Source organism: Leucobacter sp. UCD-THU, from assembly GCF_000349545.1.
Classification (GTDB): Bacteria; Actinomycetota; Actinomycetes; order Actinomycetales; family Microbacteriaceae; genus Leucobacter; species Leucobacter muris.
In genome coordinates this window covers 1-48,139 of record NZ_KB714605.1, presented here as the reverse complement: position 1 = coordinate 48,139, position 48,139 = coordinate 1, and the positions used below count along the sequence as shown (strand labels likewise).

Genomic DNA, 48,139 nt, shown 5'->3' with positions numbered 1-48,139 from the left:
GCTGCGCCCACCGAGATCACGGTGTATCCGGGCACCGGTCTCACCGGCAGCGGGTCGGTCGCGAACGTGCCCAACCAGATGCGCGAGGCTGGGGCGCTGCCCGTGCTCGGCGGTGCGGGCATGACCGCGATCGGGGTCGCGGGCGCGATCCTCATCGCCGGCGGCGTGCTCTTCGCGATCTTCGGACGCCGCAAGCAGACCACCCCCGCCGCCTCAGCGTGAGCCGGCCCTCCCGCCCACTTTCCACAGGCTCAGGGGGAAGGCCGGCTCAGGCCGCGCACCGATCGACGTTCACGCACCGGGAACACCCGAAACGGGGTGCGTGAACGTCGATCGGTGCCGCGCGGGCTCGGTGGCTCGGCGGTCCGGGCGGTCCGGGCGGTCCGGGCGGCTCGGTGGCTCGGCAGCCCTCTGCGGTCCGGCGGCCCGGATGGTAGCGTTGCTGTGTTCAGCAGACGTTCAGCTTGAGAAACGGGGCGACGGTGGCAGAAGCGAGCCAGGAGACGACGAACCAGCAGGCCGCGGCATCGGCCCGGCCGAGGGGAGCGCTCGACCGCTTCTTCCAGATCACCGAGCGCGGGTCGACCTTCGGCACCGAGATCCGCGGCGGGCTCGTCACCTTCGTGACGATGGCGTACATCGTCATCCTCAACCCGATCATCCTGACGAGCGGCGTCGACGTCGAGGGCAACACCCTCTCGTTCCCCGCCGTCAGCGCCGTGACCGCGCTCACCGCGGGCGTCATGACGATCCTCTTCGGCGTCGTCTCACGCCTGCCCTTCGGCTTCGCGGCGGGCCTCGGCATCAACGCCTTCCTCGCCTTCTCGGTGGTCGGTCAGGTCACGTGGCCCGAGGCTATGGCCCTCGTGGTCGTCAACGGCGCGCTCATCGTGCTGCTCGCCGCCACCGGCCTGCGTCGCATGATCTTCGACGCGGTGCCGGTCGAGCTGAAGCTCGCGATCACCGTCGGCATCGGCCTCTTCATCGCGTTCATCGGCTTCGTCAACTCGGGCTTCGTCACCGCGACCGGCCAGGGATCCCCGCCCGTCGGTCTCGGCGTCGACGGCTCGGTGTTCACCGTGCCCACCCTGATCTTCGCCGTCACCCTCGTGCTCACGGGGGTGCTGGTGGCGGCCAAGGTGAAGGGCGGCCTGCTGATCGGCCTCGTCAGCGGCACCGTGATCTCGGTGATCGTCGAGGCCATCGCGAAGCTCGGGCCGCGCACCGGCGCCGACGGCGAGATCGCGAACCCCGGCGGATGGGGCCTCACGGTGCCAGAGCTCGGCGGGGCGCCGTTCGGCGTGCCTGACCTGAGCCTCATCGGCGCGGTCAGCTTCGACCTCGGGCGCGTGGGCGCCGTCACGGTCGTGATGCTCGTATTCACCCTGCTCTTCACCAACTTCTTCGATGCCATGGGCACTATGACCGGCCTGTCGCGCGAGGCCGGTCTCGCCGACCGGAACGGCAACTTCCCCCGCCTGAAGTCGGCCCTCGTGGTCGAGGGCGTGGGTGCGATCGCGGGCGGCGTCACCTCGTCGTCGTCGAACACGGTGTTCATCGAGTCGGGCGCCGGTATCGGCGAGGGCGCGCGCACCGGTTTCGCGAACGTCATCACCGGCCTCATGTTCCTGCTGGCGATGTTCTTCACTCCGCTCACCCAGATCGTGCCGACAGAGGTCGCCGCCGCGGCCCTCGTGATCGTGGGCGCGCTGATGATGGCGCAGATCAAGAACATCGACCTCACCGACTTCCGTGTGCTGCTGCCCGTGTTCCTGACGGTCGCCGTCATGCCCATGACCTACTCGATCGCCAACGGCATCGGTGCGGGCTTCGTGGCGTGGGTGCTCGTGCACGCGCTCAGCGGCCGGGCCCGCAGCATCCACTGGCTGCTGTGGGTGGTGGCCGCCGGCTTCGTGATCTTCTTCGCGCGCGGGCCGATCGAGGTGTTCCTCGGCGTCTGACCCCCGCACGAGGAAGCCCCCGGATCCGCCATCGCGGTCCCGGGGGCTTCGTCGGCGCCGGCTCAGTTGCCGAGGATGCGCTGGTAGGCCTGCGAGTAGCGGTTGTCCTCCTCGGCGGTGAGCGAGCGCATATCGAAGATGCGCTTCGACATCTCCTCGTCGGGAAAGACGAGCGGGTTCTCGGCCAGCTCGGGGTTCAGCTGCTCCATCGCCTCGCGCGCGCCCGCGACCGGGGTCACGTACTGCACGTACTCTGCGACCCGCGCGGCCACCTCGGGCTCGTAGTAGTAGTCGATGAGCTCGTGCACCTGGTCAAACGCTTCGGTGGCCTTGGGCATGCAGAACGAGTCGACGAAGACCGACGCGCCCGAGTCGGGCACCACGAACTTCCAGATCTCCTCGCCCGCGTCCTCATTGAGGATCGCGATGTCGCCCGACCAGGCCATACCGGCCCAGACCGTCTCCTGCTCGAGATCCTGCGTGTACGAGTTGCCTTTCACGGTGGCGACCTGGCCGCTCGAGATGTGCTTCGCCGCGACCTCGAGCGCAGCATCGAACTCGTCGTCGCCCCAGTCGCCCTCGATGTCGACGCCCTGCTCGAGCATGATGAGCGCGAGGGTGTCGTCCTGCTCGGTCAGCAGGTTCACCTTGCCCCTGAGCTCGGGCGCCCACAGGTCCGAGACCTCGCGCACGCCTTTCGGGTAGAGCTGCGTGTTGTAGACGAGACCGGTCATGCCGGCCTGGTAGGGGATCGACCAGCTGCGCTCGGGATCGAACGAGGCGTGCTGCACCATGTCGATCATCTGCGCGTCGACGTTCGGCATGAGCGAGCGGTCGAACTCGGTGAGCTGATCCTGCTCGAGCAGTCGCACGAGGGTGGTGTCGGACGGCACGATCACGTCGTAGCCGGTGTCCTGCTCGAGCTTCAGCTGGTCCTTGATCTTCGCGATGAAGGTCTTGTTGTCGTCGATGTCCTCGAAGTACTCGACGCGAATGTCGCTCTGTTCCATGAACGCGTCGAGCGAGGGCCAGCCGCCCGTCTCGTCGTCGTAGTCGAGGTAGTAGGTCCAGTTGGCCCAGCGCAGCGTGCCGCCGGAGCCGTCGCCCGGACCGCTCGGGCCTGCGCAGGCGGCGAGGGAACCCACGCCGAGCAGCGCGGCGCCGAGGGACGTGCCCCGCAGCAGCTGTCGACGGTTCATCTGGGCGGTTCTGACGCGGTTCACCAGATCACGGACCACGGGGTCCGGAGACTGACGGAGCATGTTCCCTCCTTTGGAAACTGCGTCGCGGGCGCGACGCCTCTCAGCCCCCATCTTCACACATCCGGAAACACCCGATCCACGTCGGTGTCACCTTCGTTGACATTGCTCGGCGAGAGCGGCCCTGATTCTCGAGAAGGCCCGGGCGTGTCGGCGCGTGCGCCCCTCAGGGCACGAGCAGCGTGCGGCGCAGCTCGTGCACCAGCTCCGGATCGGCCGCGAAGAACCCGGGCTCGCCGGGAGGCATGGCGTCATCGATGCCGATCACCGACGCGCCCGCCTCGCGGGCGATGAGCAGCGCCGCCGCGTAGTCCCACGGCTGCAGGCCGTGCTCGTAGAAGGCGTCGAGGCGGCCCGCGGCGAAGCTGCAGATCTCGTACGCGGCAGATCCCGTGCGCCGGATGTCGCGCACCCGCGGCAGCAGGCGCGCGAGAATGGCGGCCTGCCCCGCCCGCCGCTCCGCGGTGTACCCGAAGCCCGTGCCCACGAGCGCCGTCGAGAGCTCCCGCTTGCCCGAGATCGTGACGGGGGAGCCGTTCAGGCGCGATCCGCCGCCCTCCCACGCCTCGAAGAGCTCACCCGTGCGCGGATTGAAGACCGCCCCCGCGATCGCCCGGCGCCCGTCGGCGCTCGCCGCCGCATCGGGCACCGTGGCCGCGATGCTCACCGTGTACGCGGGCAGATCGTAGAGGTAGTTCACCGTGCCGTCGATCGGGTCGATCACCCACGTCACGCCGCTCGTGCCCTCGATGCCCGCGCCCTCCTCGCCGAGCACGCCGTCGTCGGGGCGCTCCGCCCGCAGCGCGTCGACCACCAACTGCTCCGACTCGCGGTCAGCCTCGGTGACGATGTCGACCTCGCTCGACTTGCTCGCGGCCACCGCCACACCGCGCCGCCGCAGCTCGAGGATGCGCTCGCCTGCCGTGACGGCGACCTCCGAGGCGATACTGGCGAGCTGCTGGGCATCATGGGGCTGCGCGATACTCATGCTCCGAGCCTAGCCGCGATGCCGAGGAGCTCCCAGGAGGGGAGAGGAAGTGCCTGCACCGCGAGGCTCGGATCGTACACACGACAGCCGCGTCGTCTCGTGTGGCACGAGACGACGCGGCGCGACCGCCGACTGCGACGGGCGTGTCAGCGCACCGCGGGCGACTCGTACGCGTACGCCTCCTCGCCATGGGCGACGGCGTCGATGCCGCCCTCCTCGACCTCCACGGGGACGCGCAGCCCGGTCAGCATCTTCACCGCGAGCGCGATGATGAGCGACACGACGAACGAGTAGGCCATCACCGCGACCACCGAGATCGTCTGCACCAGCAGCAGCCCGGCGTCGCCGCCCATGAACAGGCCGTCGTCGAAGGCGAAGAAGCCGAGGTACAGCGAGCCGATCACACCCGCCACCAGGTGCAGGCCCACCACGTCGAGCGAGTCGTCGTAGCCGAGACGGTACTTCCACTCGATGGCGAAGGCGCAGGCGAAGCCGGCGACGAGGCCGAGCAGCAGCGCCCAGACCGGCGCCAGGTTCGCCGCCGAAGGGGTGATCGCCACGAGGCCGCCGACCGCGCCGGAGGCTGCGCCGATCACACCCGGCTTCTTGCCGCGCAGCACGTCGACGATGATCCAGCCCACGATGCCGGCCGCCGGTGCGCCCAGGGTGTTGACGAGGATCAGGCCGGCCTCGCCCGTCTCGGTCGCGAGGCCCGAGTTGAACCCGATCCAGCCGAACCACAGCAGCGCGGCGCCGATCGTCACGAGCGGGATGCTGTGCGGCTTGTGGGAACCGGGTCCGAAGCCGAGGCGCTTGCCCGCGACGAGCGCCAGTGCCAGCGCTGCGGCGCCCGCGTTGATGTGGATCACCGTGCCGCCGGCCAGATCGATCACGTCGGGAGTGCCGAGCGTGCCGCCGAGGTTCTGGATCCAACCCCCGCCCCAGACCCAGGCCGCGACCGGGAAGTAGACGAGCGTCGCCCACACGCCCGAGAACAGCACCCACGAGCCGAGCCCCACCCGATCCGCGATCGCGCCCGAGATGAGCGCGGTCGTGATCATCGCGAACACGGCGCCGAAACCCACGCCGATGAAGTCTGCCGGAGCAGTGGCGATCAGTCCGAAATCCTTGAAGGGACTTCCGGCGAAGCCGCTCTCGCCCTCGGCGAAGTAGTTCATGCTGTAGCCGAAGAGGATCCACAGCACCCCGACGACGCCCATCGCGCTCACGCTGAAGAGCATCATGTTGACGACCGAGCGCACGCGCACGAGGCCGCCGTAGAAGAGGGCGAGGCCCGGGGTCATGATGAGCACGAGCGCGGTACTCGCGAGTGTCCACACGTCTTGCGGAGTGAGTTCCATGGCTGCCGCCTTTCTCTGTACCGGCCCCGGCGGGTCGGGAGCCGTGCGTGTGACCAGTGTGCGCCGCCGCTGTTTCATGACCGTCTCCGGGGCGTGACCACCGGATCACGGGTGTGTTTCGGCGTGGTCACATTCCTCCGACCCCTCGGGGCCTCGGCTTTCGATATGGAATCTGCCGAAAATATGGCGATACCCGTCTCCCGCGTCATATGGACGGCAGATCTCATACGAACGGCCGGTTCATATGTCCGCCTCTGGAGCAGCGACGAACAGGTGCGGGTCAGCCGGAACACGACTTCGAAGAGGCCGGGGAGCAAAGGTGCTAAGATGTACAGGTTGCCGTTAGAACGGCCGCGGATAAAGAGAGCCCCAGCATCCCGCTGACGGCGCCGCGCAGCAACAGAGAGGGGATCCCTATGGCACTGGAAGCAGAAGTCAAGAAGGCGATCATCGAAGAGTACGCGACCAAGCCCGGCGACACCGGTTCCCCCGAGGTGCAGGTTGCCATGCTCTCGCAGCGGATCAAGGATCTGACCGAGCACCTCAAGACCCACAAGCACGACCACCATTCGCGCCGTGGGCTGCTGCTGCTCGTCGGCCAGCGCCGTCGTCTGCTGGGCTACCTGCAGAACGTCGACATCGCGCGCTACCGTTCGCTCATCGAGCGTCTGGGCCTTCGCCGCTGAGCGATCGCCTGCACAGGCTTACTGCGAAGCGCCCCGCCCCTCCTCGGAGGAACGGGGCGCTTCTGCGTTTACGGGTCGGGCCGGAAGGGCCCGGATCCGGGCCTCAGTAGCCGTAGGGCAGCGCCGAGGCGATCCAGCCGCCCACCATGGAGCCCGTCATCGAGACCAGCGACAGCGCGCCCGAGACGAGCGCGCCCACCGCGGTCCAGCGCATGCGCGGCGCGCTGCGCTGCAGCACCCCGCCGATCGCGAGCCCGATCGCGGCCAGTACGAGCACGCCCTGGGTGAGGGGCAGCCCGACCGAGATGAACGTGTACGACCCCGACAGGGCGGCCTCGCGGTAGAGCAGCGGCAAGACGAAGCTCAGCAGCGCGAAGAGCGCGAGGATCGCGAGAGCGACGACGCCGAGCACGTTGAGCCGCCCGGTCGCGGCCGGGCGCGCGGGCTGCGGAGCCCACTGCTGCTGCGCGTAGGGCTGCTGCGCGAAGCCCGGCTGCTGCGCGTAGGGCTGGTGCGCGTCGGGCTGCTGCTGCGCGTCGGGCTGCTGCTGCGCGTATGCCTGTGACCCCTGGGGCGGAACGCCCTGCGTCGGCGGTGCGTACTGCTGCTGTGGCTGTGGCTGCTGCGGCTGGCCGTGCGAGTGGGCCTGCTGCTGCTGCTGGGGCGTCGGGTCGGAGGAGCTCATGCTCGAAGCCTAGGCCATGTCTCGCGGTTCGTCGCCTGCCTCGCGTCGGCGGCCGGCACGCGAAAGCCCCCTCGCGCGCCGGCTCTGCCGGTGCGCGAGGGGGCCCGGAGCCGCGACGGATCGCGGACTATGGCTCGCTCGAGATCAGATCTTCGAGGAGGCGTCCTTCAGCACGCTGCGGAGGATGCCACCGATCTCGGCGAACTCCGCCGGGCCGATGGTCAGCGGGGGAGCGAGCTGGATGACGGGGTCTCCACGGTCGTCGGCGCGGCAGTAGAGGCCGGCCTCCCACAGTGCGGGCGACAGGTAGTCGCGCAGGAGTCGATCCGACTCCTCCTCGTTGAAGGTCTCCTTGGTGGCCTTGTCCTTCACCAGCTCGATGCCGAAGAAGTAGCCCTCGCCGCGCACGTCGCCGACGATGTCGATGTCGAGCAGCTTCTCGAGCTCGGCGCGGAACAGCGGGCTGTTCTCGCGCACGCGACCGTTGAGGTCCTCTTCTTCGAAGATGTCGAAGTTGGCGAGCGCCGCGGCCGCCGCCGCCGGGTGACCGGCGAAGGTGAAGCCGTGGTAGAAGGTGTTCTCGGTGGAGTTGAAGGGCTCGGAGACTTTGTCCGAGACGATCATGGCGCCCAGGGGCACGTAGCCCGAGGTGATGCCCTTGGCCGAGGTGATGATGTCGGGCTCGTAGCCGAGCGCCTTCGACGCGAAGAAGTCGCCGATGCGGCCGTAGGCGCAGATGACCTCATCCGAGACGAGCAGCACGTCGTACTGGTCGCAGATCTCGCGCACGCGCTTGAAGTAGCCGGGGGGAGGCGGGAAGCAGCCGCCCGAGTTCTGCACCGGCTCGAGGAACACGGCGGCAACGGTCTCGGGACCCTCGAAGAGGATGGCCTCCTCGATGCGGTTCGCCGCCCACTGACCGAACGCCTCGAGGTCGTTCGACGGGGCGCCCATCTCCTCGGCGCGGTAGAAGTTGGTGTTCGGCACGCGGTGACCACCGGGGGTCAGCGGCTCGTAGAACTTCTTCATGTCGGGGATGCCGGTGATGGCCAGCGCGCCCTGCGGGGTGCCGTGGTAGGCGACCGAGCGCGAGATGACCTTGTGCTTCATCGGCTGGCCCTGGATCTTCCAGAAGTGCTTGGCGAGCTTGAACGCCGACTCCACGGCCTCGCCGCCACCGGTGGTGAAGAAGACCTTGTTCATCTCGCCGGGCGCGTAGGAGGCGAGGCGCTCCGACAGCTCGACGGCGGCGGGGTGCGCGTACGACCACAGCGGCATGAAGTCGAGCTGCTTCATCTGCTTGGCGGCGGCCTCGACGATGCGGTCGCGGCCGTGGCCGGCGTTCACGACGAACAGGCCGGCGAGACCGTCGATGTACTGCTTGCCCGCGGCGTCGTAGATGTGGTGGCCCTCGGCGCGGGTGATGACGGGAATGCCGTCGTTGAGCACCTTGCGGTTGGTGAAGTGCGGCCACATGTGATTGCGGGCCGAAGCCTGGAGCGCGGCGGCGTCCACGGCTGCAGTGGGATCGTAGGACATGGTTATCGTGTTCCCCAGTCGTATTTCTGTTTGGTGAGTTGGAGGTAGACGAAGCTCTCGGTCGATGCCACTCCGTCGATCTTTCGGATCTTCTCGTTGAGCAGCTCGATGAGACCGTCGTCGTCCTCGCAGACAACCTCGGCGAGGATGTCGAAGGAGCCCGCGCTGAGTACCACGTAAGCGATCTCCGGCATCTCGGCGAGACGATCGGCGACGACCCTGGTGTCACCGGAAACGCGGATGCCGAGCATTGCTTGTCGGCTGAAGCCGAGTCGCATCGGGTCGGTCACTGCAACGATCTGCATGACGCCGGCATCCGTGAGCTTCTGCACGCGCTGTCGCACGGCGGCCTCGCTGAGGCCGACCGCCTTGCCGATCTCCGCGTACGAGCGGCGACCATCGCGCTGAAGCTGTTCGATGATCGCCTTCGACGTCGCGTCGAGCGCTGGCGAAGTGCGTTTGCTGCTCACGCCACTGATTCTTGCAGTGAAAAGCTGAAATAGCAAAGGAATCCGAAGAAATGTGCGATGAATTCTGCTTATCTCCACCTCTTGGGGTGGAAAGAGCACCCCGGTGTCCGGCGCGGTGCGAGTGACAGCACTGTATCAACGAGGGGCCCGCGAGTGGTAGCCGGGTCGCGGGCGGCGCTTCGGAATGCGTGGAACGGCCCGCGGATCCGTGGCGAAAACCACGGTGACGACAATGCGATGTAACCGTTTCGTGACGAAATGGTTGATGGCGGGGTGTGGGCTTTGCATCGATCCCTTCTCTATGCCATTCTCATGTTCACACCCGGCAGCGCTGCCGTTTGGCGATGCCGGTCCGACCCGTGAGAACCAAGGGAGATACTCATGGCCCGTCAGCCCGAAGATCCGATCGTCCGCAATATCGTCCAGATGCTCCGAGGCGCCCAGTTCAACCGCCGTCAGCTGCTCCGCGGCGCGGCCGTCGGAGCGGCGGGTGCGGGTGCGCTCGGGCTCTCGGCCTGCTCCGGCGGCGGGGGAGGCGGTGGCGGGGACGGCATCGTCTGGGGTAACTGGACCTACTACCTCGACTTCGACGAGTCGACCGGCTCGTACCCCTCGCTCGACGCCTTCGTCGACGAGGCCGGCTTCAACGTCGACTACATCGAGGACATCGACGACAACAACACCTTCTACGGCAAGATCAAGGATCAGCTGCAGCTCGGCCAGCACACGGGCTACGACGTCATCACCTTCACCGACTGGATGAACGCCCGGCTCATCCAGGCTGAGCAGGTGCAGGAGTTCGACTACGCCAATCTGCCCAACGTGAAGGCGAACCTCGTCGACGCCCAGTGGGACGCGCTCGACGTCGATCCCGGTCGCAAGTTCTCGATCCCGTGGCAGCTCCCGGCCTCGGGGTGGGTGTGGAACACCGAGGCGGTGCCCGACGGCATCAAGACCCTCGACGACTTCCTCAGGCCCGAGCTCAAGGGCAAGGTCGTGGTGCTGAGCGAGATGCGCGACACCATGGGCATGGTGCTCGCAGGCCTCGGCTACGACCCCTCCGGCGATTGGGGCGACAAGGAGTTCGACGAGGCGCTCGCCTGGCTCGACGACGCCCTGCAGAGCGGTCAGATCGGCAACGTCAAGGGCAACAGCTACACGCAGGACCTCATCACGGGCGACGCCCTCGNCTTCCTCAGGCCCGAGCTCAAGGGCAAGGTCGTGGTGCTGAGCGAGATGCGCGACACCATGGGCATGGTGCTCGCAGGCCTCGGCTACGACCCCTCCGGCGATTGGGGCGACAAGGAGTTCGACGAGGCGCTCGCCTGGCTCGACGACGCCCTGCAGAGCGGTCAGATCGGCAACGTCAAGGGCAACAGCTACACGCAGGACCTCATCACGGGCGACGCCCTCGCCGCGATGGCCTGGACCGGTGACGTCGTCATGCTGAACGCCGAGAACGACAATCAGTGGACCCTCGAGATCCCCGAGTCGGGCGGCATGATCGCAGCGGATTCCTTCACCGTGCCGAACGGCACCTCGGCCGAGGCGAAGGAGAAGGTCGAGCAGATGATCGACTACTACTACGATCCGGTGGTCATGGCCGAGGTCGCCGACTACGTGACCTTCATCCCTCCCGTGAAGGGCACCCAGGAGGCCATGCAGGAGATCAACCCCGAGAACGCCGAGAACCCGCTCATCTTCCCGAGCGACTCCGACTGGGAGCACCTGCACTCGTTCCGCAGCCTCACCGCCGAAGAAGACAACCGCTACTCGACGGCCTTCCAGAACGCGCTGGGGCTGTAGACATGGCGGACAACTCACTCGCGACCTCGGGAGCCGACCTCGAGCTCGTCGGCATCCAGAAGCGCTATCCCGGCTTCACGGCGGTCGACAACCTCGACCTGAAGATTCCGGCCGGATCGTTCTTCGCCCTGCTCGGTCCCTCGGGCTGCGGCAAGACGACGACGCTGCGCATGGTCGCCGGCCTCGAGGATCCGAGTCAGGGCAAGATCCTGATCGGCGGCAAGGACATGACGTCGTTGAAGCCGCACAAGCGGCAGGTCAACACGGTCTTCCAGTCGTACGCGCTCTTCCCGCACATGACGATCCTCGAGAACGTCGCCTTCGGGCTCCGCCGCCGCAAGGTCGGCGACCCGGTGGCGAAGGCGCACGAGGCGCTCAAGCTGGTCGAGCTCGACCACGTCGCCGACCGCAAGCCCGCCCAGCTCTCGGGCGGTCAGCAGCAGCGCGTCGCGCTCGCCCGCGCCGTCGTGAACCGGCCCGCACTGCTGCTGCTCGACGAACCGCTCGGTGCGCTCGATCTCAAACTGCGCCGTCAGATGCAGCAGGAGCTCAAGCAGATCCAGCAGGAGGTCGGCCTGACGTTCCTGCACGTCACCCACGACCAGGAGGAGGCCATGACCATGGCCGACACCGTCGCGGTGATGAACAAGGGCCGCATCGAGCAGATGGGCGCCCCCGAAGAGCTGTACGAGCTGCCGCGCACCGTGTTCGTCGCGAACTTCCTCGGCAAGTCGAACCTGTTCGCGGTCGACGTCGTCGACGGCAACGAGACCGCGATCCACACCGACCTGCTCGGCACGCGCGTCACACTGCCCCGCGCGCGCACCGAGCGCGACAGCGGCTCGATCACGATCGGCGTGCGGCCCGAGAAGCTGCGACTGCACCGCGAGGCCCCCACCGATCTCGCCGGCCGCAACACGCTCGGCCCGGGCCGCATCACCGACGTCTCGTTCATCGGCGTGAGCACGGAGTACACGGTCGAGGTGCCGGGCGCGGGCACGGTCGAGGTGTTCTCGCAGAACGTCGAGGCGGGCCCCGTCGCGGGCCTCGGCGACGAGGTCTGGCTCAGCTGGCACATCGAGCACACCTTCGGGCTCGCCGATGACAGTCTCGAGACCGGCGCCCTCACCACCGACTTCTCGACGCAGGCGATCGCCACGCAGGCGAGCCTCACCGAGTAGGGGGCGCACATGGCATTCACCGCGTTCTCCGGCAGTGCGAAAGCCGTAGAGCAGAATCCGAGCCGGAAGGGCATCGTGGCGCTGGTGCTGCTCGCACCGGGCATCGCCTACATGCTGCTCTTCTTCGTCGCCCCGTTCGTGCAGCTCGCGCTCACGTCGATCCAGGCGCCCGCCGAGAGCGGCGGCATCGGGCAGTACGTCGCCGCGGCCCAGTTCTCGAACTACTGGACCGCGATGCGGGAGTACTGGCCCCAGCTGCTGCGCTCCTTCGCGTACGCCCTCACCGCCACGATCGTCGGTCTGCTGATCAGCTACCCGCTGGCCTACCTGATCGGCGTGAAGGTGCGGTCGAAGCCCATGCTGCAGGGGGTGCTGCTGATCCTCGTGGTCGCGCCCTTCTTCATCAGCTTCCTGCTGCGCACCCTCGCGTGGAAGTCGATCCTGCCGAGCGATCTCATCGGCACGCACTTCTCGGTGATCTTCGGTCTCATCTACAACTTCATCCCGTTCATGGTGCTGCCGATGTTCGCGTCGCTGCAGGCGCTCGACCTGCGCCTGCTCGAGGCGGGATCCGATCTCTACGCCTCGCCGGTGACGACGTTCCGCAAGATCACCCTGCCGCTGTCGATGCCGGGTGTCGTCTCGGGCACGCTGCTCAGCTTCATCCCGATGTCGGGCGACTACGTCAACGCCTCGCGTGAGTTCCTCGGCGGCACCGGCACCACCATGATCGGCAACGTGATCGAGTCGAACTTCCTGCAGACGCAGAACTACCCGATGGCGGCCGCGCTCTCGATCATGCTCATGCTCATCATCCTCGTGCTCGTCGCCACCTATGTGCGCAAGAGCGGGGCGGAGGACCTGCTGTGAAGAATTTCAGTCTCGGCAAGGCGTTCGTGCCGGTGGTCGCTGCGATCACGCTGATCTACCTGCTGCTGCCGATCGCCCACGTGATCCTGTTCTCGTTCAACGATGCGGGCCGCAACAACATCCTGTGGCGCGGCTTCACCCTCGACAACTGGCAGAACCCCTGCGGCGCCCCGCAGGTGTGCCAGGCGTTCGGCAACAGCATCCTCGTGGGCGTCGTGGCCACGGTCATCGCGACCACGCTCGGCACCATGATCGCGATCGCACTCGTGCGCTTCAAGTTCAAGGGCCGCTCGACCGTGAGCCTGCTGCTGTTCACCCCGATGGCGACGCCCGAGGTCGTGCTGGGCGCGGGCCTCGCGGCCCAGTTCCTGCTCGTGGGCGTCGAGAAGGGCATCGGCACGATCATCCTCGCGCACACGATGTTCTGCATCTCGTACGTGGTGGTGGCGGTGAAGGCCCGTGTGGCGAGCCTCAACCCCGCGATCGAGGAGGCGGGGCGCGATCTCTACGCCTCGCCGGCGCAGGTGTTCTGGCGGATCACGCTGCCCATGCTCATGCCCGGCATCATCGGCGCGGCCCTGCTGTCGTTCGCGCTGTCGTTCGACGACTTCATCATCACGAACTTCAACTCGGGCACGGCGACCACCTTCCCGAAGTTCATCTACGTCTCGGCCCTCAAGGGGGTACCGGCGCAGGCGAACGTGCTCGCGTCGATCGTGTTCGTCGGTGCGCTGCTGCTGGTGATCATCGTGCAGATGGTGAACATCAACAAGCAGAAGCGGCTGGCGCGGCGGTAACCTCCGCGTCTCCCACAGCGGGCCCGGCCTCCGCCGCAGAATCTGCGGCGGAGGCCGGGCCCTTTTGCGCCGGGGAGCGCATCGGGTGCAGGATGATTGGCTGGCGGGGCGCGACCCCGCCGCAGACCGTGTCGCAGTGGGTCGACGACGCCCGCGCGACCCCCGAACCCTCGGAGAGCACATGACGAAGACGTTGATGCCGGCGGCCCAGCGCGGCGGTTCCCTCAAGCGAAGCCTCGGCCTCTGGGCCATCGTCGGCCTCGGCCTCGGCTACATGACCCCCACGGTGATCTTCGACACCTTCGGCATGGTCGCCGAGGAGTCGAACAACGTGGTGCCGCTCGGCTACCTGGTCGCCCTCGTCGTGATGACGTTCACGGCCATCAGCTACGGCAAGATCTCGGGAGCCATCCCGAGCGCCGGCTCCGCCTACACCTACGTGCGCGAGTCGATGCACCCGAACGCCGGCTTCATGGTCGGCTGGGTCGCGCTCATCGACTACATGCTGCTGCCGCTCGTGAACTGCCTCATCATCCGCAGCTACCTCGAGGCGCTGTTCCCGGGCGTTCCGGGCGTCGTGTGGGTGGTCATCTACGTGGTCGGCGTGACGGGGCTCATCTACCTCACGATGCGCGGCACTTCGAACCTCAACATGCTGCTGCTGGTGTTCTCGATCGCGGTGATGGTGGTGTTCGTCTTCCTGGTGATCTTCCAGCTCAACCGTGGCGAGGGCATGGGCACCATCGCCTCGATGAACCCGTTCTTCCACTCCGATGTGCAGGCGACCGCCGTGCTGTCGGCCGCGACCGTGGTGTGCTTCTCGTTCATCGGCTTCGACGCGGTGACCATGTACGCCGAGGAGGCGAAGAACCCGAAGATCATGCCGCGAGCCATTCTGCTCACGGTGCTCATCGGCGGCGGCATCTTCCTCGTCACCGCGTACTTCACCCAGCTGCGATTCCCCGACTGGGAGGTCTTCCTGATCGAGGGCGACAACCCTCGCCAGTTCCTCGACGACTCGACGCTGCCGCTCATCGGCAGCGGCGTGGGCGGCGGCCTGCTGATGGCCGTGCTCACCGCCGCGGGCTTCTGCGCGACGCTCGCCTCGGGCCTCGCCTCGCACGCCTCGGTGTCGCGCATGCTGCTCGTGATGGGCCGCAACAACGTGCTGCCGAAGCGCTTCTTCGGCTACATCAACCCGAAGACGCACACCCCGACGTTCAACATCGTGCTGACGGGCGCGATCTCGCTGCTCGCCGCGGCGTTCACCCTCGAGCAGATCGCCGACTTCATCAACTTCGGCGCCCTGATCGCGTTCACGTTCGTCAACCTCTCGGTGATCGCCTGGTTCGCGATCCGCAAGGGCCTGCGCAAGACGCCGAAGGACATCTTCAACTACATCGTGATGCCGGCGATCGGCACGATCATGACCGGCATCCTGTGGGCCTTCCTCTCGGGGTACTCGCTCGCGGGCGGGCTCACCTGGACCGCGCTCGGCTTCATCTACCTGCTGTTCCTCACGAAGGGCTTCCGCCGGCCGGTCGCCTCGTTCGATGAGAACCAGCCGGTCACCGGGTACAACAAGGTGCTCGAGAACGAGGGCGCCGAGTAGCGAGCGCGGCGCGGCCGAAGCCGGCCCGACGCCCTCCCTCAGGCGACCGCTTCTCGCGGGGAGGGGCCGGGCCGGCTCTCGGGCGACGGAGCGCTGCGGCTCGCGGCGCGCTCACGGCGGGTTCGCCGCGCGACCGGGTCGAACAGGGGCAGGGTGATCCCGCACAGCGGTCCGATGAGCAACGCGAAGGCGAGTGTGCCGAGGCCCGCATCGCCGCCGAGGATCCACCCGACGAGCAGCACCGTCACCTCGACCCCGGTGCGGCCGACCCAGATCGGCGTGCCGAAGCGCAGATGGATCCCGGTCATCAGCCCGTCCCTCGGCCCGGGGCCGAGATGCGCGCCGATGTAGACGCCGCTCGCGACGGCGAGCAGCACGAGGCCGATGGCGAAGAAGCCGATTCGGGCCCAGAGCGACTCCGGGGCGGGCAGCAGCCAGAGGCCGAGTTCGATGCCGGGGCCGACGAGCAGGATGTTGAGCACCGTGCCGATCCCGGGCCGCTGCCGCAGCGGGATCCAGAGCAGCAGCACCGCGAGGCCGATGAGGTTGGTGAGCAGGCCGATGCCCAGGCCGGTGCGCACCGACACGCCCTGCGCGAAGACGGTCCAGGGATCGACGCCTACGGCGGCACGGATCATGAACGCGTCGGCGACGCCGTAGAGCAGGAGGCCGGGGACGAGGCGGAGGAGTCTCGGGAACATACGGATCAGTCCACCTCAGATTGGACTGGTGTTCAAGATGCCAATTCGCCTACAGTGGCCTCATGATCACGCAGCGCCTGACAGCTCGCCGTCTCCAAGAGCTGCTCGGCGCGTGGCGCGGTGACGGCCACAGCTACCGTGAGCTGAGCGAGAGCATCGGGATCCTCGTGCGCGACGGGCGCCTGCCCCCGGCGTCGGTGCTGCCCGCCGAGCGCCCGCTCGCCGAGCAGCTCGGGGTGAGCCGCACCACCGTCGCCTCCGCCTACGAAGACCTGCGCGAGCGCGGGATCGTCGAATCGCGGCGCGGATCGGGCACCGTGGTGCGCACCCGCCGCGGCGACCGCGCGCCCTGGGAGCCCGGCGCCACCGGGGAGATCGCCCTCACCCGCGCCTCGCCGGGCCCCTGGACGCGGCTGCCCGAGCTCGGCCGGCAGGCGCTCGACGAGCACCCCGACGCCTTCCTGCTCGACGGCTTCGACACCATCGGGCACCCGGCGCTGCGCGCCGCGATCGCCGAGCGCTACACGCTGCGCGGCCTGCCCACAGACCCCGACCAGATCATGGTGACGCTCGGCGCCCAGCACGCGATCTTCCTCATCGCGCGCACCCTCCTGCGACGCGGCGACCGCGCCCTCGTCGAGTCGCCCAGCTACCCGCACGCCCGCGAGGCGCTCGCCGCTGCGGGCGGTCTCGTCGCCGAGATCCCGGTGGGCCCCCACGGCTACGACGCCGGGAGCATCGTCGAGATCGCTCGCCGCACCGCGGCCCGCCTCGCCTACCTGATCCCGGACCACCACAACCCGACCGGCCTCAGCATGCCGCCCGAACTGCGCGAGCGCCTCATCGAGGAACTCGCGGGCCACGGCACCCACCTCGTCGTCGACGAGACGACCGCGGAGCTCGTGCTCGGAGCCCCGAGACCCGTGCTGCCGTTCGCGGCCTCGGCCGCGCACCCCCATCACCGCGACGCGATCCTCACGGTCGGCTCGCTGGGCAAGACCGTGTGGGGCGGACTGCGCGTGGGGTGGATCCGCGCCGCCCCCGACCTCATCGGACGCCTCGAGGCCGCCCGCGTGGTCGGCGATCTCGGCACCGGCACCTGGTCGCAGGTGCTGGGCGCTCTGGCCCTCGAGCGCTACGACGAGGTGCTCGCCGACCGCTCCCGCGAGATCACCGCCGGGCACCGGGCCCTCATCGGCGCACTGCGCCGGCACCTGCCGGAGTGGCGCGTCTCACCGGCCACCGGCGGCGTCAGCGTCTGGGCCGACCTGGGGGAGGCGCGGAGCACGCGGCTGAGCCGCGAGGCCGCCCGCCTCGGGCTGCGCATCCCGCCCGGCCCCCAGTTCGGCAGCCCCGGCGTGTTCGAGCGCTTCCTCCGGCTGCCGTTCGCGGCCCCCGGCGTCGACTTCGAACGCGCCGTCGAGGTGCTGCGGCGAGCCCGGGACGGCGACGGAGCCGCGATTCCGGCCCCCGTGCGCGCCGAACTGGTCTGAGAGGCGCCGCACGACCGCTCCTCGGCGGGCCCGCGGGTGAGTAAGCTAGGGGATCATGCTCGACCTAGACTTCAGCGCCCGCATCCGCGCGCTCCGCGCCACCTACGCCGACATCGCGGCGGTCACCGACCTGCCGCGCCTCGAGCAGGAGATCGTCGAGCTGGAGCAGCAGGCCGCCGCCCCCGACCTGTGGGACGATCCCGCGGCCGCGCAGAAGGTCACCAGCGGGCTGTCGCACCGGCAGGCGCAGGTGCGCAAGCTGCGCGGCGTCGAGAACCGGCTCGACGACCTCGAGGTGCTGATCGAACTCGCGCAGGAGGCCGACGACGCCGACTCGGCGCAGGAGGCCGCCGACGAGCTCGGCGCCCTCGAGAAGCTCGTGCAAGACCTCGAAGTGCAGACGATGCTGTCGGGGGAGTACGACGACCGCGCAGCGGTCGTCACGATCCGCTCGGGCGCCGGCGGCGACGACGCCACCGACTTCGCCGAGATCCTGCTGCGCATGTACCTGCGCTGGGCCGAGCAGCACGGCTACTCGACGAAGGTGCTCGACACCTCGTACGCCGAGGGCGCCGGGATCAAGTCGGCCACCTTCGAGGTCGAGGCGCCCTACGCCTTCGGCACGCTCTCGGTCGAGGCCGGCACCCACCGTCTGGCCCGCATCAGCCCGTTCGGCTCTGCCGACAAGCGCCAGACGAGCTTCGCGGGAGTCGAGGTGATCCCGCTGCTCGAAGAGGCGACCGAGGTCGACATTCCCGAGAACGACATCCGCGTCGACGTCTTCCGCTCTTCGGGCCCCGGCGGCCAGTCGGTGAACACCACCGACTCGGCCGTGCGCATCACGCACATCCCGACGGGCATTGTGATCTCGATGCAGAACGAGAAGTCCCAGATCCAGAACCGCGCGGCCGCCATGCGCCTGCTGCAGACCCGGCTCCTGCTGCTGCAGAAGGAGCAGGAGGCCGCGAAGAAGAAGGAACTCGCGGGATCGGTCACGGCGAGCTGGGGCGACCAGATCCGCTCCTACTTCCTGTACGGTCAACAACTCGTGAAGGATCTGCGCACCGGTCACGAGTCGTCGCAGCCCGACGCCGTGTTCGACGGTGACCTCGACGGGTTCATCGCCGCGGGCATCCGCTGGCGGTCGCTCTCGAAGAACGACTAGGCGTCTCGTTCTCCGAGCCTGTCGGAGGGAACGGATCCGCGGCTTCGACGGGTTCAGCCGGGGCCGCCGCCGCCCCTCGGGGCGCGACGAGTGTGAGGCAACGCGCCAGCGCCGCGCGCCTGTGCCCCGTTCCAGGACATGTGGCGTAGGGTCGTCTCGTCATGATCCTCTTCGAGAACGTCACCAAGAAGTACCGGGGCACCGCGAAGCCCGCGCTCGACGGTATCGACCTGCGGGTCGATCGCGGCGAGTTCGTCTTCATCGTGGGCGCGTCCGGTTCGGGCAAGTCGAGCTGCCTGCGCCTCATCCTGCGCGAGGACCAACCGAGCGCGGGCAAGATCCACGTGCTCGGACAGGATCTCAGCAAGATCTCGTCGCGCAAGGTGCCCTATTTCCGCCGCAATCTCGGCACAGTGTTCCAAGATTTCCGCCTGCTCACCAACAAGACCGTCTACGATAACGTCGCCTTCTCGCTGCAGGTCATCGGCAAATCGCGCGGCTTCATCCAGGAGGCCGTGCCCGACACGCTCGAGATGGTGGGCCTCGCGAACAAGGCCAAGCGCTTCCCGCACGAGCTGTCGGGCGGCGAGCAGCAGCGCGTCGCGATCGCGCGCGCGATCGTGAACAAGCCGTCGATCCTGCTCGCGGACGAGCCCACCGGCAACCTGGATCCCGCGACCAGCCTCGGCATCATGCAGCTGCTGCGCGCGATCAACGCCTCCGGCACCACCGTGGTGATGGCGACGCACGAGGCCACCTTCGTCGACATCATGCAGCAGCGCGTGGTCGAGCTCTCGCAGGGCGTCGTCGTGCGCGACGAGGTGGGCGGCGGCTACGGCGAGACCGCGTCGATCCCCGTCGCCGACCTCTCGGAGGAGGGCGTGCAGGTGCTGCGCACCACCGAGGCCGTCGTGCGCGCGGCGCTCGCCCCCGAGGAGGGCGGCGACCCCGCCGCTCCTGCGCAGGCCGCCCCCGACGTCTCCGCGGGCGATCTCCCGGGCTCGAGCCCCGTCGCGCCCGCGGCTCGCGCGTCATCCGCAGCTCCGCAGGCTCCGGCGGCCCCCGCGCAAGCTCCGGCGGCGCCTGCCCAGGCGCCGCAGCCCCCCGCGCAGGCGCCGACCGGCGACGCACCGCAGCCGATCCCGCCCCGACAGGTGACGCCCCCGGCGCCTCAGCCGCAGCGCGAGGCCTCCGTATTCGAGGAGCCCCGCCCGTTCGGCGACTCCGACTCCGACATCGACGACGACACCGTGCGCGCCGGCGGGCCGCAGGCGCGCCGCATCCCCAGCTTCCTCGACCCGGGGCGGCCGATGGACCCCGTGCAGATGTCCGAGACCGGCAGCCTCGCCGAGCATCTCGGGCTCAGCCGGAAAGACGACGACGAGACGGATGTGGGGCCGGTGCGATGAGAGCGGGACTCGTGCTCGGCGAGGTCTGGAACGGCCTGCGCCGCAACATGTCGGTGGTCATCTCGGTGATCCTCGTGACGTTCGTGTCGCTCACCTTCGTGGGCGCCGCGATCATCATGCAGCTGCAGATCCAGCAGATGAAGACCTTCTGGTACGACCGCGCCCAGGTGGCGATCTACCTGTGCACGGACTACGACCAGAGCGCCACATGCTCGGGCGCCGACGCCGGCGAGGAGGAGATCTCCGCCGTCGAGAACGCCCTGCAGTCCGACACGCTGCGCCCCTACATCGACGACTTCTTCTTCGTCGACCACGATCAGGCCTACGCCGAGTTCACGAAGCAGTTCGAGGGCAACCCGATCCTCGACATCACGCGCCCCGAGCAGCTCAACCAGACCTTCTGGGTGAAGCTCGAGGACCCCTCCCGGTCCGACATCATCACCGAGACCTTCTCGGGCATCCCGGGCGTGCAGAGCGTCTCCGATCAGCGCAGCCTGCTCGACCGCATCTTCCTGTTCCTCGGGGTGGCGAGCTACACCGCGATCGCGATCGCGGGCCTGATGCTCGTCGCGGCGATGCTGCTCATCTCGACCACGATCAGGCTCTCCGCCTACTCCCGCAGGCGGGAGATCGGGATCATGCGCCTCGTCGGAGCCTCCAACCGCTTCATCCAGACCCCCTTCATATTGGAGGGCATCATCGCCGCGCTCGTGGGCGCGGTGCTGGCCGGCGCGGCCTCGGTCGGGATCGTGCGATTCTTCGTGCAGGGTTTCCTCGCGAGAGAGGTGCCGTTCACGAGTTACATCACGGTCGAGCAGTCGCTCCTCGTGCCACCCGTGCTCGTGCTCGTGGGTGTGGTGCTGTCTGCGATCGCCGCGAAGATCGCGATCACCCGGTACCTGCGGGTGTAGCGGCGCCCGGCGGCGTCGCCACCCGCCACCGGGGCGACCCTGACCGCGCCGGTGACGCGACCCGCGCACCGCGGCATCGTTCGCGCTCGACGGCGCAGCGCGCGACCCGCGACTGCGCTAAGCTGGATCCTCGCGCCGCCGCGCGGACCCCGACCCGCCCGAACCGCAGAGAGGATGTGACATGAGCCCCAAGGAGACCGGCGAGAAGCTGATCGCGTCGAACAAGAAGGCTCGGCACGAGTACCACATCCTCGACACCTACGAGGCGGGCATGGTGCTCACCGGCAGCGAGGTGAAGTCGCTGCGCATGGGGCGCGCGTCGCTCGTCGACGGTTACGTGTTCATCGAACGCGGCGAGGCCTGGCTCGACGCCGCGTACATCCCCGAGTACCTGAACGGCTCGTGGACCAACCACGCACCGCGCCGCAAGCGCAAGCTGCTGCTGCACCGCCAGCAGATCGACAAGCTCTACCAGAAGACCCGCGAGGGCGGCATGACGATCGTGCCGCTGCGCCTCTACTTCCTCGACGGCCGCGCCAAGGTCGAGATCGCCCTCGCGAAGGGCAAGAAGGAGTACGACAAGCGGCAGACGCTGCGCGAGCGGCAGGACACGCGCGAGGCCGAGCGGGCCATGCGCAGCCGCAACCGCCTCGGGGAGTAGCCGCTCAGGCCCCGTCGAGGGCGCGGCTCACGTCGAGCAGGATGCCGTTCTGCACGTCGTGCCAGTCGTCGGTGTCGGGCTCCGGCCACGACGACAGCTTGACGATCACCGAGTCGCTCGGCGGGTCGAGCCACAGGTTCTGCCCGTGGATGCCGATTCCGCTCACGTTGCCGCGCTCGTTGCCGGTGCACCACCACTGGCGCGTGTAGCTGCCGTTCGGGAACGCGCCGGTGAAGCCCTCGTACGTCATCGCCTCGCGCGATCCGCCCGCCATGATGCTGCGCACCCAGGCCTCGGATACGACGCGCCCGCCCGGAGCGGCGCCGCCGTCGAGCATCATGCGCCCCACGCGCGCGAGATCCCGAGCCGTGCACGAGATGCCGCCGTTCGCGAAACCGAAGCCGGTGGTGTCGACGGTGATCGTCGCGTCGCGATCGGCGTCGAGCTTCGACCACAGGTGCACCGAGAGCGCCTCGCTGTAGCGCAGACCGGTGACGCGCTCGACGATCCACGCGAGCACGTCGGTGTCGGCCGAGCAGTACTGGAACTCGCCGACCGCGCCGTCGCCGCGCAGGGTCGTGAGGAACTCGTAGGTGTCGGCGGGGTCGCCCTCCCGGCGCGACCGCCAGCCCGCCGAGCGGTCGTGGGTCTGCACCTCGGAGCCGGGATCGACGTAGTCCTCGCTGTAGTCGATCGAGACCTCCATGTCGAGCACCTGCTGCACCGTGACCCGCGGGGCCGCGGCGTCGGCGGGTCCGTCGTAGACCGACCCGGCGAGCTCGGGCACATAGGCCGTCACCGGACGGGAGGGGTCGAGGCGGCCGCCGTCGACGAGCGCTCCGACCACGATGCCGCACAGCGACTTCGAGACGCTCATCAGCAGGTGGAGGTCGTCGGCGGCGAAGCCGGACCGGTAGTACTCGGCCAGCACCCGGTCGCCGCGCAGCACGAGGAAGGCGTCGGTGAAGCTCTGCTCGAGCCGCTGCTGCAGGTCCGGGAGCCGCGAGGCGAGCGCGTCGAGGCGCGCGACGGCCTCGACGGGGGCGGCGGGCGAGCGGCGCGAGATCGTGGCGGACGGCAGGATCTCGCCCAGGTGGGAGAAGGCCCAGCGGTTCTGCGGGGCCTCCTGCCAGCCGTCGAGATCCGGTTGGCCCGGCGCGGCCCCGGGGTAGCGCCCCGGGTGCGGCCCGGTCGGCGATCCGTGCCTGCTCGCCCGCCGCTCGCTCACGCCTCGACCTGGGCGCGGATGCGGCGCTTCGCGAGCACCGTGTAGATCACGATCGAGACCAGCATGCCGACCGGCACCGACAGGTCGATGTAGCCGATCGCCACCCCCAGCGGCCCGGTCCACACGTCGGTCGAGAGGAAGAGCGCGGTCGCGACGCCGCCCGCCACCACCGAGACGAGACCCGAGATGCTGAAACCGCCGTGGTACCAGAACTTCGCACCGCGACGCTCGTCGAACAGGTCGATGCCGTCGTAGCGATTGCGGCGCAGCACGATGTCGGCGACGTAGACGGCCATCGTGGGCGCCGAGATGATGAGCAGGAACTGCAGCATGAGGTTGATCGCGTCGATCAGGTTGGTCGACATCACGAGGAAGAGCGTGAACGCCGTGCCGAGCACGCCGATGAGGATCGCCGAGGGGATGCGGCGGATCGGCACGCCGATCGACTGGAACGCCATGCTGGCGGTGTAGGTCGTCATGCCGTTGAGGGCGACGGTGTTGACGATGACGCCGATCACGAAGACGGGGCCGAGCCATGCGGGCAGCATGTCGAGCAGGGCGTACTCGATGCCGAACTCGAGGGCGTCGGCCGAGACGACGCTGCCGAGCAGGGCGCCCACGATGGTGAAGAACGCGCAGGGGATCGCGCCGCCGAGGGCGGTGGCGACGATGATGTGCGAGGGCTTCGCGTCACGGGGGAGGTAGCGGGCCATGTCGGCGCTGTTGGAGAAGGAGAGCGGGCTCGAGGCGAGTATCGCGAAGGCGATGGTGAGGCTCGACCAGAGGGCGACGCCCTGGAGCGGTTCGGGCTGCGTGAAGTTCCAGTCGACGGTGGGCAGGATGAAGCCGGTGACGACGAGGAAGATGAGCAGCAGCACGGCGGTCAGGGCCGTGTAGGCCTTGAGGATCAGCGCGTGCCCGTAGACGGCGACGAGCACGGTGACGATCGAGACGACGACGGTGACGATCACGAGGCCGACGGTCTTGTCCTCGACGCCCATGCGGGTGAGCAGCTCGGCGCCCATGAACGAGGAGGCGACCCAGTTGAGGGCGAGGAAGACGCCCGAGATGAACCAGCCGTAGAAGGCGATGACGATCTTGTTGCCGCGGAAGCCGTAGATGGCGCGCTGGATCACGGATCCCGATGTGCCGGCCGCGGGGCCGCTGATCGCGACGATGCCGGGGAACACCCAGAGCAGGGAGACGACGAGGATCACGAGGATCGCCTGCCAGATCTCGAGGCCGAGCACCGCCGTGAACGACGCGCCGATGGTGAAGTTGAGGACGCTCACCATGGTGGCGGCCCAGACCGAGAAGAGGTCGCGGGGCCTGCCGTGGCGCTCGGTCTCGCCGACGAGCTCGATGCCGCGCGTCTCGGGGTGCGTGGCGACGTCGACGAATTCCTGCTGGGAATCGGAGGGGGTGTGTGCGGTCACGGTGGTTGGTTCCTCTCGGCGGAGCCCTGAGCATCGTCGCCGGGGTGACACACGAAGCAGCGTTGCTATTGGTCATGAGGCCAATGGGCTCTATTGGTCATTAATCCAATAGGATGAGGGCCATGGTGTCAAGCGAGGGTCCGTCGCGGGTGCGCAAGCAGCCCGAGGAGCGGCGCGCCGAGATCATCGCCGAGGCGGCGCGGATCGCCCTCGAGGACGGGCTGGAGCGCATCACGCTGCGCGCGGTCGCCGACGCCCTCGGGGTGCGACCCGGCCTGATCAGCCACTACTTCCCCGCCGCCGAGGATCTCGTGATCGCCGCGTTCCTCGTCGCGGTGACGGGGGAGCGCGAGCGCCTCCAGTCGGGGGAGGGCGACCCGTTCGAGCGCATGGCCGTCTTCGTGCGCCGCGTGCAGTTCGAATCGGTCGACCTCTCGCGGCTCTGGCTCAACGCCCGGCACCTCGCCCGGTTCACGCCCGCCCTCGCCGACGCCATCGAGGAGCAGGAGGCCCTCGACCGCGACCGGCTGATGTCGCTCATCGAGGAGGGGCGGGATGCCGGTGCGTTCAGGGTCGAGGATCCGCTCGAGGCCTGCGTGCGCATATTCATGGCCGTCGACGGCCTCGGCGCCTACGCGAACAACGTCGGCGACTTCGAGCCCGAGTCGTACGTGCACTTCGTCGCCGATGTCTGCGAGTGGGCGCTCGGGATCGAACCGGGGCGGCTGCGGGAGCGCGTGCTGGGCTCCTGAGCTCCAGCCGCTATTGGCCTGACGACCCATCGGTGGTATTCTGTAAGGCCGGGATGATCCCGGATTGACAATTCCACAGCGCGTGATGCGAACGTCCCCAAGCCGCACCCTCGGGTGCACGCGCCGAGCAGGCGCACGCACGGGGCCGATCGGTTTCGACACGTCGATTTGAGACTGTGAGAAGCGAGCCGAGGACGCGGAGTTATCTCGTTAACGCCCTTCGCAAACCATAGGTGCCAACGCTAAGCGCACCGACTTCGCTCTCGCTGCCTAAGCACGAGACCGAGTCCGTCAGGTCGGGTGGGCCTCCGCCCCGGTTTCCTGGCGTCATCTAGGGGGCTTTGCTGGTGCGTCGTGTCTCAGGGCGCATCGGGACTTTCACTGAGGCTGGGCCTGTCGTTCTAGGTGTTCGTGATAAAGAACGGGGCCGAGTAGAACGTTTTCACGAACTACGCTCGTAGAAGGCACGGAATCGTCGAAGTGGACCGGGGTTCGATTCCCCGCGGCTCCACCAGAGCGTTCGCATCACGCGCCGTGAGAATGTCGGCGCGGCCGCCCGCTACCGGGCTCGGTCGCGCCGGGCCCGGCTGACGTGGCTGCGCGCGTGGGCGGCGGCCGACTCCAGATCCTCGAAGAGGTGATTCTGGTGACGCAGCGACGAGATCACCCCGACCCGTTCGGCGATGCCGTGCTGATCGGGGCGGATGCCCTTGATCAGCACCGTGATCCCGCGGCGCTCGAGCGAGGCGATCAGCTCCGAGATGACCTGGGCGCCGGTGGCGTCGAGCAGCTGCAGCTGCGACATGCGCAGCACGACGACCTCCACCTCCTGCAGACGCGAGACCCGCTCCAGGGTGCGCTCGGCGGCCCCGAAGAAGAGCGCCCCCTCCAGCCGCAGCACCGCGATCCGCTCGTCACCCGGCTGCGCCGCACCCGGCAGCTCCTCCCGGTGCACGCCGCTCGTGCGGGCCAGCTGCCGCAGCGCGAAGAATCCGGCGACGAGCAGGCCGATGAGCACCGCGTAGATGAGGTCGACGCTGACCGTCACCACCGCGGTCAGGCAGAACACCACCGCGTCGGCCCGCGACGCCCGCAGGATCGTGCGCACGGTTCGCGGAGCGATCATGCGGCACGCCGTGACCATGAGCACACCCGCCAGCGCCGCCAACGGGATGCGGGATACGACGGCCGACCCCACGAGCACGACGACGAGCAGCAGCAGACCGTGCGTGATCGCGGCGACGCGCGTGCACGCGCCTGCCCGTACCCCGACGGCGGTGCGGGCGATGGCGCCGGTCGCGGGCATGCCGCCGAAGAGGCCGGCCGCGATCGACGCGAGCCCCTGGCCGACGAGTTCGCGGTCGGCGTCGTACGGGCCGGTGTCGGCCATCGTCGCCGCGACGCGGGCGGAGAGCAGCGACTCGATCGCGGCCAGCGCGGCCACGGCGAACGCGGGCCCGACGAGCGCGGAGACCGTCGCGGGATCGAACGCCGGCAGGCTCGGTGCCGGCAGGCCCGCGGGCAGCGCGCCGATCGTCTCGACCGGCAGCCCGAACAGCGCCGCGACCATCGCGGCGATCGCGATCGCGAGCAGGGATCCCGGGAAGCGGGGGTGGACTCGCATCGACACGAGCATCACACCGACGACGATCGCGACGAGCAGCAGCGACGAGCCGACCTCGGGCCAGCTCGCGGCCATCAGGCTCTGCGCGGCGGCGACCGCGGCGTTCGTGCTCTCGGGGGCGCCGGCGCCCGTGGCGGTCGGCACCTGCTGCAGGAAGATGATGACCGCGATGCCGAGGGTGAACCCCTCGATGACCGGCCAGGGGATGTACGAGACCGTGCGCCCGAGGCGCAGTGCGCCCGCGGCGAGCACGATGAGCCCGGCCATGAGGCAGACGAGGGCGAGCGCCCCGGCGCCGTGGGCGGCGATGATCGGCGCCAGCACGACGACCATGGCCCCCGTGGGCCCGGAGACCTGCACGTTCGAGCCGCCGAACACCGCGGCGACGATCCCAGCGATGATCGCGGTGACCAGCCCGCTCTCGGCGCCCGCGCCGGAGCTCACGCCGAACGCGAGGGCGAGCGGCAGCGCGACGATGCCGACGGTGATGCCCGCGAGCAGGTCGGTGCGCCAGGACCGGCGGGCTTCGCGGTAGTCGTCCGGCGACGGCAGCAGGGAGAGCGCGGCCGAGCGGAGGCGCCCGATCGGCGCGCTCATCGCGTGGCGCCGACGGGGGCCGGATCCGCCTCCGGTATCGCCGGGAGCCCGTTCTGCTCGACGAGCTGGCGCTGGGTGGTCTCGAGGATCTCGCCGAGCAGCGTGCGCGCCACCCGCAGTAGATCGGCGACCTGAGGGTAGGCGAGGCGGTAGTAGACGAGGCTGCCGCGGCGCTCGGATACGACGAGACGGTTTCTGCGCAGCACCGCCAGATGCTGCGAGACGTGCGAGGCCTCCAGCTCGGTCGCGGCGAGCAGTTCGGACACCGAGACCTCGGGGGCTGCAGACAGCACCTCGAGGATGCGGATGCGGATCGGGTGCGCGAGGCCCTTGAACAGGCCGGCCTTCACCTCGTAGAGCGGTCGGTTCGGGTCGCTCAGCATTCGTCACCCTCCCGGTGCTGCCGTTTCGCACCACAATATGATGGATTTATCATATCGCAATTTTAAGCCGATCCGATGCCGGCTCCGCCCCCGACCCCGATGCCGGCCCCGCGAGCACAGTCTGGACAGCGGCTCGATACCGTGATTGACTGCCATATAGATGTGGCCTTTGTGTGGGGCGGACGGGTGCTGCGGCGCCGGGTCGCGGCCTTCGCCGGCCGCTCCGGGTTCTCCTGGCACCGCCGGCATCTGCCTCGGTCTCGCCGGCCTCGGGTTCTTCCTCTTCGGGGCGCTCAACTTCTTCACGCACATCGGCCTCATCATCAACACGATGGGGTGAGCACAGCTGGGTTTCGCGGAAGCACGTGGTGGGTTCGTGCGCGGCGTCGCCGCTGCGGGCGCGGCGGCCGTCTTATTCGCGGCGATCTTCTACCTTTCGGGCGCGGTCGACGTGGATGCCGACGTGATGTTCGGCACCAGGATCCTGATTACCTGCGCCTGCTATGCGTTCGCGCTCGCGCACCCGGCCGCGCGACGTCTCCTCCGCGACTACTGGACAGCGCTGCGGAGCCTGCGCTGGGGGATGCTGCTGCTGCCGGTGCTGTGCGCGCTGGTCGGAGCCCAGCTGTGGCTGTTCTCCTGGGCACCGCTGCACGGCCATGCCCTCGACGCGTCGCTCGGGTTTCTGCTGCTGCCACTCGGCATCGTGCTCGGCAGCAAGCTCCTCCTGCGGGCCGAGGTCACGCGGATCCAGTGCGCCGCGGTCGGCGCGGCTGCCGTAGCGGTCGGGCTGAAACTCGCATTGACACCGGAGGTGTCATGGGTGACGGCCGCGATCTGTCTCGGCTACCCGGCCTATTTCGTGTTGCGCCGCAGATACGGTCTCGACAATCCGGCCGCGTTCGGCGTCGAGGTCGCCATCATCGCTCCGGTCGCGATCCTGCTGATGCGGTTCGGCGGGCCGTTTCCGGACGGTGCCACCGAGCGGTTCGCGCTGATCGGGGTCGGGATCGCCGGGGCGACGGCCATGTTCGCGTACCTCGCTGCCGCGCAGCGCCTACCGCTCCCGGTATTCGGAGTGCTCGGATATCTGGAGCCGGTGCTTCTCGTGGTGGTTGCGCTGCTGCTCGGCGAGCGGCTGCACGGAAGCGACCTGCTCACCTACGGCCTGCTCGCGGTCGCACTCGGCCTGCTCGCGGTCGAAGGGTTCCGGAATGCCAGATCCCCGGTCGGCGTGCGGGACGATCCCGCTGTGCGAGCAGGTACTCGTCCGCGCCCCCTCCGCCGCTGACGCTGATGTGCACCGGGCTCTCGGGATAAGACGCACACGATCGCGAACTCGGCCCCACCCTTTCGCGCACAGCGGGCCCGGATCCTCCTCGAGGGGCTGCGCGGAACGCGCAGGATCCGTATGATGGGTAGCCGTCGCCCCGCTCCTGCGGAGCGGCGAAGGTGTGCCGGGAAGTCTGGTCGGCGAATAACGACGAACGAACCAGAAATCGGAAGGCTGCATCGAATGAGTGCTGCGTATCTCACCCGAGGCGACCCGCTTCCCGGCGCCGACGCGCCCCCGGCGCCCCGAGGCGTCGAATGCCCCCGAGGCCTGTTCTGGGGGGTCGACCTCACCGAGTGCACCACCCGCAGACAGGCGCGTCGAGCGTGGCATGAGGCGGTGCTCTCGCTCAAGTCAGAGCTCGATGCGCACCCGGAGATCCGCCGCGTCTGCATCGCTTGCGCACGACCCCGACACTTCCCGCACTCGATGCTCGTCGGGCTCCCCGAGGGGCTCGCCCTCAAACTGCACAACGACCTCGAACGCGATCGGGGTCGATATCTCAACACGCTCGTGCTCGACGTCACGGGGTGCGATGATCCCGCGCTCCTGCGCGAACGCCTCTGGGAGGCGCTCTGCACGAAGGCCGCATGGAGCGACCTCACCCTGACCTGGGAGCAGGTCGCGGAGAGCAACGTCCACGAGGCCTGGACCCTCGCCGCGCTCTGAGCGCTCCGACAGCTCCGCCCTCGCTCCTCGACCGCTCCGACCCACGTGGAAGGCCCTCCGCCTTCCGTACCTCATCCCGCACGGAGAACCCATGACAGAGTCCAGTGAGCGCGCCACGCGCTCGTTCCCCCGCTACGGCTCCTTCGCGGAAGCCGGCCGCATCGCCGAGCTCCTGCGCCGGGAGACCGTCGGCGGCATCCTGCTCGTGGCGGCCGCGGCCGCGGCGATCATCTGGGCGAACACGCCCGCCGCCGACGCCTACTTCGCGATCCGCGACTTCGAGATCGGCTACGAGCCCTGGCATCTGAGGCTCAGCCTTGGCGCCTGGGCCGCCGACGGACTGCTCGCGATCTTCTTCTTCCTCGTCGGGCTCGAACTCAAACGCGAGTTCGTCGCGGGCGACCTGCGCCGGTTCGGCACAGCCGTGGTTCCGATCGCGGCCGCGGCCGGAGGAGTGGCGGTGCCCGCCATCCTCTACGCTCTCTTCGTACGCGGCGAGGCCGGCCTGAGCCAGGGATGGGCGATCCCTACGGCGACCGACATCGCATTCGCGGTGGCGGTGCTCGCGATCATCGGCTCGAATCTCCCGAGTGCGCTGCGTATCTTCCTGCTGACGCTCGCCGTGGTCGACGACCTCATCGCCATCAGCATCATCGCGATCTTCTACACCGATCACATCGAGCTCATCCCGCTCGGCGTCGCCCTCGCGGTGATCCTGGTCTACGGGTTCATCGCCCAGCGGTACCGAGGCTTCTTCGGCATGCGTCCATTCGCCGCCTGGGCGATCCTCCTCCCCATCGGGGTCGTCGCCTGGGGTTTCATGCACGCCTCGGGCATCCACGCCACCATCGCGGGCGTACTGCTCGGGTTCACGATTCCGGTTCGCCACAAGCCGGACGCGGGCGACGCGCTCCAAGAGAAGCACGGTCTCGCCGAGGAGTTCGAGCACCGCTTCCGGCCGCTCTCCGCAGGGATCGCCGTGCCGATCTTCGCGTTCTTCGCCGCGGGAGTGTCGGTCGGCGGATGGGAAGGCGTGCAGCGCGCGTTCGCACACCCCGTGACTCTGGCGATCATCGTCGCCCTCGTGCTCGGCAAACCGCTCGGGATCGTGCTCACGACCTGGACACTCTCGAAGGTCGCGCGCATCAGGCTCGATCCGGAGCTGCGGTGGATCGACATCGTGGGGGTCGGCCTGCTCGCGGGCATCGGGTTCACGGTGTCGCTGCTCGTCGCAGAGCTCAGCTTCGAGGCCGGGTCGCCCGAGCATGACTACGCCAAGGTCGCGATCCTCGCCGCGTCCGTGGGCGCAGCGCTGCTCGCCGCCGTGCTGCTCGGCGTCCGCAACCGCGGATACGGCAAGATCCTCGAGCGGGAGCGGATCGACCTCGACGGCGACGGGATCCCCGACGTGTACCAGCAGGAGCGGCGCGACGAGTGGTTCAAATCGGCACCCGGGCAGGGCGGCCGCTGAGCGCTGGTCGTGGCCCCGCGCAGCTGCCGGAGCCGCACATGGTGCGCCGCGAACGATGCATCAGCGCTCGGTCGGTCGGTATCCGAGCGGCATGTGGGAGACGGGGTCGAGGCCGCTCAAGGTCGCCCAGCCGTCGGCGAGAAGCGCAGCGTCGCTTCCCGGCTCGGGGCGGTTCGGCAGATCCTCCACCGCGAGGCGCACGTAGTCGTCGTCCTGCTCGGTCAGCGTGGTATGCACGATCCCGAACGGGGCGAGGGACGCTTCGACGATGCCCCGGTTCTCGACGGCGTTCGGAACGTTGAGGTTGACGACGGTGCCCCGGGGGCGGCCGAGCAAGAAGGGCAGCACGCCCATCGCCACGTCGGCCGCGGCGTCCCAGTGGTACCTCGTCGGGTGCAGACCGACGTCGAGCGACACCGCCGCCCCCCACGCCCCGTTCAGGCCGCCGGTGAGCGCCGCGCCCACCGTGCCGGAGTGGAGAACGGCCCGGCCGACGTTCGCACCGTGATTGATCCCCGAGAGCACGAGGTCTGCGGGTTCTCCGAACGCCCCGCGCGCGGCGATGAGCGCGACCAACCCCGGCCCGCCCCTCACGGCATACGCGGGAGTCCCCTCCAGCTCGGGAAGCTCGCGCCGCTCGATCGCGATGCGACCATCCTCCTCCGCGGCCATGATCGAGGCGCTCGCCCCGCTCGACTGCCGTATCGGCGCCGCCACCACGATGTCGAGGCCGGCTCCGCGCGCGGCGCGGGCGAGGGCGGCGAGGCCGGGGGCGTCGATGCCGTCGTCGTTGGTGATCAGTGTTCGAGTCATGCGGAGCCCTCCCGCCCGTCGCCGGTGCCGGACTCGCCGGCCTCCCCGGGGTCTGCGAGCGCGGCGAGCTCGTCCGGACTGACGCTCCCGTGCTGCGCCGGTCCGCCGTCCCTCTCCTGCGCGACGTCGAGCGCGCGCACGATCACCGCCTCCCTGAGCCGCGCGATCGTCGCGGCGTCCCCGGTGCCCATTTTCGAATGGGTTTTGTCATGCGGCATNTCCCCGGGGTCTGCGAGCGCGGCGAGCTCGTCCGGACTGACGCTCCCGTGCTGCGCCGGTCCGCCGTCCCTCTCCTGCGCGACGTCGAGCGCGCGCACGATCACCGCCTCCCTGAGCCGCGCGATCGTCGCGGCGTCCCCGGTGCCCAGTCCATGGCGGGTGACGTTGAGCGCGCCCGCCGCAGCCCCGGTGACGACGGCCTCCCGGGCGGTCTCGCCGTCGGCGATCCCCGCTGCGATCCCGGCGGTGAGGGAATCGCCGGCGCCCCGGGTCTCGGCCGCCTCCATGCGCGGGCTCTCGACCTCGACGAACCCATCGTCGTCGAGCAGCAGCAGGGGATCGCTCGAACGGGTCACCACCACGACGGCCGCACCGCGCTCGCGCAGTTCGAGCATGGCCGACTGGATGCTCTCGGCGGATGCGTCGTCGACGCGTCCATCGTCGAGCAGCTCCTCGTGGCTCACCTTCAGCACGTCGACCCCGCCCGCGAGCGCAGCGTCGAGGCGCGCGCCGGCCAGATCGACGATGACGCGGGCTCCTCCCGCGCGCAGATCGGAGGCCAGGCGCCGATAGGTGTCGACGGGTACGGCCGCTTCACCGGCAGGGCCGCTGAGGATCGCGAGACCGGCGCCGAGCCCCTCGCGCAGGGTCGCCCCGTAGAGCTCGTCGAGATCGTGGCGCGCGAGGGGTTCGCCCTCCGTCTCGGCGATCACGCGGCGTTCGCCCCCGCGGCGATCGTGCACGTAGGCCGAGGCCTTGCCCGGGCGGTCGATGCTCGAGACCGAGAACCCCTCATCCTCGAGCAGATGCCGCAGCACCGGCCCGAGTTCTCCGGTCAGCGTGCAGCACATCCTCACGCGCACCCCCAGCCTCCGCAGCATCCGCGCCTGCCACACCCCCTGACCGCCCGCGTGGAGATGGATCTCCGGCTCGTCGCCGTGCTCCTCGATCGTGACGGTGACGGTCGGGGACGGTGCGAAGATCGTGACCTCTCTCATGGGCGGCAGCGTATGGCACAGGGGTGCGGGGCGGAACCCCTTGCAGAGGCGTCGTCGGGCGGGGTATGGCCGCCGGAGACGCCCGTCGGCTGCGCCGTCAGCTCTCGAACCCGCGACGCGCGACGATCAGAGCGGTTCCCAGCCCGACCAGCAGCAGTGTCGCTGCGAGGGCCGACGGGTACTGAGCCGGAGGAACGCCGGTGGCCGCGAGGGCGCCGTACCCGGGCGACCGATCACGGGTCGCGCCGGCGTCGACCGGATCGCCGCCGCCGCTCGTGGACCGGATCGCGACGGCGAGGGTCGAGGCCCCGCCGTGCGATCCGTCGGGGAGGGTGAGCGTCGCGGTGATCGAGTCGACGCCTTCGGCCGAATCGGCCGGGATCGTGCCCGTGAGGACGACCGTGCCGTCGTGCGCCACGGTCGCGTCGGCGATCCCGGCCTGCAGCGACCGCAGTGCGACGTGCACCCGTGATCCGGCCGGCAGCTTCGCGGCGCTCACGGTGATGTTCGCCCCGGGCTCGAGTACGCTGCCGTCGGCCAGTATGGCCCGCTCCGACGTGAACGACGGCTCGAACGCATAGGGGGTCGCCGCCGCGGTCTCCGAGAAGGCGCCGGGGCCCGCGCGGTCGACGGCCGCGACTCGGTACTCGTAGACGCCGCCGTTGCGGAGGCCGGTCAGGGTCGTGCGGGTGCCGACGCCGATCGAGCGCTCCGCTTCCCACGGTCCCCCGTCGATACGCTGCTCGACGACGTAGCCGACGATGGCCTCGCCTCCGCTCGGAGGTGCGCTCCAGGTCAGCGTCGCCTCGCCGTCCCCGGGAAGGGCGCGAAGCCCCGTCGGGGCGGTCGGAGCGGCGGCGGCGATGTCGACGGTCACCGATGACACGACCGCGACGCCCATGACCGTCGCCGCGGCGGTGAGTCGGCGGGGGCCGACCCCTGCGGGAACGAGCGATCCCGCGTCGATCAGGTCTCCCGCAGCATCGCTCGTCCACGCAACGGGGCTCCCCAGATCCGACCCGCCGGGATCGAGCACACGTATCCCGGCCAGCGGCAGCGGGACGCCGACGCGGCCGATCGTCGGGATCGCCGACGTGTCGACGCTCGCCGGGGTCGCGGCGAAGATCGTCGTGTGCTCGCTGACCGGGGTGGTCGCATCGAACCACGCCCCGGTGCCGTCGCCCCGGGTATTCCACAGCGAGCCGGCAGGGGGAGGGGGAACGGCCCGGTGGCCGCTCGCGAAGTCGGCCGCGAAGAGGCGGTGCGAAGCGTCGCCGCCTCGGCCCTGACCGTCGAAGTCGACGCGGTAGGAGCGCCCCAGCACGTCGACGTCGACGTGTTCCGCCGCGAGGGCGATCGCTCCCCGGTTCTCGATCTGACCGGCGCCCTGGATCCTCGCCCCCTCTGCGGGGTCGCCCGCCCCGCCGAGGATGCGCCCGGTCGGCGAGACGGTCATCTCGGCGTTCGGGGCGTCGCTGTCGGCGATCTGCACGAAGCCGGACGGCAGGAAGAGGTCTCCGTCGATCCTCACCCTGCCGAATTCCGCCGACAGATCGTCCCTCGCGTCTGCGCCGATGGCGGTGCGGCCGGTTCCGATCGCGGTGACCGTGGCCCCGGGGCCGATGGTCACGTCGGCCCCCGGGCGCTCGGTCGAGTACCTCGTACTGCCGATCCCCGCGGCCTGATACCCGCCCGTGGCGACGAGCTCGCCCCCGGAGACGACGACAGGCCCTCCGGCTCCGCCGTCGTAGCCGCCTCCGATCGCGGCGCCGAAGTCGCCGCCCTGCGCGGTCACCCGGCCTCCGGCGATGGTGACCGGGCCCGGCGAGCTCCAGTTGCCGCCGCCGATCCCGGCTCCGCTGTACCCTCCAATCGCGGTGACCTCACCGCCGGAGACGGTGGTCGGCCCGGACGCGGAGGTCTGGTTGCTGCCGTTGCCGATGCCGGCGCTCTGATAGGCCCCTTCGGCGTGCACCTGTCCGCCCGTCACGACGAGCGTTCCACCGGCTTCGCGGTACGCCCCTCCGATGCCGGCTCCGGTCGGCCCCGTATAGGGGTCTCCGCTCGCCCTCGCCACCGCGACCACCCGACCCCCGTCGACCCTCAGGACGGCGCCCGTCGTCTGGATGCCCGGCCCGCCCGCCGCCCCGGCCCGGCTCTCCAGAGTGCCGCCCGTTCCGCTGTCGGTGATGGTCAGCTCCGTGCCCGGGGCGAGACGGATCCCGGCGGCCTCGAGCCGGTGGCCGGCGAGGTCGAGCGTCACGCTCGGCACCATCACCTCGAGCGGGTCGGGGCCGGTGCTCAGATCGTCGCCGAGCGCGATCAGCGCCGGGGAGCCGCAGGTCAGGAGGCATTCGCGCAGGTCGGCCGCGTCGTCTCCGGGAGCGGCGAGGGCGGGTGCAGCGGGTGCGACGAGCAGCAGCGCGATGGCGCCGACCGCGGAGCGGCGGAGCAGGGCGGAAAGCGACATGAACGGGGCTCCTCGGCGGTGCGGGTGAGATTAAGTGGGGAACAATGTCCAGATAGTAGTCTTCGCTGCCCGCTTTCGCAATCGCGGTCCATATACTCGGATCATGGTTGACGGAAGCGCGCGCCGCCGCGCCGAGCGCGTGGAAGTGAGGCGCAGCCGAGAGCGCATCCTCGCCGCCGTCGAGCGCCTCTGCGAGCGCGGCACCGCAGAGCTGACGATGAGCGCTGTGGCCCGCGAGGCAGGGGTCGGGAACGCCACGCTCTACCGCCGATTCCCGGACCTCCGCGCGCTGCTCACCGCGCTCCACGAGCAGCTCATGACCCAGTTCGACACGATCGCGCTCGAGATCGCGAAACAGCCGAGCGGGTGGGATGCGGTCATCACCGCGATCTCCGGGATCGCGCGCACGCTCATCGAGCACCCGGCCATGCCGCACGTCTACCGGCGCCTCGCGCAGCTCGACCCGGAGTTCAGCCTGGGCGCGCAGTGGGATGAGCCGCTCGCCGCCGTGGTGGCGGTCGCCCAGGGCGAGGGGTCGCTCCGCGCCGACGTCGACGGCAACGACATCGCCATCGCAGCCTTCCGTCTGGGAGAGTTCGCGCACCACCCCGAACCCGAGCGCAGCGCGCTCGTCGCCCGGCAGCTGGCCATCACCATCGACGGGCTGCGCGCCGCCGCCGCGGTGACGCCCGTTCCGGGCCGGAGCATCGGGCGCGAGGCGATCGACCAGCTCATCCGGCTGGAGGGCGAGTCCGCCACCCGCTAGGCCGGCACCCGCCTGCGCCTGCGCCTGCGCCTGCGCCTGCACCTGCGCCTGCACCTGCGCCTGCGCCTGCGCCTGCGCCTGCACCTGCACCTGCACCTGCACCTGCACCTGCACCTGCACCCGCCCGCACCCTTCCCGGCGAAAGGCGAGTTTCGCATGAGGGTGCCGGTGCGGAGATGCGAAACCCGCCTCTCGGCGAAGGGGACGCGAGTAGGCTGAGTGGTCATGAAGCGGGTCGTGGTCGTGGTGCTCGAGGGGGCGAAGCCCCTCGACGTCGGCATCCCCGCCCAGGTGTTCACGACACGGGCGAGCATGCCCTACTCGGTCGACGTCTGCGGGGTGCAGCCCGGCCTGATCGCGGGCGGCGACGGTCTCTCGTACCACGTCGAGCACGGGATCGAAGCGCTCGACACCGCCGATCTCATCTTCGTGCCCGGCTACCGGCACCCCGACCGCGAACCCCCGCCCGCCGCGCTCACCGAGGCGCTGCGGGCCGCCCACGCGCGGGGCGCGAGGCTCGCGGCCATCTCGACCGGGGCGTTCGCGCTCGCCGCCACCGGGCTGCTCGACGGCAAGCGTGCCACGACTCACTGGCACTACTCGCGGATCCTCGCCGAGCGTTTCCCCGAGGTGCGGGTCGACGAGCGCGTGCTCTTCGTGGACGAGGGCTCGGTGCTCACCTCGGCGGGCGCCGCGTCGGGAATCGATCTCTGCCTGCACATCCTGCGCAAGGAGGCCGGCATGGCGGTGGCGAACCACGCCGCGCGGCGGCTCGTGGCGGCCCCCTATCGCAGCGGGGGGCAGGCGCAGTACGTGCCGCAGAGCGTGCCCGAGACGCACGGGGAGCGATTCACCCAGACCCGCGAGTGGGCGCTGCGGCGCCTGCACGAGCCCCTCGATATCCCACGCCTCGCGGCCCACGCGCGCGTCTCGGAGCGTACCCTCTCGCGGCGCTTCCGCGACGAGACCGGGTACACGCCCATGCAGTGGATCATGCGCGCCCGTATCGATCGCGCGCGCGAGCTGCTCGAGGAGACCGACCTCGCCGTCGAAGAGATCTCGTCGACCGTGGGCCTCGGCACGGCGACCAATCTTCGCCGGCACTTCCGCGCCGTGCTCGGCACGACGCCGAGCGACTACCGCCGCACCTTCTTCCGCACCTCCTGATCGCGCGCGGAGCGCGCGAAAGCGAACACCCGACCAACTTGGCGAGATCCGTTCGAAGGCTGGCATTCAGGCCACTGGACGCGGTGCGAAAATCGCGGCACTCTGGTGAGAGGCAATCCGAGAGAAACGCTCGAGAGAAACGCTGCTGAAGGAGAAAGTGAAACCATGACCGCTCGTGTGGCTATCAACGGCTTCGGACGTATCGGACGAGGAGTGCTGCGCGCAATCCTCAAACAGCAGAGCGACATCGAAGTCGTCGCGGTCAACGACCTCACCGACGGTGAGATGCTGGCGCACCTGCTCGAGTGGGACAGCGTCTACGGCCGCCTGAAGCGCGACATCTCGTTCGAGGACGGCGAGCTGATCGTCGACGACCGCCGCATCAAGGTGTTCGCCGAGTCAGACCCCGCCAAGCTGCCCTGGGGTGATCTCGGCGTCGACGTCGTGCTCGAGTCGACCGGCCGCTTCACCAAGGCTGAAGACGCCCGCAAGCACATCGAGGCCGGGGCCAAGCGCGTGCTCGTGAGCGCCCCCGCCACCGGTGCGGATCTCACCGTCGTGGTCGGCGTGAACGACGACCTCTACGACCCCGAGAAGCACCAGATCATCTCGAACGCGTCGTGCACGACCAACGCCTTCGCGCCGCTCGCGCAGGTGCTCGACGACCTCGCCGGCATCACCCAGGGCTTCATGACCACGGTCCACGCCTACACGCAGGACCAGAACCTCATCGACGGCCCGCACAAGGACCGTCGCCGCGCCCGCGCCGCCGCCCTCAACATCGTGCCCACCTCGACCGGAGCGGCGAAGGCGATCGGCCTCGTGCTGCCCCAGCTCGACGGCAAGCTCTCGGGCACGTCGATGCGCGTGCCGGTGCCCGTCGGCTCGATCGTCGAGCTGAACGCCGCCGTCTCGCGCGAGGTGACGCGCGAAGAGGTGCTCGAGGCCTACCGCAGGGCCGCGGCCGACGGCCCGCTTCAGCACGTCTTCGAGTACTCCGACGAGCCCCTCGTCTCATCGGACATCGTGGGCAACGCCCACTCATCGATCTTCGACTCCGAGCTCACCGAGGTGCAGGGCAAGCACGTCAAGGTCACCAGCTGGTACGACAACGAGTGGGGCTTCTCGAACCGAGCGGCCGAGATGCTGGCCAAGCTGGCCGACTGACCCGCCCCCAAGAACCAACGAACCCCGGCGTGTGCCCGCGCCGGGGTTCGTTCTTCTCTGCGTCGCACGCGATCCACGAAGCGATACACCGGGAACCCGGGGACGTGAATCGGCAACCGGCCGGGGCGCGGAAGACGAGTCGTGCGACGCCCGGGGGCGCTACCGGCGCCGGATGCGCAGTACGAGCGCGGTGATCCCGCGCCACCCGAGCAGGAAGACGCCCAGGGTGATGGCCGCGACCAGCACGAACGCGGGAGCCGTGCCCTGCCCCGAGAGCAGCCGCAGCCCCATGCCGAGCACCAGCGTGCCGATCCATACCGGCACCCCCGAGCGCAGCAGGCTCGCCGGCCGCTTCCAGACGAGGCCCCACCCCCAGACCAGCAGCAGCCCGACGAGGAACGGCCACGCGGTCTCGAGCAGGCCGAGCAAGGTCGCCTCGCGGGCGTGGTTGCTGCGGCCGAGACCCGCGAACAGCAGCACGAGCGCCGCGTCGGCCGCGAGGGCGAGCGCCGCGAGGCCGACCGCGGGCCGGACGGTCGAATCGGGGGAGCGGTCGGTCATCGGGCGGCCCCGGGGGACGGGGATCCGGCGGCTCCGTGCTCGCGATCGATCGTCTCGATCACCGCATCGTGCAGGGCGCCGTTCGTGGCCAACGAACTGCCGTTCCACGCGCTCTCCGACCCCTCGATGTCGGTGAAGCGCCCGCCGGCCTCGCGCACGATCGGCACGTGCGCGGCGAGGTCGTACGCCTGGACGTCGAACTCGGCGACGATGTCGACGAGGCCCTCGGCGAGCAGCATGTACGACCACGAGTCGCCATAGGCGCGATCCCGCCATACGCGCTCCTGCAGGCCGAGCAGCGAGTCGAGATGACCCGCGCGGCGCCACTGATCGATGCTCTGGAAGCTGAGGGAGGCGTCGGAGAGATCGCGCACCCCGCTCACGCGGATGCGGCGCGGAGCCTCGCCCCGATCCTCGCGCCACGCGCCGCCCGAGACCTCGGCGAACCAGCGCGAGCCGAACGCGGGCATGCTCACCACGCCGGTGGTCACGACGCCGTCGACCTCGAGCGCGATGAGCGTCGCCCAGTTGGGCACGCCGCGCAGGAAGTTCGCGGTGCCGTCGATGGGGTCGATGATCCAGAGGCGGGAGCCCTTCTCCTCGCGGCCGGACTCCTCGCCGAAGAAGCCGTCGCCCGGGCGGTCGGCCTCGATGCGCTGGCGCAGCGCGCGCTCGACCGCCAGGTCGGCGTCGGTGACGTGAGTGCGATCCGGCTTCGTGTCGATGCGCAGATCGGCCGACCGGAACCGGGCCAGCGAGATCGAATCGGCGAGGTCGGCGAGTTCGAGCGCGAAGGCGAGATCGGCAGAGGGCGTGGGGAGCGGAGCGGACATCGAGCGCCTTCCGTGAACAAGCGGTGAACCGGGATCGGATACGAGAAAAGCCCCACCCTGAGGTGGAGCTTTTCTGTTCGAGTGCGCCCTCACGGGCTCGAACCGTGGACCCGCTGATTAAGAGTCAGCTGCTCTACCAACTGAGCTAAAGGCGCGTGCTGCTCGCTGAGCAACAGAGAAAATACTAACACGGACCTTTCTATGCGCTCAAATCGGGTGCCGGGAACCGCGGATCGCGGGCGTGTCGCCTGATGGACCCCGAGTTGCTCAGCGAGTGCGCGAGCGGGGCCTCCGCACGAGCAGCGCGGCCGCCACCGCGACCGCGACGACCGAGCCCGCCATCACTGCGAGCCGTGCGGTGTCTGCGTCTGCGGCGTCGACGAAGCTCAGGTCCGCCACCAGCAGCGCCACCGTGAAGCCCACACCCGCGAGCGCACCCACGCCGACGAGTTCGCGCCACCGCACCGATTCGTCGAGCTCGGCCCGGGTGAAGCGGGTGAGCAGCCACGTCGAGAGGGTGATGCCGATCGGCTTGCCCGCAACGAGACCGACCATGATGCCGAGCGCGATCGGGTCGAAGGGGAAGCGTGACTCGCCCCCGATCGCCACGCCCGCCGCGAAGAATGCGAAGACCGGCACCGCGATCCCGGTGGAGAGGGGGCGGAAGCGGCGCTCGAAGACCTCGGCGAGCTGCGTGCCGCCCGCGCCGGAGACCGGTACGAGGAAGGCGAGCAGCACCCCGACGATCGTGGCGTGGATGCCCGAGGCGTGGAAGAGAGCCCACGCGACGATCCCGATGGGTAGCAGGATCAGCCACGGCCCCCATCCCGATCGCGCGAACCACTGCGGGAAGCGTCGCACGATGAAGGCGTAGACCGTGATCGGCACGAGGCTCGCGAGCAGGGGGAGCAACTGCACCCCCGCGGTGTAGAAGACGGCGATGATGCTGATGGCGATGAGGTCGTCGACCACCGCCAGGGTGAGCAGGAACATGCGCAGAGCCGGCGGAATGCGGGGCGCGATCAGACCGAGCACGGCGACCGCGAAGGCGATGTCGGTGGCGGTCGGGATCGCCCAGCCGTGGGCCGCCGGGCTGCCGGCGGTGAACGCCACGTAGATGAGGGCCGGCACGGCGACCCCGCCGAACGCCGCCGCGACCGGCACGATCGCCGTCGAGAAGCGGCTGAGCTCGCCCGCCACGAACTCCCGTTTGAGCTCCAGCCCCACCATGAAGAAAAAGATGGCGAGCAGCCCGTCCGACGCCCACTGCCCGACGGAGAGATCGAGGTGCAGCGGCTCGGGGCCGATCCGGGTGTCCCGCAGCGCGAAGTAGCCGTCGGCGATCGGGCTGTTCGCAGCCGCGAATCCGACCACCGCGGCGACCATCACGATGACGCCGCCCACCACCTCTGCCCGCAGCAGCCTGCTGACGCGCGCCGCCTCGCGCTGATTGACCAGGCGCAGCAGGCGACGGGGCCGGGCCCGCTGGCTCGGGGCTTCGGGGGAGTGCAGCGGCTCGCTCATCTGGCGCCTTTCGGAGGGGACCTTTGCAGAAGTGTCGACCAGACTTCCCGACGCGCCGCGATCAGCGTACCGCAGGCGCGGGGCTACCGCTGCTTCTTGCGGCGCTTCCGCTCGCGCTTCTCAGCCTCGTGCTCGATGTCGTACTCCTCGTCCTGCTCCTGCATGGCGACCGTCGCGACGGCGAGCGCGAACCCCGCGAGCCAGACGCCCCAGACGAGCAGCCGGCGCCAGTCCTTGCGCATGGACTGGGTGCGACGAGCGGTGCTGAGCGCGCCCGCGGCCGCCCCGATCACACCGGGATTGGTGACGTACTTGCCGATCGACACGATTCCTCCCTTGGGTTGCGGGTGGAGATCCGCGAGCGGGATCCCGACCTGCCGTCAGCCTACTCCGTGGCCTCCGCGGCGCCGCGCGCCCTTTTCCTGACCGCCTGTTTCTGGTAGACGGGAGTCGCATGCGCCGGCCCGCCATGGGCAGCGACTCCCCGGATCTCCTCGCCCGTTTCAGAAAGGGGGATCAAGGGCGTGACCGGAAGAGGCGCCCGGGGCCGCGCGGTCGGACGCGGCGCCCCCGGGTGGGGTAATCTTGCAGTCAGGAGCCCGCACTGCGGGCGCACCACGCGGCCTCGGCGAGGCCGACCGAAGCGATAGCGAAGGAGAGGCCGGCATGGCGAAGCAGGAGACGCTGTTCGAGGAGAGCTCGCAGGGAGCGGTGAGCGCGGTGACCGCGATCGCCTTCATCCTCTCGATCGTGCTGGTGGTCGGCGGAATGGTGCTCATGAGCTTCGGCTTCAACGTCGAATTGGGCCAGGTGGTCGAGCTGTGGACCTTCGCGGGAGGTCTGGCGGCGACGTTCATCGGCTTCATGCTGCCCTTCACGCTGCTGCCCGCGATCGGCAAGTAGCGCGCCGGCCGCAGAACTGAGCGCGCCGCGCAGCAGGAATCGAGCGCCGGGAGATCCGAGAGATCTCCCGGCGCTCTCGCGTATGCGGCTTCGGTACCTCCCGCGGCGGCTAGACTGTCGCCATGGCAGAGATTGACATGAAGCCGCGAAGCCGCGACGTCACCGACGGGATCGAGAAGGCCGCCGCCCGAGGCATGCTCCGGGCGGTCGGCATGGGCGACGAAGACTGGGACAAGCCCCAGATCGCGATCGCGAGCTCCTGGAACGACGTCACCCCCTGCAACCTGAGCCTCGACCGCCTGGCTCAGGGCGCCAAAGAAGGCGTGCACGCGGGCGGCGGCTACCCGCTGCAGTTCGGCACGATCTCGGTCTCTGACGGCATCTCGATGGGGCACGAGGGCATGCACTTCTCGCTCGTCTCGCGCGAGGTCATCACCGACTCGGTCGAGACCGTGATCATGGCCGAGCGCATGGACGGCTCGGTGCTGCTCGCGGGCTGCGACAAGTCCCTGCCCGGCATGCTCATGGCCGCCGCCCGGCTCGATCTCGCGTCGGTGTTCCTGTACGCCGGATCCATCGCCCCGGGCTGGGTCAAGCTCAGCGACGGCACCGAGAAGCAGGTCACCATCATCGACGCCTTCGAGGCCGTCGGCGCCTGCAAGGCGGGCACCCTCAGCGAAGAAGACCTGAAGCGCGTCGAGTGCGCGATCGCCCCGGGCGAGGGCGCCTGCGGCGGCATGTACACCGCCAACACCATGGCCTGCGTCGCCGAGGCCCTCGGCATGAGCCTGCCGGGTTCGGCCGCGCCGCCCAGCGCCGACCGCCGGCGCGACTACTTCGCCCACCGCTCGGGCGAGGCGGTCGTCAACATGCTGCGCCAGGGCATCACCGCCCGCGACATCCTCACCCGCAAGGCCTTCGAGAACGCCATCACCGTGGCCATGGTGCTCGGCGGGTCGACCAACGCGGTGCTGCACCTGCTCGCCATCGCCCGCGAGGCCGAGGTCGAGCTGACCCTCGAAGACTTCACCCGCATCGGGGCGAAGACCCCGCACCTCGCCGACATGAAGCCCTTCGGCCAGTACGTCGCAGAAGACTTCGACCGCGTCGGCGGCATGCCCGTCATCATGAAGGCCCTGCTCGACGCGGGCCTGCTGCACGGCGACGCGCTCACCGTGACCGGCAAGACGGTCGCCGAGAATCTGGCCGACGTGACCACCGAGCTCGACGGCAAGGTGATCCGCAAGCTCGACGCCCCGCTGCACGAGAACGGCGGCCTCACGATCCTCACGGGCAGCCTCGCACCCGAGGGCGCCGTCGTGAAGACCGCGGGCTTCGACGCCGAGGTCTTCGAGGGCCCCGCCCGCGTCTTCGACCGCGAGCGCGCGGCCATGGACGCGCTCACCGAGGGGCGCATCGACAAGGGCGACGTCGTCGTGATCCGCTACGAGGGCCCCAAGGGCGGCCCCGGCATGCGCGAGATGCTCGCCATCACCGCGGCCATCAAGGGCGCGGGGCTCGGCAAGGATGTACTACTATTGACCGACGGACGATTCTCGGGCGGCACAACCGGCCTGTGCATCGGCCACATCGCACCGGAGGCGACGGACGGAGGTCCGGTAGCCCTGGTCCGCGACGGCGACCTGATTCGGGTCGATGTCGTCGCACAAACGCTCGATCTGCTGGTAGATCCCGCCGAGCTTGAGGCCCGCCGAGCAACCTGGGCCCCGCTTCCCCCGCGATACACGCGCGGTGTTCTGGCAAAGTACGCCAAGCTCGTCCGTTCGGCATCCGAGGGCGCCGTCACCGGCTGACCCGGTTCGCCGAACATGCCGTCGACGGGTTCGAACTCGGACGCCCACACAGGTGGGCGATCCCGCGTCCGGGCCCGTCGATGAGCATCACCCGCGAGCATCGGCTCCTCCTCCGCGCCAATCGCACCCACACCTCACACCAGGAAAGCAAGAGATGACCTCGGAATCGAGTGCAGTTCCCCCATCGAAACCCGCGGCGCCCCGCGGCGAGCGGATGACCGGCGCGAGGGCTGTCGTCCGCAGCCTCGAGGCCCTCGGCGTCACCGACGTCTTCGGCCTGCCCGGCGGCGCCGTGCTGCCCCTCTACGACACGCTCATGGACGCCGGCGACCTGCGTCACGTGCTCGTGCGCCACGAGCAGGGCGGCGGTCACGCCGCCGAGGGCTTCGCGGCCGCGACCGGCAAGGTCGGCGTCTGCATCGCCACCTCCGGGCCCGGCGCGACCAACCTCGTCACCGCGATCGCCGACGCCTACATGGACTCCGTGCCGCTGCTCGCGATCACCGGACAGGTGTTCTCGCACCTCATGGGCTCGGACGCGTTCCAGGAGGCCGACATCGTCGGCATCACCATGCCCATCACCAAGCACTCCTTCCTCGTGAAGCGAGCCGAGGACGTGCCCGGAGCGATCGCGGCGGCCTACCACCTCGCCTCGACCGGCCGGCCCGGCCCCGTGCTCGTCGACATCACGAAGGACGCCCAGGAGGGCGAGCTCGACTTCGAGTGGGATCCCCGCGTCGACCTCGCCGGCTACCGGCCCATCACCAAGGCCAACAGCAAGCAGATCCAGGCCGCCGCCGAGCTCATCGCGGCGTCGCAGCGACCCGTCTTCTACGTGGGCGGCGGCGTCGGCCGCGCAGGGGCCTCCGAGGAGCTGCTGCAGCTCGCCGAGCTGGTGGGCGCCCCCGTCGTGACCACGCTCATGGCGCGCGGCGTCTTCCCCGACTCGCACCCGCAGCACCTCGGCATGCCCGGCATGCACGGCACCGTCCCCGCAGTGCTCGCGCTGCAGGAGGCCGACCTGCTCATCACCCTCGGCGCGCGCTTCGACGACCGCGTGACCGGCAAGGCCGCGCTCTTCGCGCCCGAGGCGAAGGTGATCCACGCCGACATCGATCCCGCCGAGATCGGCAAGATCCGCGCCGCCGACGTGCCCATCGTGGGCGACGCCGCCGACGTCATCTCCGATCTCATCGCAGCGGTCTCGACCGCCAAGCTCAGCCGCGAGTTCGCCGACATCTCGACCTGGTGGGATCGCCTGCGCCTGCTGCAGGAGCGGTTCCCGCTCGGCTACCAGGAGACCAGCGACGGGCTGCTCTCGCCGCAGCTGGTGATCCAGCGCATCGGCGAGCTCACCGGCCCCGAGGGCATCTACGCCGCGGGCGTGGGCCAGCACCAGATGTGGGCCGCGCAGTTCATCAAGTACGAGCGCCCGAACGCCTGGCTCAATTCGGGCGGCGCCGGCACCATGGGCTACGCGGTCCCCGCGGCCATGGGTGCCAAGGTCGCCGAGCCGGATCGTGTCGTGTGGGCGATCGACGGCGACGGCTGCTTCCAGATGACCAACCAGGAGCTCGCCACCTGCGTGGTGAACGACATCCCCATCAAGGTCGCCATCATCAACAACTCGTCGCTGGGCATGGTGCGGCAGTGGCAGACCCTCATCTACGAGGGCCGCTACTCGAACACCGAGCTCAACACCGGGCACGGCTCGCCGCGCATCCCCGACTTCGTGAAGCTCGGCGACGCATACGGCTGCCTCGCGATCCGCGTGGAGCGCGAAGACCAGATCGACGACGCCATCAAGCTCGCGCTCGAGACCAACGATCGCCCCGTCGTCATCGACTTCGTGGTGAGCGCCGACGCGATGGTGTGGCCGATGGTGCGCCAGGGCACCTCCAACAGCGACATCCAGTACGCCCTCGAACACAGCCCCGAGTGGGAGGAAGAGTAACCATGAGCCGCCACGTACTCAGCCTCCTCGTGGAGGACAAGCCGGGCCTGCTGACCCGGGTCGCCGGGCTCTTCGCCCGCCGCGGCTTCAACATCGAATCGCTCGCGGTGGGCCCCACCGAGATGCGCGGCCTCTCGCGCATCACGGTCGTGGTCGATGAAGACGAGACCCTGCTCGAGCAGGTCACGAAGCAGCTCAACAAGCTGGTCAACGTCATCAAGATCGTCGAGCTCGACGAATCCACCTCGGTGCAGCGCGAGCACGTGCTCATCAAGGTGCGAGCCGACAACCAGAGCCGCTCCCACGTGCTCGAGGCCGTCAACCTGTTCCGCGCCCGCGTCGTCGACGTCGTGCCCGACGCGCTCACCATCGAGGTGACCGGCGACACCGGCAAGATCGATGCCTTCCTGAAGGTGCTCGAGCCCTACGGGATCAAGGAGATCGCGCAGTCCGGCCTCATCGCGATGGGGCGCGGATCGAAGTCGATCACGGAGCGCGTCTTCAAGAACTAGCGGGCTCGCGCGCGACCCCGTCGAAAGAACTGACACACCCACACAACAAAGGAGAGTCCCAAGTGGCTGAGATGTATTACGATGCCGACGCCGATCTGTCGATCATCCAGGGCAAGAAGGTGGCCGTCGTCGGCTACGGCTCCCAGGGCCATGCCCACGCGATGAACCTGCGCGATTCGGGCGTCGAGGTCATCATCGCCCTCAAGGAGGGCTCGAAGTCGATGCAGAAGGCCGAAGAGGCGGGCTTCGAGGTCAAGACCGTCGCCGACGCGGCCGAGTGGGCCGACCTCATCATGATCCTCGCCCCCGATCAGCACCAGCGTGCGATCTACAACGAGCAGATCAAGGACAAGCTGACCGAGGGCAAGACGCTCGCCTTCGCGCACGGCTTCAACATCCGATTCGGCTACATCGAGGCGCCCGAGGGCGTCGACGTGATCCTCGTCGCCCCCAAGGCTCCCGGCCACACCGTGCGCCGCGAGTTCGAGGCCGGCCGCGGCATCCCCGACATCATCGCCGTCGAGGTCGACGCCTCGGGCACCGCGTGGGAGACCGCGAAGTCGTACGCCAAGGCCATCGGCGGCACCCGCGCCGGCGTCATCAAGACCACCTTCACCGAGGAGACCGAGTCGGACCTCTTCGGCGAGCAGGCGGTGCTCTGCGGCGGTACCTCGCAGCTCGTGCAGTACGGCTTCGAGGTGCTCACCGAGGCCGGCTACCAGCCCGAGATCGCCTACTTCGAGGTGCTGCACGAGCTCAAGCTCATCGTCGACCTCATGTGGGAGGGCGGCATCGCCAAGCAGCGCTGGTCGGTCAGCGACACCGCCGAGTACGGCGACTACGTCTCGGGCCCCCGCGTGATCGACCCCTCGGTCAAGGAGAACATGCAGGCCGTGCTCGCCGACATCCAGTCGGGCGCGTTCGCGAAGCGCTTCATCGAGGACCAGGACAACGGCGGCGCCGAGTTCAAGGAGCTGCGCGCCAAGGCCGAGTCGCACCCCATCGAGAAGACCGGCGCCGAGCTGCGCAAGCTCTTCGCATGGCAGCAGACCGACGACGACTACACCGACGGTTCGGCCGCGCGCTGACCGTCGAGGCTCCCCGAACCCGCTGAGGGGAGCAGAGGGGTGCCGGGGATGCACATCCCCGGCACCCCTCTGTCGTACCCGGTAGGGGAGACGGCAAGCGGGCCGCCGGGGTGCGCGCCGGTCGAGCCGGCGAGAGGGCGCGCCGGCTAGCTGTAGTTCCTTGGGACGTTGTGAACGCGTAGCAGACTAAAGAAGACCTCCGGCAGGATGTGGGTTACCACACACACGTCCTCAACCGGAGGTCTTCATGCCCCACGCTAACGCACCCCTCACCCCTATCGGCAGACAACGTCTCGCAGTAT

At 69.4% G+C, this 48,139-nt stretch carries 44 protein-coding genes, 1 tRNA gene and 1 other RNA gene; 27 read left to right on the top strand and 19 right to left on the bottom strand.

The features are described from left to right. Both H490_RS32415 and H490_RS29705 read left to right on the top strand, forming a co-directional pair. Positions 1-222 (top strand): hypothetical protein (locus tag H490_RS32415; RefSeq protein ID WP_202950842.1); only part of this gene is annotated, 222 nt, incomplete at its 5' end. A gap of 260 nt (positions 223-482) precedes the next feature. After that, entirely contained in the window at positions 483-1,961 is a 1,479-nt protein-coding gene (locus tag H490_RS29705; protein ID WP_017885164.1) for an NCS2 family permease, read from the top strand. 62 nt (positions 1,962-2,023) lie between these two features. On the opposite strand, the gene H490_RS29700 is transcribed toward H490_RS29705, so the two are convergent. The 3 genes from H490_RS29700 to H490_RS29690 all read right to left on the bottom strand — a co-directional run bounded on the left by H490_RS29700 (position 2,024) and on the right by H490_RS29690 (position 5,569). Beyond that, complete coding sequence (locus tag H490_RS29700; protein ID WP_017885163.1) at positions 2,024-3,223, bottom strand: ABC transporter substrate-binding protein; 1,200 nt, start codon at positions 3,221-3,223, stop codon at positions 2,024-2,026. Positions 3,224-3,386: 163 nt separating this feature from the next. Beyond that, a complete protein-coding gene (locus H490_RS29695; protein WP_017885162.1) occupies positions 3,387-4,208 on the bottom strand; it encodes an inositol monophosphatase family protein in 822 nt (273 codons plus the stop codon). A 146-nt stretch (positions 4,209-4,354) separates the two neighbouring features. After that, positions 4,355-5,569 carry an ammonium transporter gene (locus H490_RS29690; RefSeq protein ID WP_017885161.1) on the bottom strand — a complete coding sequence of 405 codons (1,215 nt, stop codon included), beginning with the start codon at positions 5,567-5,569 and terminating at the stop codon, positions 4,355-4,357. Positions 5,570-5,985: 416 nt separating this feature from the next. Between H490_RS29690 and rpsO the strand changes: the two genes are divergently transcribed. Next, complete coding sequence (gene rpsO, locus H490_RS29685; RefSeq protein WP_017885160.1) at positions 5,986-6,255, top strand: 30S ribosomal protein S15; 270 nt, start codon at positions 5,986-5,988, stop codon at positions 6,253-6,255. 103 nt (positions 6,256-6,358) lie between these two features. Here rpsO and H490_RS29680 read toward each other — a convergent pair whose 3' ends face one another. The 3 genes from H490_RS29680 to H490_RS29670 form a co-directional block, all read right to left on the bottom strand. After that, on the bottom strand, positions 6,359-6,940 hold the full coding sequence (locus H490_RS29680; protein ID WP_017885159.1) for a hypothetical protein: 582 nt from the start codon (positions 6,938-6,940) through the stop codon (positions 6,359-6,361). A gap of 144 nt (positions 6,941-7,084) precedes the next feature. Further along, a complete protein-coding gene (locus tag H490_RS29675) occupies positions 7,085-8,479 on the bottom strand; it encodes an aspartate aminotransferase family protein (RefSeq protein WP_017885158.1) in 1,395 nt (464 codons plus the stop codon). Between the two features lie 2 nt (positions 8,480-8,481). Further along, positions 8,482-8,949, bottom strand: coding sequence for an Lrp/AsnC family transcriptional regulator (locus H490_RS29670; RefSeq protein ID WP_017885157.1), 468 nt, complete (start codon positions 8,947-8,949; stop codon positions 8,482-8,484). A 381-nt stretch (positions 8,950-9,330) separates the two neighbouring features. Here H490_RS29670 and H490_RS31830 point away from each other — a divergent pair, with 381 nt between their 5' ends. The 5 genes from H490_RS31830 to H490_RS29645 all read left to right on the top strand — a co-directional run bounded on the left by H490_RS31830 (position 9,331) and on the right by H490_RS29645 (position 15,215). After that, complete coding sequence (locus H490_RS31830; RefSeq protein WP_017885156.1) at positions 9,331-10,755, top strand: ABC transporter substrate-binding protein; 1,425 nt, start codon at positions 9,331-9,333, stop codon at positions 10,753-10,755. Between the two features lie 2 nt (positions 10,756-10,757). Further along, the gene (locus H490_RS29660) at positions 10,758-11,936 is read left to right on the top strand and encodes an ABC transporter ATP-binding protein (RefSeq protein WP_017885155.1); all 1,179 of its coding nucleotides are present in this window, start codon (positions 10,758-10,760) and stop codon (positions 11,934-11,936) included. Positions 11,937-11,945: 9 nt separating this feature from the next. Further along, entirely contained in the window at positions 11,946-12,806 is an 861-nt protein-coding gene (locus H490_RS29655) for an ABC transporter permease (protein ID WP_017885154.1), read from the top strand. Then, complete coding sequence (locus H490_RS29650) at positions 12,803-13,603, top strand: ABC transporter permease (RefSeq protein ID WP_017885153.1); 801 nt, start codon at positions 12,803-12,805, stop codon at positions 13,601-13,603. The genes H490_RS29655 and H490_RS29650 overlap by 4 nt, the downstream gene beginning before the upstream one ends. Before the next feature lie 181 nt (positions 13,604-13,784). After that, positions 13,785-15,215 (top strand): APC family permease, encoded by a 1,431-nt coding sequence (locus H490_RS29645; RefSeq protein ID WP_031290292.1) that lies wholly within the window; start codon positions 13,785-13,787, stop codon positions 15,213-15,215. A gap of 38 nt (positions 15,216-15,253) precedes the next feature. On the opposite strand, the gene H490_RS29640 is transcribed toward H490_RS29645, so the two are convergent. Then, complete coding sequence (locus H490_RS29640) at positions 15,254-15,916, bottom strand: YczE/YyaS/YitT family protein (protein ID WP_017885151.1); 663 nt, start codon at positions 15,914-15,916, stop codon at positions 15,254-15,256. A gap of 62 nt (positions 15,917-15,978) precedes the next feature. Here H490_RS29640 and H490_RS29635 point away from each other — a divergent pair, with 62 nt between their 5' ends. The 5 genes from H490_RS29635 (at position 15,979) to smpB (ending at position 21,555) form a co-directional block, all read left to right on the top strand. Then, on the top strand, positions 15,979-17,409 hold the full coding sequence (locus H490_RS29635; protein WP_017885150.1) for a PLP-dependent aminotransferase family protein: 1,431 nt from the start codon (positions 15,979-15,981) through the stop codon (positions 17,407-17,409). A 55-nt stretch (positions 17,410-17,464) separates the two neighbouring features. Then, a complete protein-coding gene (gene prfB, locus H490_RS29630; protein ID WP_017885149.1) occupies positions 17,465-18,574 on the top strand; it encodes a peptide chain release factor 2 in 1,110 nt (369 codons plus the stop codon). A 161-nt stretch (positions 18,575-18,735) separates the two neighbouring features. Further along, positions 18,736-19,983, top strand: a complete 1,248-nt coding sequence (gene ftsE, locus H490_RS29625) for a cell division ATP-binding protein FtsE (protein WP_017885148.1) — start codon at positions 18,736-18,738, stop codon at positions 19,981-19,983. Then, on the top strand, positions 19,980-20,894 hold the full coding sequence (ftsX, locus tag H490_RS29620) for a permease-like cell division protein FtsX (RefSeq protein WP_017885147.1): 915 nt from the start codon (positions 19,980-19,982) through the stop codon (positions 20,892-20,894). The genes ftsE and ftsX overlap by 4 nt, the downstream gene beginning before the upstream one ends. Positions 20,895-21,075: 181 nt before the next feature. Then, positions 21,076-21,555, top strand: a complete 480-nt coding sequence (gene smpB / locus H490_RS29615; RefSeq protein WP_017885146.1) for an SsrA-binding protein SmpB — start codon at positions 21,076-21,078, stop codon at positions 21,553-21,555. A 4-nt stretch (positions 21,556-21,559) separates the two neighbouring features. Here smpB and nylB read toward each other — a convergent pair whose 3' ends face one another. Beyond that, positions 21,560-22,783, bottom strand: a complete 1,224-nt coding sequence (nylB, locus tag H490_RS29610; RefSeq protein ID WP_017885145.1) for a 6-aminohexanoate-dimer hydrolase — start codon at positions 22,781-22,783, stop codon at positions 21,560-21,562. Then, a complete protein-coding gene (locus H490_RS29605; protein WP_017885144.1) occupies positions 22,780-24,219 on the bottom strand; it encodes a purine-cytosine permease family protein in 1,440 nt (479 codons plus the stop codon). The genes nylB and H490_RS29605 overlap by 4 nt, the downstream gene beginning before the upstream one ends. A gap of 122 nt (positions 24,220-24,341) precedes the next feature. Between H490_RS29605 and H490_RS29600 the strand changes: the two genes are divergently transcribed. Then, positions 24,342-24,971, top strand: a complete 630-nt coding sequence (locus H490_RS29600; protein ID WP_017885143.1) for a TetR/AcrR family transcriptional regulator — start codon at positions 24,342-24,344, stop codon at positions 24,969-24,971. A 141-nt stretch (positions 24,972-25,112) separates the two neighbouring features. After that, positions 25,113-25,485, top strand: a transfer-messenger RNA (tmRNA) gene (gene ssrA, locus H490_RS31370). A gap of 45 nt (positions 25,486-25,530) precedes the next feature. Here the strand turns inward: ssrA and H490_RS29595 are convergent. Beyond that, positions 25,531-27,192, bottom strand: coding sequence for a SulP family inorganic anion transporter (locus H490_RS29595; RefSeq protein WP_017885142.1), 1,662 nt, complete (start codon positions 27,190-27,192; stop codon positions 25,531-25,533). Beyond that, a complete protein-coding gene (locus H490_RS29590) occupies positions 27,189-27,575 on the bottom strand; it encodes an ArsR/SmtB family transcription factor (protein ID WP_017885141.1) in 387 nt (128 codons plus the stop codon). Before H490_RS29590 ends, H490_RS29595 begins: the two co-directional genes overlap by 4 nt. 169 nt (positions 27,576-27,744) lie before the next feature. Here H490_RS29590 and H490_RS32410 point away from each other — a divergent pair, with 169 nt between their 5' ends. From H490_RS32410 to nhaA (H490_RS29570), 4 genes are all read left to right on the top strand, one after another. Beyond that, on the top strand, positions 27,745-27,915 hold the full coding sequence (locus H490_RS32410; protein WP_193743425.1) for a hypothetical protein: 171 nt from the start codon (positions 27,745-27,747) through the stop codon (positions 27,913-27,915). 36 nt (positions 27,916-27,951) lie between these two features. After that, positions 27,952-28,866, top strand: a complete 915-nt coding sequence (locus H490_RS29580) for an EamA family transporter (RefSeq protein ID WP_017885139.1) — start codon at positions 27,952-27,954, stop codon at positions 28,864-28,866. 225 nt (positions 28,867-29,091) lie between these two features. After that, the gene (locus tag H490_RS29575) at positions 29,092-29,577 is read left to right on the top strand and encodes a hypothetical protein (protein ID WP_152424345.1); all 486 of its coding nucleotides are present in this window, start codon (positions 29,092-29,094) and stop codon (positions 29,575-29,577) included. Positions 29,578-29,668: 91 nt separating this feature from the next. Further along, positions 29,669-31,048, top strand: coding sequence for a Na+/H+ antiporter NhaA (gene nhaA, locus H490_RS29570; protein WP_017885137.1), 1,380 nt, complete (start codon positions 29,669-29,671; stop codon positions 31,046-31,048). 60 nt (positions 31,049-31,108) lie between these two features. Here the strand turns inward: nhaA (H490_RS29570) and surE are convergent, their stop codons facing one another. The 3 genes from surE to H490_RS29555 form a co-directional block, all read right to left on the bottom strand. Beyond that, positions 31,109-31,861, bottom strand: coding sequence for a 5'/3'-nucleotidase SurE (surE, locus tag H490_RS29565; protein ID WP_017885136.1), 753 nt, complete (start codon positions 31,859-31,861; stop codon positions 31,109-31,111). Continuing rightward, the gene (locus tag H490_RS29560; protein WP_017885135.1) at positions 31,858-33,078 is read right to left on the bottom strand and encodes a PfkB family carbohydrate kinase; all 1,221 of its coding nucleotides are present in this window, start codon (positions 33,076-33,078) and stop codon (positions 31,858-31,860) included. Before H490_RS29560 ends, surE begins: the two co-directional genes overlap by 4 nt. Before the next feature lie 97 nt (positions 33,079-33,175). Beyond that, on the bottom strand, positions 33,176-35,548 hold the full coding sequence (locus H490_RS29555; protein WP_017885134.1) for a fibronectin type III domain-containing protein: 2,373 nt from the start codon (positions 35,546-35,548) through the stop codon (positions 33,176-33,178). Between the two features lie 103 nt (positions 35,549-35,651). Here H490_RS29555 and H490_RS29550 point away from each other — a divergent pair, with 103 nt between their 5' ends. The 3 genes from H490_RS29550 (at position 35,652) to gap (ending at position 38,648) form a co-directional block, all read left to right on the top strand. Further along, on the top strand, positions 35,652-36,314 hold the full coding sequence (locus H490_RS29550) for a TetR/AcrR family transcriptional regulator (protein ID WP_081611698.1): 663 nt from the start codon (positions 35,652-35,654) through the stop codon (positions 36,312-36,314). 225 nt (positions 36,315-36,539) lie between these two features. Then, on the top strand, positions 36,540-37,481 hold the full coding sequence (locus H490_RS29545) for a GlxA family transcriptional regulator (protein WP_017885132.1): 942 nt from the start codon (positions 36,540-36,542) through the stop codon (positions 37,479-37,481). 165 nt (positions 37,482-37,646) lie between these two features. Then, positions 37,647-38,648: a type I glyceraldehyde-3-phosphate dehydrogenase gene (gene gap, locus H490_RS29540; protein WP_031290289.1), complete on the top strand. Its 1,002-nt coding sequence runs from the start codon at positions 37,647-37,649 to the stop codon at positions 38,646-38,648. Positions 38,649-38,807: 159 nt separating this feature from the next. Here gap and H490_RS29535 read toward each other — a convergent pair whose 3' ends face one another. The 5 genes from H490_RS29535 to H490_RS29515 all read right to left on the bottom strand — a co-directional run bounded on the left by H490_RS29535 (position 38,808) and on the right by H490_RS29515 (position 41,892). Then, positions 38,808-39,209, bottom strand: a complete 402-nt coding sequence (locus H490_RS29535) for a DUF3054 domain-containing protein (RefSeq protein WP_017885130.1) — start codon at positions 39,207-39,209, stop codon at positions 38,808-38,810. Continuing rightward, positions 39,206-40,042: an inositol monophosphatase family protein gene (locus H490_RS29530; RefSeq protein ID WP_017885129.1), complete on the bottom strand. Its 837-nt coding sequence runs from the start codon at positions 40,040-40,042 to the stop codon at positions 39,206-39,208. The genes H490_RS29535 and H490_RS29530 overlap by 4 nt, the downstream gene beginning before the upstream one ends. 82 nt (positions 40,043-40,124) lie before the next feature. Continuing rightward, positions 40,125-40,197, bottom strand: a tRNA-Lys gene (locus tag H490_RS29525). A 112-nt stretch (positions 40,198-40,309) separates the two neighbouring features. Further along, positions 40,310-41,566, bottom strand: coding sequence for a Na+/H+ antiporter NhaA (nhaA, locus tag H490_RS29520; RefSeq protein ID WP_017885128.1), 1,257 nt, complete (start codon positions 41,564-41,566; stop codon positions 40,310-40,312). A gap of 83 nt (positions 41,567-41,649) precedes the next feature. Beyond that, positions 41,650-41,892 carry a hypothetical protein gene (locus H490_RS29515; RefSeq protein ID WP_017885127.1) on the bottom strand — a complete coding sequence of 81 codons (243 nt, stop codon included), beginning with the start codon at positions 41,890-41,892 and terminating at the stop codon, positions 41,650-41,652. 340 nt (positions 41,893-42,232) lie between these two features. Between H490_RS29515 and H490_RS29510 the strand changes: the two genes are divergently transcribed. The 5 genes from H490_RS29510 to ilvC all read left to right on the top strand — a co-directional run bounded on the left by H490_RS29510 (position 42,233) and on the right by ilvC (position 47,837). Beyond that, positions 42,233-42,469 carry a hypothetical protein gene (locus H490_RS29510; protein WP_017885126.1) on the top strand — a complete coding sequence of 79 codons (237 nt, stop codon included), beginning with the start codon at positions 42,233-42,235 and terminating at the stop codon, positions 42,467-42,469. Between the two features lie 122 nt (positions 42,470-42,591). Beyond that, entirely contained in the window at positions 42,592-44,283 is a 1,692-nt protein-coding gene (gene ilvD / locus H490_RS29505) for a dihydroxy-acid dehydratase (RefSeq protein ID WP_031290287.1), read from the top strand. 154 nt (positions 44,284-44,437) lie between these two features. After that, positions 44,438-46,237 carry an acetolactate synthase large subunit gene (locus tag H490_RS29500; RefSeq protein WP_041205862.1) on the top strand — a complete coding sequence of 600 codons (1,800 nt, stop codon included), beginning with the start codon at positions 44,438-44,440 and terminating at the stop codon, positions 46,235-46,237. Between the two features lie 2 nt (positions 46,238-46,239). Further along, entirely contained in the window at positions 46,240-46,749 is a 510-nt protein-coding gene (gene ilvN / locus H490_RS29495) for an acetolactate synthase small subunit (protein ID WP_017885123.1), read from the top strand. 62 nt (positions 46,750-46,811) lie between these two features. Then, complete coding sequence (gene ilvC / locus H490_RS29490; RefSeq protein ID WP_031290285.1) at positions 46,812-47,837, top strand: ketol-acid reductoisomerase; 1,026 nt, start codon at positions 46,812-46,814, stop codon at positions 47,835-47,837. Positions 47,838-48,139: the final 302 nt, after the last annotated feature.

Excerpts from the sequence above, each read along its gene's own strand:
- H490_RS29550 (WP_081611698.1), top strand. The coding sequence starts at position 35,652 with ATGGTTGACGGAAGCGCGCGCCGCCGCGCCGAGCGCGTGGAAGTGAGG.
- H490_RS29510 (WP_017885126.1), top strand. The coding sequence starts at position 42,233 with ATGGCGAAGCAGGAGACGCTGTTCGAGGAGAGCTCGCAGGGAGCGGTG.
- nhaA (WP_017885128.1), bottom strand. The coding sequence starts at position 41,566 with ATGAGCGAGCCGCTGCACTCCCCCGAAGCCCCGAGCCAGCGGGCCCGG.
- gap (WP_031290289.1), top strand. The coding sequence starts at position 37,647 with ATGACCGCTCGTGTGGCTATCAACGGCTTCGGACGTATCGGACGAGGA.
- H490_RS29555 (WP_017885134.1), bottom strand. The coding sequence starts at position 35,548 with ATGTCGCTTTCCGCCCTGCTCCGCCGCTCCGCGGTCGGCGCCATCGCG.
- nhaA (WP_017885137.1), top strand. The coding sequence starts at position 29,669 with ATGACAGAGTCCAGTGAGCGCGCCACGCGCTCGTTCCCCCGCTACGGC.
- H490_RS29575 (WP_152424345.1), top strand. The coding sequence starts at position 29,092 with ATGAGTGCTGCGTATCTCACCCGAGGCGACCCGCTTCCCGGCGCCGAC.
- H490_RS29535 (WP_017885130.1), bottom strand. The coding sequence starts at position 39,209 with ATGACCGACCGCTCCCCCGATTCGACCGTCCGGCCCGCGGTCGGCCTC.
- smpB (WP_017885146.1), top strand. The coding sequence starts at position 21,076 with ATGAGCCCCAAGGAGACCGGCGAGAAGCTGATCGCGTCGAACAAGAAG.
- H490_RS29545 (WP_017885132.1), top strand. The coding sequence starts at position 36,540 with ATGAAGCGGGTCGTGGTCGTGGTGCTCGAGGGGGCGAAGCCCCTCGAC.
- surE (WP_017885136.1), bottom strand. The coding sequence starts at position 31,861 with ATGACTCGAACACTGATCACCAACGACGACGGCATCGACGCCCCCGGC.
- H490_RS29695 (WP_017885162.1), bottom strand. The coding sequence starts at position 4,208 with ATGAGTATCGCGCAGCCCCATGATGCCCAGCAGCTCGCCAGTATCGCC.
- H490_RS29645 (WP_031290292.1), top strand. The coding sequence starts at position 13,785 with ATGACGAAGACGTTGATGCCGGCGGCCCAGCGCGGCGGTTCCCTCAAG.
- H490_RS29600 (WP_017885143.1), top strand. The coding sequence starts at position 24,342 with ATGGTGTCAAGCGAGGGTCCGTCGCGGGTGCGCAAGCAGCCCGAGGAG.
- ftsE (WP_017885148.1), top strand. The coding sequence starts at position 18,736 with ATGATCCTCTTCGAGAACGTCACCAAGAAGTACCGGGGCACCGCGAAG.
- H490_RS29640 (WP_017885151.1), bottom strand. The coding sequence starts at position 15,916 with ATGTTCCCGAGACTCCTCCGCCTCGTCCCCGGCCTCCTGCTCTACGGC.
- H490_RS29700 (WP_017885163.1), bottom strand. The coding sequence starts at position 3,223 with ATGCTCCGTCAGTCTCCGGACCCCGTGGTCCGTGATCTGGTGAACCGC.
- H490_RS29690 (WP_017885161.1), bottom strand. The coding sequence starts at position 5,569 with ATGGAACTCACTCCGCAAGACGTGTGGACACTCGCGAGTACCGCGCTC.
- H490_RS29680 (WP_017885159.1), bottom strand. The coding sequence starts at position 6,940 with ATGAGCTCCTCCGACCCGACGCCCCAGCAGCAGCAGCAGGCCCACTCG.
- H490_RS29500 (WP_041205862.1), top strand. The coding sequence starts at position 44,438 with ATGACCTCGGAATCGAGTGCAGTTCCCCCATCGAAACCCGCGGCGCCC.
- ftsX (WP_017885147.1), top strand. The coding sequence starts at position 19,980 with ATGAGAGCGGGACTCGTGCTCGGCGAGGTCTGGAACGGCCTGCGCCGC.
- H490_RS29675 (WP_017885158.1), bottom strand. The coding sequence starts at position 8,479 with ATGTCCTACGATCCCACTGCAGCCGTGGACGCCGCCGCGCTCCAGGCT.
- H490_RS29595 (WP_017885142.1), bottom strand. The coding sequence starts at position 27,192 with ATGAGCGCGCCGATCGGGCGCCTCCGCTCGGCCGCGCTCTCCCTGCTG.
- H490_RS29530 (WP_017885129.1), bottom strand. The coding sequence starts at position 40,042 with ATGTCCGCTCCGCTCCCCACGCCCTCTGCCGATCTCGCCTTCGCGCTC.
- rpsO (WP_017885160.1), top strand. The coding sequence starts at position 5,986 with ATGGCACTGGAAGCAGAAGTCAAGAAGGCGATCATCGAAGAGTACGCG.
- prfB (WP_017885149.1), top strand. The coding sequence starts at position 17,465 with ATGCTCGACCTAGACTTCAGCGCCCGCATCCGCGCGCTCCGCGCCACC.
- H490_RS29655 (WP_017885154.1), top strand. The coding sequence starts at position 11,946 with ATGGCATTCACCGCGTTCTCCGGCAGTGCGAAAGCCGTAGAGCAGAAT.
- ilvN (WP_017885123.1), top strand. The coding sequence starts at position 46,240 with ATGAGCCGCCACGTACTCAGCCTCCTCGTGGAGGACAAGCCGGGCCTG.
- H490_RS29635 (WP_017885150.1), top strand. The coding sequence starts at position 15,979 with ATGATCACGCAGCGCCTGACAGCTCGCCGTCTCCAAGAGCTGCTCGGC.
- H490_RS29660 (WP_017885155.1), top strand. The coding sequence starts at position 10,758 with ATGGCGGACAACTCACTCGCGACCTCGGGAGCCGACCTCGAGCTCGTC.
- H490_RS29590 (WP_017885141.1), bottom strand. The coding sequence starts at position 27,575 with ATGCTGAGCGACCCGAACCGACCGCTCTACGAGGTGAAGGCCGGCCTG.
- ilvD (WP_031290287.1), top strand. The coding sequence starts at position 42,592 with ATGGCAGAGATTGACATGAAGCCGCGAAGCCGCGACGTCACCGACGGG.